The sequence below is a fragment of the Paenibacillus favisporus genome (genome assembly GCF_040545415.1).
GTDB lineage: Bacteria > Bacillota > Bacilli > Paenibacillales > Paenibacillaceae > Paenibacillus_AQ > Paenibacillus_AQ favisporus.
The window spans coordinates 865,072-922,742 of record NZ_JBEPLV010000002.1 but is presented as its reverse complement, the minus strand read 5'-3'; the positions used below and the strand labels follow the sequence as shown (position 1 = coordinate 922,742).

Here is a 57,671-nt window from a genome sequence, read left to right as displayed (position 1 = left end):
CCACCTCAGCCTCGGAAACGTCGGCATATTTGGCGATATTGGTCAGCGCCTCCTGAATGACCCGGTAGATCACGGTTTCCTTCTGGATATCCAGACGCTTCCGCAAATTGCATTCAAACGCAACCTTGATCCCATAATGGGATGCATAGTTTTCGATATAAGTACGGATCGCAGGGACGATGCCGAGGTCATCCAAAACGGACGGCCGCAGTTCCCAGGCGAGCCCCCGGACTTCCTCGATCACCCCCGCGACATGCTCGCGGATCCCGCGAAGGTCTTCTTTCTCAGGCTCAGGGGAGGCAATGGCCCGGTCCAGCTGGATCAGCAGGGAAAACAAGCTCTGCCCGATGCCGTCATGGAGCTCGCGCGAAAATTTGCGCCGCTCTTCTTCCTGAATGGTCATAACCTTGGCAAGCGTCTCCTGCAGCTCTTCCTCCACCTTCTTCAGGCGGGTGACTTCGTTGCGGATGGCCAAATATTGATAAGGCTTCCCGTCCTCGCCTATGAACGGGACGATCGTCGTATTCACCCAATAATAAGTCCCGTCTTTGGCCCGGTTCCGGATATCTCCGGTCCAGACCCGCCCGGAGGAGATGGTGCTCCACAAGTCGCGCATAAACGCTTTGGAATGCGTTCCTGAGTTGATGATCTGGTGGTCTTGGCCCAAGAGCTCCGAGCGGTCGTATTTCGAGATTTCGCAAAATTTATCGTTGACGTATTGGATCTTCCCCCGGCGATCGGTTACCGCCACGATCGACGACTCGTCCAGGGCGAATTTGACATCCGCCAGCTGTTTCAGTGATTCCCGCAAGTCCGTGCGGAACCGGGATTCCGGGAGCTGCTCATCGAGCTGGGACAGAAGCGACTCCACATGCTCGGCGATGATCTTCCTTCCGGGTTCCGGTTGTTTATTCAAATTGCAGCAGCCCCTTCTTCATGGCGTATTTAATCAGCTCCGGCCGGGTTTTCAGCCCCAGCTTTTCCATCAGATTGCTCTTATGCGTCTCGACGGTTTTGACGCTGATCACGAGCTGCTCGGCGATTTCTTTGTTGGCATAGCCCATGGCCGTCAGCGACAAGACCTCCTTCTCGCGTTCCGAGAGGCCGTCGAACAAATCGGTGCTCTCGCCCCTCCGCATCTGCTCCACATACTCGTTCATCAGCCGCTTCGTCGCCGTCGGGTACAAATAAGCGTCGCCCCCGGCGACCGTGCGGATCGCGGTAAGCAGCTCTTCATGGGGCGCGCTCTTGAGCACATAGCCCGCGGCGCCGGCATGAATCGCCCGGAACAAGTATTCGTCATCGTCATGCATGGTCAGAATGAGAACCGCCACGTCCGGCAGCTGCTGCTTGAGCTCGGTCGCCGCCGTTAAACCGTCCTTCCCGTGAGGCATGCTTAAGTCCATCAGGACAACGTTCGGCTGATGCTCAAGGGCCATGCGGATGCCTTCGTCCCCTTCGGATGCTTCAGCCGCCACCTCAATGTCGGGCGCCGCGCTCAGCAGCATGCGAAGCCCGGACCGGACCATGGCATGGTCGTCCACAATGATAATGTTGATCATGGCGTCCTCCTTTTGCTTTTATGATCTAATCATATCATTTCTTGCCGGGTTCACAGGTGCTTCTTCCGGATAACGCGGACTTGATCCACGCCGTCTCCGTCTTGGCATATGCCCTGCCATCCCGTCTCCCTAGCAATAGAATACCGCTGCTGGCAGTGGAATGGCCAGTGGTTACCGGAAATGCCATACCGGATAGCAGCTTTTCGGCGAGCATGACCGGACATTCTTCACGCATGAACGGGTTCTCCCCTTCGTGAGCCGTATATACCGTGCCATGGCGCATCACCATGCCGCCCAAACCAACGCCGGGCTTGATCGTCATCTGCCGCACCCGGACATTGCTGCCGCCCAGGATGCGGTCCCATCCCATCCTGCGGGAGCTGCCGGCCGGCTGCGCATAAGCGATGAAATCGCTTCCGCTTTTCAAGCGAATCCATTCCAGCCGGCGGTCAAATTCGTCGTCTGTCCCTGCCCTTTCCATGCATATCCCCCTCTATCGAGTCGTGCGCTTCATGAACATCGTTATTCCTATTTTCCCAATAGTTCTATTGTAAAAAGAAACGTCTATCGACGTACATTCTATGAAGCCAGACTGCGTTTAGTTGATGTTCTTTTTGCGAGATCAGGATGTTAACCTCGGAAGTTTATACTTTCTGATCTCTAAAAAAAAGCCCGCCTGTTTGTATGTAAGGGGATCCCCCGATTCCCCGCTCAGGGAGCTGCCACCTATATATGCAAAACGGCCAGCTTGGTTTGTAATTGGGGCTCACTCCTTACGGAATGCCTGCTGCGCAGCAAAAGGAAGACCAGGCAGCAGCTGCCCGGTCTTCCCCACTCCGGTCCGGATTACATACGGCATATTTCTTTCGGACAGTTCTCACACCGGCAAATATCCCGCAGATAGTGAAGATCCTTGATGATGATATGGCCGTCCACCGTTTCGATCACGTCTTCCTTTTTCAGATCGCTCAGCATCCGGTTCACGCTTTCGCGCGTGGCCCCGATCATATCGGCCATTTCGGAATTGTTTATTTTCAAATCGATATAGACGCCTTCTTCCCGCTCCGTTCCATACGAATTCCCAAGGCGAATCAACAGTGAACAGAGCGCTCCCGTCTTGCCGAACATCATGAGATCGCGGAATTTGGTTTGCGTCAAACGATGCATCAGACCCATCCATTTCATGAACTCGACGGCCAGATCGCCGTGCTGCCAGAGCAGAACCTCCAAGTCTTTGCGCTGAATGACCCCGACCTTGGCATCCTCCATGACCTCGGCGCTGAAGCTGTGCACCGAATCCTGAAACGGATCCATCTGTCCGACCAGATCCCCTTCATGATGCAGGTACAATGTCAAAGCCCGCCCGCTGTCCGAGGTCTTCGTCGTTCTGACCCGGCCCTCGATAATGAAATACAGCTTGTCGGCCGGATCGCCTTCCCAGAACAGGCAGCTGCCCTTTTCCGCGCTGCGCTTATACATGATGCTCTCCAGCTTCTCGAAGCTTTCTTGCGACAGCAGCGGCCCCAAGCCCTCCCGGCGATGCTTCGTCTGTGTCCCCGTCACGGTCTGCCCCATCGTTCATTTCCCCTTCCGCACATCTTTGCCTTTATCATAACCCGTCAGGATGGATTAACCTATCGGGGGATGCACTGATTTTTCATAGGGGTGACCCCCTGATCCTATGAGAAAAATCACACCTACCGTGGTAAATCCCTTAGGTCAGTCCCTTAAACGGAACGAAGCAGTGCTCAGGAAATACCCGGATGGATTCGGATGGGACCGAGGGGCAGTGAGGATTCCGGCGAACGATTCGGAAATAGGGCCGGGGCTAAGGGCTGCCGCATCCTGTTCCCGACACGCTTCTCGCTATTATGGCCGGGATGCCGTAACCCTCCGCGCCGCCTCGATCAGCTCTCTTGCGCGCTCCACCTCGCGGTCCGTTGGCGTAGGCACGCCTTCCAGCGCGTACTTGCGGCCTAACTGCTGCCATTTGTATACGCCCATCCGGTGATAGGGTAGCAGCTCGACTTTCTCCACATTGCGCAGGTGTCCGATAAATTCCCCCAGCAGCGTCAGATCTCCTGCCTGATCGGTGATCCCGGGAATCAGCACGTGCCTGATCCATACCGGTTTTCCGATGGCGGACAGCCATGCCGCAAATTTCAGGATCCGGTCATTCGGCTGGGAGGTCAGCCGCTCATGCTTCTCGTTGTTCAGCTGCTTCAGATCGAGCAGGACCAGATCCGTATACTGCATCAGCTCGCCTGCATGAGACGGTTCGCAGAAACCCGAGCTGTCGAGCGCCGTATGCAGGCCGAACCGCTCCTTGCAAGCCTTGAACAGCTGCGCCACAAAAGGCGCCTGAAGCGTCGGTTCGCCCCCCGTCACCGTGATGCCGCCACCCGAGCTTTTATAGTAAGGCACGTAGGGTTCGATTTCCCGGAGAACCTCCTCGACGGTAACTTGGCGTCCTCCCTTCGTATCCCATGTATCGGGGTTATGGCAAAATTGGCACTGCAGCGCGCAGCCCTGCATGAACAGGACGAAGCGGATGCCCGGTCCGTCCACCGTACCGAAGGTGTCCATGGAATGTATTCTGCCTTTCATGCGGGCCACGCTCCTCTCTTGATGACAACTTTTGATTTTCATTGCATTGCGAATCGTAACGGTAACGCTTAGATCTCCCCGTGGAACGTGCGGCTGATGACATCCAGCTGCTGCTCCCGCGTCAGCTTGATGAAGTTGACCGCATACCCGGATACCCGGATGGTCAGCTGCGGATAGTTCTCCGGATGCTCCATTGCATCCAGCAGCTGCTCGCGGTTAAAGACGTTGACGTTCAGATGATGTCCGCCGCTTGCGGTATAGCCGTCCAGCAGCGCCGCCAGATTACTGTGTCTGGCCGCGTCCTCTTTGCCGAGCGCCTTCGGAATGATCGAGAAAGTATTGGAAATGCCGTCCAGGCTGTGCTCGTAAGGGATTTTGGCGACCGAAGCCAGCGAAGCGAGCGCGCCTTTGCGGTCGCGTCCGTGCATCGGGTTCGCGCCCGGTGCAAATGGCTGCCCTGCCTTGCGGCCGTCCGGCGTGCTGCCCGTCTTCTTGCCGTATACGACGTTTGACGTAATCGTCAGAACCGACATGGTCGGAATCGCGCCGCGGTACGTCTTATGCTTGCGCAGCCGGTTCATGAAGCCTTCCGCCAGCTCCACGGCGAGCTGGTCGACCCGGTCGTCGTTGTTGCCGTACTGCGGATACTCGCCTTCGATTTCAAAATCGACCGCGATCCCTTTTTCGTTGCGGACCGGGCGAACCTTCGCGTAACGAATGGCGCTCAGGCTGTCGGCCACGACCGACAGGCCGGCGATGCCGCAGGCCATCGTCCGGACGATATCCCGGTCATGGAGGGCCATTTCGATGCGCTCGTAGCAGTATTTGTCATGCATGTAATGGATCACGTTCAGCGTGTTGATGTACAATTTCGCCAGCCAATCCTGGATGACATCGAACTTCGCTTTCACTTCCTCATAGTCCAGCACCTCGGACGTGATCGGCGCGATGGCCGGTCCGACCTGGGCGCCGCTCTTCTCGTCGACGCCGCCGTTGACGGCGTACAAGAGCGCCTTGGCCAGATTGGCCCGGGCTCCGAAGAACTGCATCTGTTTGCCGATCCGCATCGCGGATACGCAGCAGGCGATGCCGTAATCGTCGCCGAAGTGCGGACGCATTAAGTCGTCGTTCTCGTACTGGATCGAGCTGGTCTCGGCCGACACTTTGGCGCAGAACTTCTTGAAGTTCTCCGGCAGCTGCGTCGACCACAGCACCGTCAGATTCGGCTCGGGCGCAGGTCCCAGGTTGTAGAGGGTATGCAGGAAGCGGAAGGAGTTCCGCGTCACGCGCGTCTTGCCGTCAAGCCCCATGCCGCCGACCGACTCGGTCACCCATGTCGGATCACCGCTGAACAGCTCGTTGTAGTCCGGCGTGCGCAGAAATTTGACGATCCGCAGCTTCATGACAAAATGGTCGACGATCTCCTGCGCCAGGCTCTCCGTCAGCGTGCCTTCCGCGAGGTCGCGCTCGATGTAAATGTCCAGGAAGCTGGATACCCGGCCAAGACTCATCGCCGCTCCGTTCTGCTCCTTAATAGCTGCCAGATAAGCGAAGTAGAGCCACTGCACCGCCTCTTTGGCATTCATCGCGGGTCTCGAGATATCATGTCCGTAAGATGCGGCCATCGCCTTCAGCTCGCCGAGGCTTCGGATCTGTTCGGACAGCTCTTCGCGCAGCCGGATGACGTCTTCGCTCATCGCGTCGACTTCGAGCTGGAGCAGCTCCTCTTTCTTGCCCTGGATAAGGCGGTCGACGCCGTACAGCGCCACGCGGCGGTAGTCGCCGATAATCCGGCCCCGTCCGTAGGCATCCGGAAGGCCCGTGATAATGCCGGCCTTACGGGCTGCGCGCATCTCGGTCGTATAGGCGTCGAACACGCCTTGGTTATGCGTCTTGCGCAGATCGGTAAAAATGCGCTCCAGCTCCGGGTTCAATTGATAGCCATACGCATTACAGGCATCGACGACCATCCGGATGCCGCCGAATGGCTGAACGGCCCGCTTAAGCGGTGCGTCGGTCTGCAATCCGACGATGGTTTCCTTGTCCTGGTCGATGTATCCCGGTGCATGCGAGGTTATGGTGGAGACCGTGTTCACGTCCACGTCGTGAACGCCGCCCCGCTCCCGCTCTTCCTTTAACAGTTGGCTGACCTGCTTCCACAGCTCCAGCGTGTTTTCCGTTGGCGGCGCAAGGAACTGCTCATCGCCCTCATACGGTGTGAGGTTGCGCCCGATAAATGAATTGACGTCAATATTCTTCTGCCAGCTGCCTCCCGCAAAACCGCGCCATGCCTCCTCGAATCCAGCCCGGTTCTTTACTTCGCTTTCTTTCATCGCCATGATCAAGCACCTCCGTTTTCTATGCTTTCATGTTACTTTTTTCACAGGTTAAAGACAGTGATTTTTCTCACTCTTTTCACTTTTCTCACCAACTTCGCTGCCGCATATTTTTATTTGAACGATGTTGATCCTTTCCCTTCGTCAGCCAAAAATTCGGTCAGCGCATCTCCCCAAGCATCTTCGAGTGTGCGAACAAAGCCGCCGTCCATGCCTTGATATCCGAAATCCGTTTCCGCAACCGTCAGATAACGAAGCTGGCGAACCAGACCATCAGCTTCCGTATGGCCGCTCTCCAGAAACTGCCCAAAATACACGGCGCAGGAGCGTTCATAAATACCGTGAAGCGGATGGAGCCTGCCGCCGATCATCGGCAGGACGGCGTCGAGCCCGTCCTCCAGCCTCAGCGCCATCAGCTCAGCGGCGTCGGCCGAGGGATACGGCATGTGGCACCCGATGATCCACACGGCCCGGTGTTTAGACAGGGAGAGGCCCGCGTGCATGCCGCCAAGCATTCCTTTTCCGACATAATAATCCGTGATGATCCGGATATCCCGGTCCACCTGGCGAAGCAGCGGCCGGGGATCGTCCGTCACGATCGTAATCTCGCCGCAGCACTTCCGCATTTCACGGATCTGCCGCTGCAGCAGCGTTTCTCCTTGAATCATCCGGAATAGGGTAGGTGCGCCTTTCGTAGAACCATGATTGCCGCCTGCCAAAATAACGCCGGACAGCATATGAATCACTCCTTTCCACTGCTATCAACGCACATCACAATCCTGAGACAAGAAGGCTGCCGACGAATTCGGTCGGCAGCCGGCTGGGTCATGCGGTGCAGCTCCTAGAATTTGCCGTAGAAGGCGTTCCGGTAAACGTCCGCCAGTTCGCTGACCAGCGGCATCCGCGGGTTGGCCGTCGTGCACTGGTCTTCGAACGCACGGTCGGCCAAATAATCCACTTTGGCCTCGAAATCGGCCGGATCAAAGCCGAGATCCTGGAATTTCTCCGGAATGCCCAGCGACTGGTTCAGCTTACGCACCGCCTCGATCAGGCTGTTGACGCCTTCCTCTGTATTCCGGGACGGCAGGCCGAGCATCCGGGCGATTTCCGCATAGCGCAGGTCGGCCACGAAATGGTTGTATTTTGGGAACGACGCAAACTTCGTCGGTTTCTGCGCATTGTACCGGATGACATGCGGCATTAGGATCGCATTCGTCCGCCCGTGGGCCGTATGGTACTGGCCGCCCCACTTGTGGGCCAGGCTGTGGTTGATGCCGAGGAAGGCGTTGGCAAACGCCATGCCGGCAATCGTCGACGCATTATGCATCTTCTCCCTGGCCAGCGGATCCGCCGTGTGGAAGGACTTTTCCAGATTTTCAAACACCAGCCGGATCGCATGAAGCGCAAGCCCGTCGGTGTAATCGCTCGCCATGACGGAAACGTACGCCTCGATGGCATGCGTGAGGACGTCCATGCCGGTGTCGGCCACCGCCGTTTTTGGCAGGCTGTACACGAATTCCGGGTCGATGATCGCCACGTCCGGCGTCAGCTCGTAATCGGCGAGCGGATACTTCGTATTCCCTTCCTTCTTGTCCGTGATGACCGCAAAAGAGGTTACTTCCGAGCCGGTACCCGAAGTGGTCGGGATCGCGACAAACTGGGCCTTTTCGCCAAGGCGCGGGTATTTATAGACCCGCTTGCGGATATCCATGAACTTCTGCTTCAGCGAATGGAAGCTGGTGTCCGGATATTCGTAGAAGAGCCACATCGCCTTGGCCGCATCCATCGGGGAGCCGCCGCCGAGTGCGATAATGCAGTCGGGCTTAAAGCTCTCCATCAGCCTCGTGCCGCGCTCTACCGTCTCGACGGACGGATCCGGCTCCACGTCGGAAAACACTTCGAACGCTACCGGGTTGACGCGTTTGCGCAGGTAGTACTCCACCTTTTCGACGTATCCCAGCTTGACCATCATCTCGTCGGTGACGACCAGCACACGGGAAATGTTCGGCATTTTCTCAAGGTACTGCGTCGCACCCTTCTCAAAATAGACCTTCGGCGGAACCTTGAACCACTGCATGTTGACCGTCCGGTAAGCCACGCGTTTCACGTTAATCAGGTTCACCGACGTGACGTTGGACGTCGTCGAGTTGTGTCCGTACGAACCGCAGCCGAGCGTCAACGACGGCAGGTTCGTGTTGTAGATGTCGCCGATCGCCCCATGCGTCGAAGGCGAGTTGACGATCACGCGCCCGGTCTGCAGGCGGTTGGCGAACGCCTGGATGACGGCGTCATCGTTCGAATGGATGACAGACGAGTGTCCCATGCCGCCGAATTGGACCACTTCGGCCGCGCGCTCGATGCCCTGCGCCGCCGTCTTGACCTTATAGCAGGCCAGCACCGGGCTCAGCTTCTCAGCGGACAGCGGGTAGGCCGGACCGACGCCCGCCAGCTCGGCCACGAGGATTTTGGTGTCCTGCGGCACCTGAATGCCGGACATTTCGGCGATTTTTACCGCCGGCTGGCCGACGATGACCCCGTTTACCGCGCACTTCTCGCTATTGATGACCAGCTTGGACACGGCCTCGGTTTCGGCCTTGTTCAGGAAGTAGCAGCCGCTGTCCTTCATCAGCTTCCGGACCTGGTCGTACACCGGCTCCTCGATAATGACCGCCTGCTCGGAAGCGCAGATCATGCCGTTGTCGAACGTCTTCGAGAGAATCAAGTCGGTCACGGCCTGCTTCAAATCCGCAGACTGCTCAATGAAGCAGGGAACGTTGCCCGGTCCGACGCCAAGCGCGGGTTTGCCCGTGCTGTAGGCGGATTTCACCATCGCCGAGCCTCCGGTTGCCAGCACGAGCGCCACGTCGGGGTGGTTCATCAGCAGCTGCGTCGCTTCCAGGGACGGCGTTTCAATCCACTGCACGCAGTGCTCCGGCGCACCGGCCGCCATTCCGGCGTCACGCAGCGTGCGGGCTGCTTCTGCGCTGCACTTTTGGGCGGAAGGGTGGAAGGCAAAGATGATCGGATTGCGCGTCTTCGTTGCGATCAACGTCTTGAACATGGTCGTGGACGTCGGGTTCGTCACCGGTGTAACACCGGCGATGATGCCGACCGGCTCGGCGACCTTCTTGTAGCTCTCAAACGCGTTCTCCTCGATAACGCCGACCGTCTTGTCATGCTTGATGCTGTGATAGATGTATTCCGTCGCGAATATATTCTTGGTGATTTTGTCCTCGTAGACGCCCCGGCCGGTCTCCTCGACCGCCATCTTTGCGAGCGGCATGTGCCGGTCCAAACCGGCCAGCGCCATCGCCTGTACGATTTCGTCAATTTCCTCTTGATTCATGTTCAGGTACGCTTCCTGCGCCTTCCTGGCGCGGGCGACCAATCGGTTCACTTCTTCATGGGCGGAGTTCTTTGTTTCCAGCTTGCTTTCTTTAACAGCCATCGTTTTCTCCTCCTTGGAGACCTTTACCGGTCCCTCATCTCCTTGATGAGTTCATCCTACTGGAACCCCAGGGGGGCTAACTATGACATTACTCACATCGATCTAAAAAATTTTAAAGGTCCGAAAAATGCGGTGCCTAGGCGCTTATTGCGAAATTCTATCGTCTAAACAAAAAAAATACCGAATGGAGCTATGGCTCTCCATTCGGCGCAAAGGAATAGCAGTTAGGAGTCATCAAGACTTGAAGACAACAAACCTGGCTTAATCAGCAAAGAGGTGCCCGTAAGTGCCGTCCGCCCTGCGGTAAACGACTTCCTCACGGTTGGTATCCCGGTTCAAGAACAGATGGAAGCTGTGGTCCAGCAAATTCATCTGCAGCACGGCTTCCTGCAGATCCACCGGCTTCATCACGAGCCGCTTTTCTTTTGCAATGACAAAGGCTTCCTCCGGCGCTTCGGGTTCCGGCTGTCCGCCGTCCTGAATGCCGGTGCCGACCGAGCGTCCGTGGCTGCGCAACTTGCGGCGCGCCCGCTCCTTGTACTTGCGGAGCTTGCGGTCCAGCTTATCCGCGGCCTGGTCAATGGCGGCATACATGTCCGCATCCTTCACTTCGACCCGAAAGACCATGCCGTGATAGGGAATGGTAGCCTCAACGACATGCTCCTGTTTCCGGGCCTGCAGCAGCAGGGTGACATGGATGGTCACCGTCTCGTCAAACCAGGATTGGGCCGAACCGATCTTCTGCTCGGCATACGCCTGGAGTGCCGGTGTCACTTCAAAATGTTTGCCATGAATGTGTGTAGCCATGGGATCTGCCTCCTTCAACGGGAAAGGACTCTTGCATGACCTTATTGTAAAACGGCTGGGCACCCTGTGCTGTGAAAAATATCACACCAACTCGGAAACGTCCCGCATCCCTGCGCATGACTGATCCTTAACGCAAGTCGACCATTTACACATGCTTGGTCTGTTTTCGCGGCAGCCGGTGCATATGCTGGATTTTTTGCACTTTCTCCTTCACTTTCAGCAGCGCAAACGAGCCGGCAAACCAGCCTATAAGTCCCAGCATCAAGCTGGGCCACCAGACGCCGGTTATTTTCAGGGCATACCAGACCGTCACGACGCAGACAGCGCAGCCGGTCATCCCGTATACCGAACCTCTGGCAACCGCGGCCGCCTTTTCCGAGCCCTGACTGAGGCCGACCATCAGCACGGCGACGACCATCACGGCGGGAAACGCCGCAAAAATACCGCCAAGCGCCTTCCACGGCAGCAGGACCGACGCCATATAGCTCAATACGACCGCCAGGCCGCCCAACACGAACCGAAGCAGCAGCTCCCGTAATTTCATTTCCTGTTTCCCCCTTTACAAGCTGAACAGCACATAGGATATCGTGAACGAAACGAGCAGCCAGCCGCCTACGGACAAGGTCAGCCCCTTCTTCCATCCTCTGCTGGTGCACAAGTAACCTGCCGCCGCGGCGCACGCTACATTAATCGCCATACCGATCAAAGCGCCTTGGGACAAATCAATCGAATGGGCGACCAGTTCTCGATCCCCGTAATCGAACCTCATCGTCAGCAGAGCCGCCAGAAAAACGGCGGGAAACGCGGCAAAAATGCCACCGACGGCTCCTCCCGCGCGTTTGGCAATAAGCGATGCCGCCACCACGGCTGCGCCTCCCAGAAGGAACCGCAGCAAAATGCCTATCAGCGATAGATGAGCCAGAGCCATGTCAATCTCCCCTGTCCATTTTGTGAAAACAATCACTAACTTAACCGAACCCATCATAGCACAGGGCTGGATCAGCTTCTGTAATCTGCATCACAGCCAATACGGAAAGATCTACAGTCATTTGCCGTTTGATCGCGCTTATTGATTAGACCGCATTTTTAAGTTCTGTTTCCGCTATCCTTTCCGTATATTTACAGGGAATGGCAGGCCGGCCGCCTTCATGATGGCTTACCCAAAAGTTAAAACGCTTTAATTTTTAGTTCCGAAAGGAGAGTTACATGGCTGCAATTTTAGGCAAGACGAAATTTCTCTCATGGATTTGGCCGCTGTTCTTTATCGTGCTGATGTTTCCTTTTTATGGGACGGTCCGGGCAGAGCAACCCGCTCACGACTCCGTCGTTCTGTCGGAATGGATTTTTGATGATTCAGGAGATAGCGGCGTATTTCCGGCTACGGGCGGCCTATTTCAGACCGTTTCCAGCTTCCGGAACGTCGGCGGCTACTTCGAAGATTATGACAGCGGGCAGCATTCCTTGAGCTATCAGGGCTGGGACAGCGGCAGCGAAAAAAAATATTGGCACGCTGTCTTGTCAACGAAAGGATACAAACACATTGCGCTGTCATCGGAGCAGACCTCCACCGGCACGGGACCGCGTGATTTCAAGGTTCAACTCAGCAGCGACAATCAGCACTGGGAGGATGTTCCGGGAGCTGAGCTTAAAATGGCTTTAAACCGTTTCAACTGCCCTGCAGATGCATGCAAACTGACGGATGCTCCCCTTCCCGAGGCAGCGAATGATCAGGATGTCCTGTATATCCGCTGGATCGTCAATTCCAACACAAATACCAAGGGAACTCAAGGAATCGGCAGCACAGGCTCGAGCTTGATCAAGGATATTCGGATCACGGGGTCCCCCATGGACGGCGGCGGCCCGGCCGAAACGCCCACAGAAATGCGGTCCGTTTCCCCTCAGCCGGGTGCCGTCGGGGTGGACCCTTCGGCTTCAATCAGCGTAACGTTCAACAAGCCCGTCTTGATCAACCCGGACCTTTCCGTCATTTTGACGGATCCTCAGGGAACGCTGGTCGGATCCGTCGCGGCGGAAGTCCTAGACCCCGTCACGCTGAGCATTAAGCATCCGGCTTTGTCAGGCGGCAAGACCTATACGGTACGCGTGCCCAAAGAGCTCATAACGGGCAGGGACGATCGGGTCCCGCTGGAACAGGACATCTCCTGGAGCTTTACCGTCCGGAATCCCCAAGACCCCCCTACCGTTCCGAAGCTGATCAATATGACCTTGACGGGCGATACCAAAACTACCCGGTCGTTTGGATGGTATACGGATGCTCCGTCCCCGTCCGTCGTGCAGATTGCTGAAGGCTCCAGAGGATCGGGAGGTCCTTTTCCGGTAAGCGGGACGATGACCTTCCAGGGCACGACGGAAGAAATCCAAACTTATGTCACCAAAGGGGACCGGAAAGCAAACAAGAAAAAGAAATTTTACAGCCATAAAGTGACAGCAACCGGACTGCTTCCGGGAACATCCTATCAATATCGGGTCGGCAGCGGCTCAGCGGACAGCTGGAGTTCTGTTGGAAGTTTCACGACGGATGCAGGGAATCAGCCGTTCCATTTTATCGCCGGATCGGATTCCCAGGCCTCCAGCAAGAGGGATTTTGAACCTTGGGCGGATACTTTCAAAAAAGCTGTTCAGACGATCGGCGATCCGAAGTTTCTGATCAATGCCGGGGATCTTGTGGATAACGGCGACCTCGAAGAGCAGTGGCAATGGATGCTCGGACTTGCGCAGGATCAACTGCTCCATGTTCCGATCGTGCCTGTCGTCGGCGGACATGAGGTTCAGGATTATGATGGCGACGAGACGACGCCGAACTCCAACTTCTATTATCATTTCCATCTGCCGAAACAGGTGGTCGCCAATACGCATGACGGGTCGGTGTACTCTTTTGAGTACGGAAATGCCCTTTTCCTCATCTTCAACTCCCAGTACGCCGGGGAACTCACAAACAGCGGCAGCATTAAGGAGCAGGATCAGCAGTTTGCCGAACAGGTGGAATGGATGAAATACGTTGTGGCCCAAAGCGATGCCAAGTGGAAATTCGTCGCTTTCCATAAAGGCCCCTATTCCGCCGGGGACAATGCGGGGGAATGGGAGGACGACCGGGTCCAATTTTACAAAAAGGTCCTCGTCCCCGCCTTCGATCAAATGGGAATCGACATGGTTTTCGAAGCGCATGACCACATGTACATGAGGTCCTACCAAATGCTGAACGACAAAGTCGTCCCAGCAAGCCAGATCACCTATGATGAGCAAGGGAACGCGGTCAATCCCAAAGGAACGGTCTACCTGATGTCCAACGCTTTCGGGGATAAGTTCTATACGAAATATCCGGGGTACAACGACTATTTTGCGGCAAAAAATACCCAGCCGAACAAAAAAATGTTTACCGATGTGTCGGTCTCGTCCGATGTTCTTCACATCAAGGCTTATACCGCCGCCAAAAAAGACGAAGCCTCCGGGAGCAGCGGCGTCAAGCTCTACGACCAATACAGCATCAAGCGCACGGACACCAAGCCTTTGAGGGTCGAAGACGCGAGCGTTCAGGCCAGCGGCGGCAAAGCGGTTATCCGCTGGAACATGCCGGCTGCAAGCGGCGAGGCCGTCAAAGGTTTTTGGATCTATGAGAAGAACGGCAAAATCAAGCCATACTGGAACGCTTATGTAACCGCCCAGCCCGGTAAGACAGAGTACAGCCTGACAGTCAGCAATATCAAGGCATCCGGCAATTACGAATTTGTCATCCGTTCCGCCGGCAATCGCATGAATGCGGATCCGGTAGAAGTCAGCTTCCCGTAAAATGCAAGAGCCCGGGGAATTGGAGTTTCCCCGGGCTTTTCGACAGAGTTGTCATTTTTAGATCGTATATCATGTATGTCCAAATCACACCCAACCCAGGAACAAAATGCATATCCATGCCAGCAGCTCTTGAATACGGAGGCTGGCGCCGAAATCGCCGATGCTCTGCCGTATCTCTGTTTCGGGCTGCTCGAGGCCGTAGGCCTCCCTTAGCCGCTTCGCTTCCTCATCTGAAAGCTTGGGGGATACAGCCGGGCTTGTGACGATGGATATGGGAGCGTGTTTTGTAAGGATCGGCCCTTCCCATGACGATAACCCCGAAGCTTGAACCGCCTCCAAGTTTGCCGGAAGCCAAAGGGCGCAAATCAGCATCAAGGTAAAGATTTTTTGCATCATGACAACTCTCCATTTACGAAAGGTTAACGTCAGTGACGGCTGCAAGCCGTCATCTTGAAACTATTATAATCGTAGACGAGCTCTGTGGCACACGTATTCTATGAAAAAAATTGATCCTATCAGCTTTGCCCCCGAACGGCCGCCGTATTGTCGGCATAAGCACTAAAAAGATCCTTGGCATGATCGCCAGGATCTTTTTATCCACTGCTCCCTCAGGGTTTCACAGGTTCATCAGATTTTTGCTTGTTAAAGGCTTATCGAACTAGAGACAATTCTAGTTTAATTGTGGTAACATTTAACAAAAATAGAATCGGAGGAACTCACTAATCTATGCTAAAGTACATCGCTTTACCTATCATCTTTGCCGTTTGTTTTGTTCTTATCCAAACCGGCATTCAGACAGGCCTCGGCATGTATATGACCCAAAAACATACGGCGAACATGATGGCCGCCTATGATCCAAACGGTGCGGAACCCCTGCCGTCCACGGTTGAATTCGGGTCCGACCGGCCGCGGATTACACCGCAAAAAATAACGGTATGGTTGATCTCTCTCGTGATTTCGGCCGCCGCTGCGTTCCTGTTTCACCGGCTTGTGTTCAAAACCTGATGGCGGCCGCGGCTGCGCTGACGATCAGGATCGCGCAATAGAATCGGCAAGCCGATCCTTCATCAAACGCAGCTCTTCATCGTCCGGATCCATTGCTAACGCCAGATTAACGATGGCCGCGGCTCCGTCCGGTTCCCCGCCTCGAAGCAGTCTGCCGGCAATGCCCTGAAAGCCGAAGTCGAACTCGTACGGTACATAACCGAGCTTGGAGCGCTGCTCGCTGCCCGCCTTGTATACACTCAGGGCCGAGTCTATTCCTTCCGTGGCCAATATGCCGGCTGCATGCATCGTCAGCGAACGCGGAATCACTTCGACCTGCTCCCCAAGCAGCACATCCAAGATGGCGTTGTTGACCTGATGGAGTCCAAGGTAATCGGTATTGAACATGAGAGTTACCGCGATACCCGGTTCGGGCAAGACGACCAGATTGGAACGAAATCCCGTGTCCGATCCGCCATGCGCTTTCGCTTCCAGCCCCTTATACGGTCCCATGAACCAGCCCAGGCCAATGTTCCGGTAATAACCAAAATCGTCAGCCGGTGCATGGCTTTGCCACAGCTCCTCAATGCTGGACGGCTGCAGAACAGGTGCAGTGCCCCATTTTCCCCCGTTTAAGTAAGCCGCCGCGTAGCTGCACGATTCCGCCGCACTCGTCAGCAAGGTGGAGCTTGGCCCATGCGCCCGGTTATACGGATAGATGCGACTGACCTTCGCTCCAAAGGAAGAGCCCATCCCCATTATGTGCGGGGCGGCAAGCAGGCCCTGATCTGCATCCGGCATCGTATAGGTGCTCGTTTCCATGCCAAGCACATCCAAAATATGCTCATGCATGTACTGTTCAAAGGAAACCCCCGAGACCTTCGCGATGACATCACCGAGAATCTCAAAGGCTATGTTGCTGTAAGCATATGTTCCCTTAACGGGTTCCCATAACAGCTCTCGGTTCGATACGCTGCGAACGTAACGCTCCAGCGCTCCTGCATCCAACTGAGGCCGATCCCATTCATAATCATCCTCATCCGGCATGCCGGAGGTATGGGTGAGCAAGTGCCTGATCGTGATATCCCGATAACGCGTGTCCTCCAGCCTGAAGTAAGGCAGGTACGCCGTCACTTTCTCATCCAGCATGATTTGTCCGCGTTCCACGAGCTGCATAACCGCCGTAGCCACATAGGTTTTGGAAATCGAGGCCATGTGAAACAGCGTGCTCTCATCCACCGGGTCTCCGGTCTCCTTACTTTTCACACCAAATCCTTTGGCGTAGACAGGCTCGCGATTGTACACGATGCCTACAGCCATGCCCGCCGCCGCGCCATCCTGCGCGATATAATCATTCAGCAGCTGGTCCAGCCGCTTCGTTATTTGCTCTATGTTTGGCATCCTAAAGCCTCCATGGATCGAATATTTGTATTCTGTTGTCAGCAACCTCATACTCTTACCAATGGAAGCACCGCCTTCCTGGATTTAACATCTTCAGCGTATCACCTCGGGAAGGGGGCGGCAATGTACAGCATCGCTATAATTAATTTTTATTATCGATGGCCACTAACCGCTTATTGGCCAAATCCAACCGGTATAACACGTCGCGGGTGTCTTCTTCGGGAGTCCCGGCTACGATCGGGGGATGGACCACCAAGCGGTCGTTTTCGATGTGCGGAGAAGGCTCTATTTCCGAATACACGAGTTTGCCGCCAGCATGCCCCTTTTGCATGACTTTTAAAGCTGTGGCCTCGCCGCTGCTGCGGTCGATCGCAAACACGTACGCCTCCATTCCATGACCCGACTTATACTGAGGCGCAAGAAAGTAAACATCCGCGTCTTGGAAACGTACCTTCTCGAAAGGAACCTTCTCGTCATTGGGTCTTACAAATAAAAAGGCAGGCAAGTCCAATAACAGAGTATCTTCCTTCCCGGCTTGCCTGTAAACGATGGAATAGTCAGCCTGAAACGTCAGGTCCCCTTCCCGTCCGTAATTGCTCGGAACCGCTAAATGCCCCCGTTCCTCCCTTCCTTGGGAAATCATGAGAAGAGTCCCTTGCCGGGTCACGATTTCTGCACGAACCACTCGCGTATCCGAAGACGAGTCAAGCACAACCGATCCCGAAATGAACGATTTCGGAAACCGGCTGACCCGTTCAACCGAAGCGCCCGGAGAAGAAGAGGATGGCTGCTGCATACCTTCGCCAGGGTTGTCATCCGTCGATGAAATCTCAGTGGATACAGCGTTATCCGATAGATCGTCGCTCTGATTACAGGCGAGCAGGAAACCGAATAACAACATCGATGCCATCGTTAATGGAACTTTCCTCATGTCGCACTTTCCTGCTGACGCCCGGCCGATTCCGAATCCGCCAATCCGTCATGTTCAACCGTAGATAACAGCTCTTCATTTCGGACCTCTAATAGATACTCCTTATACACGCGGTCCCTTCCGCCATGCTGGTCGTACCAGTTCTGTATCCGCTGTACGTGTTCCTTGTCGCTTCTTATCTTAGCCTCAATCTCCTCGTACTGGCCGCGGCTGTCATATTCCCAAATCGCAAAAATTTCGGTTGTGGATTCATCACGAGGCACCATCCATCTTCCGATCAGGCGGGTGCCGTGCTTCATTTGATTCGGTAAATTGGTTTCATTAAAATGGCGGTTGAAAACGTCCACGAATTCATTTTTCACAATGTAAAATTTTCTGCGGTAAAACATCCGTTCACTTCCTTCCAGATTATTCAACCCATAACGCAGCCCAGATAAACAAGGAATACAGCGTTACCATTACGGAAATGACACTGACCGGAATCACCCAGATCGTGTGCGTTCTAAAAGGCTGCAGCATGTCAAACAGCTTCTCTTTCCTTGATAACAGCTTGTACTGTACTTCGTTTAAAAGGTCCTCTACTTTTCGATCCTCCATATGCTGAAATTCGATCCAAAGTCGATCGTACTGCTCTTTTAGCTCTTCTCGCTGCGAACTGTCTCGTAATAAGGCCATTCTCCCGCCTCCTTCGACTCGTCTATTACTATAAACGCCTACCGGAGTCCAAACGTTATGTTTTTATTGCTGGGGCATGCCTTTTATTTATGGTAAAATAAAACATTATCGTTCAAGAAACGGAGGGCCATGACTTATGGAAAAGCGGCTGGATAAGTTATAACGTGCCTCAGGCCGAGAGCGCTGTTTCCTTCGGATTCGCGGACCGCCTTCCTTCAAGGATGACATTGCAGACCTAGAAAATAGGGGAGGTTGAGGGCACAATGCGAAGTGAGCAAGAAATGATGAGGCTGCTTTTGGATTATGCAAAACACGATGAACGGATTCGATTGGTGACCCTGGAAGGATCGCGCACCAACACAAATATCCCTCCGGATGCATTCCAGGATTATGACATTTCTTATTTTGTAACCGAAATGGATTCGTTCAAGGAGCATGACGGGTGGCTAGATTTTTTGGGAAACCGTATCATGATGCAAAAACCTGAGGATATGGAGCTGTTTCCGCCGGAACTGGGCAATTGGTTTTCCTATCTAATTCACCTGGAAGACGGCAATAAAGTCGACTTGACCCTGATTCCATTCAATGAGGTGGAGAACTATTTCTCCCAAAGCGACGGTTTGGTCGAGGTGTTGCTGGATAAGGATGCTCTCATTATAAATGAGGTGATCGCGGATGACCGCCAGTATTGGATTAAGAAACCTACAGCCAGGGAATTCGACGATTGCTGCAATGAGTTCTGGATGGTATCAACTTACGTAGTCAAGGGATTGGCGCGTAAAGAAATTCTGTTTGCCATCGACCACTTGAACGAGATCGCCCGGCCCAATCTGCTAAGGATGATGGCTTGGCAAATTGGCTCTGAGCACGGGTTTACTTTTAGCGTAGGAAAAAATTATAAATTTATCGACCGTTACCTTCCCGTTGAAGATTGGGAGACTCTGCTGTCAACCTACGCGGAGAATGGATACGAGCACATGTGGAAGTCTTTATTCACTTGTTACGAGCTGTTCAGAAAATACTCCAAAGCGGTGTCTAGCCGTCTCGGATATCCGTATCCCGATTACGACGAAGCCATTTCAAAGTATACGGAAAATGTTTATTCTACAATAAAGTAAACGTACCGTCACTAATTCATTACACCCCGAAATTTAATGTTGGACCCCCTTAGGATTGACTGTCTGATCCTAGGGGGTGTTTTTTATGTTTGGCGGGCAAATGACATGCACACCGTGACAAAAGCGTAAGGTTAGCCATGCGCTTTGTAACCCGCGATTCATGTTCGGTTTTGTAGAATGGAATAGGCAAGACTTATTCCATAAGTGGAGGTTCTATACGTATGCTTATCAAAAGCAAAACCCGAAGAGACTGCCCGGCGCAAAGAGGGAGGCTTGTCCGGCGCCTCACCCTAGGTATCCTCCTGGCTGGTGGATTGACGTCCTTGATCCCAACATCGTATGCCGAATCGGCGGTTCCCGCTTCCTCCCCGCCTCAAACAGCCCGGATCGTATTCAGCTTACCGGAACCGACCGGAGCATATTCGGTGGGCACCACGGAGATGCATCTGATCGACAGGGGCAGACCCGATCCTTGGGTGACCGGAAAAACGCGGGAACTTATGATCAGCATCTGGTATCCAGCCCGGCAAAAGTCCGCCAGTCCCGCTCTCGCTCCTTATATGCAGCCCGGGGCGGCCGCCCATTACGAAAAATCCACCCTGATCCCTGCCGGTGTAAGTCCTGGAGCCATCCGGTGGGAACAAGTCAGGACCCATGGTATGCTCGCTGCCCCGGTGGCAAATGCCCATGGCCAATACCCCGTTGTGTTATACTCCCCGGGAAGCGGCGTCCCCCGGACAGCCGGCACGATCGGAGCCGAGGAGCTCGCCAGTCAAGGGTACGTCGTCGTCACGATCGACCACACGTACGACGCATCCGAGGTGGAATTTCCAGGCGGGAGGGTGGAAGTGCAGGCATTGCCGAAGCTAAGCGAAGACACCATCATGAAGCTTATGGCCGTACGGGAACTGGACATCCGGTTTGTCCTTGATCAGCTGGCGGTCCTTCGGACAGGCGGGAATCCCGACGCAGCACAGCGCCCGCTCCCTAACGGGCTAGGTAAGGCAATGGATCTGTCGCATATCGGCATTTTCGGCCATTCCGCCGGAGGAGCCGCCGCCTTGCAGACGATGTATGATGACCGTCGCATCGACGCAGGCATCCTGATGGACGGAGCGCTCGGCTACTTGCCGGATGCCCTGCTCCCTGTCGCGGAGGAAGGCCTGGATCGCCCATTGATGCTGATGGGGGCCGGTTATTATCAAGAACAAGGGCCCGATTCGCATGTAACCAGACCGGATTGGAAGTCGTTGTGGACGCATTCAACCGGCTGGAAGCTGGACGTCAGCGCCCCGAAAGGCATGCATTTTACATTCACGGATTACCCGGCGATACTGCCTCAGCTCCAAGAGAAACTAGGCTTGCCAAGCGCAGTTGTGCAGGAGGCCATCGGCACGATGGAGCCGGCGCAGGCTGTATCAGCCCAACGAGCGTACGTTACGGCTTTCTTCAACCTGCATTTGCGGCATATGTCATCCGAGCTGCTTGAAAACTCCTTATCGAAGTATCCGGATATACACATAATTCAAGATTAAATTTAGAAAAAGACCAAGAGTCCGCAAAAACTGCGGACTCTTGGTCTTCAAGTGCCTTACATTTCAATGGAAAATGATCTGTTGTCAAAGTAAAACGATCACTTCAGAAAAGTCACTTTCTTCTTATTATATATATCGAAGGCTACGGCCGCCAAAAGGACAAGACCCTTAATCCCCTGCTGCCAGTCGACCCCAAGACCGATGAGCGACATCCCGTTGTTGAGCACGCCCATGACGAGGCCGCCGATAATGGCGCCGAAGACCGTTCCGATACCGCCCGTCGCCGATGCCCCGCCGATGAAGCTTGCGGCGATCGCGTCCAGCTCAAAGTTGGTGCCGGCTCTAGGCGTGGCCGCGTTCAGACGAGCCGCAAAGATGAGGCCCGAGATGGCGGCAAGCACGCCCATGTTGACGAAGACCCAGAACGTCACCTTTTTCGTCTTCACGCCGGACAGGTCCGCCGCTTTTTCGTTGCCGCCGAGAGCGTAAATATGGCGTCCCATCACGGTTTTGTTCATGACGAACGAGTAGATGATAATGAGCACCAGCAGCAGAATCAGAATGTTCGGCAGCCCGGCGTAGATCGCAAGCATAAAGGTAAATGCGTTGATGATGGCCGCAATAACGACAAGCTTCAGGATGAACAGTCCGCCCGAAACCACTTCAAAGTTATATTTCTTTTGTGCTCTGCGGTCACGAAGCTCATTGACGATATAGATGACGGTGAAAAGAATTCCCGCTAGCACCGCCACGATGTTCGTTCCGGCACTGCCGAAATCCGGAATGAAGCCGGAGCTGATCTTCTGAAATCCGTTCGGAAACGGCGCGATGGACTGCCCTTTCAGCACGATCATCGTCAGACCGCGGAACAGCAGCATGCCGGCCAGCGTGACGATAAACGCCGGGATTTTTACATAAGCGACCCAAAAACCCTGCCATGCGCCGATCAGCGCACCGACAACCAGGGAGGCGATCACGGCGACAACCGGATGCCAGTGCAGGTCAACCATCATAATGGCGGCCACCGCACCGACGAACGCGGCGATCGAGCCGACCGACAGGTCGATATGCCCGGTAATAATGACCAGCACCATCCCGATCGCCAGGACGAGAATGTAGCTGTTTTGCAAAATCAGATTGGTAATGTTAATCGGCTTGAGCAGCAGGCCGCCCGTTATAATTTCAAACAAAATCATGATGACGACAAGGGCGATGATCATCCCGTACTGCCGGATATTATTTTTAAACAGTTTAACCAACGTTTCCATGCTTGGCCCCTCCAGTCTTGGTCATATATCTCATCAGCGTCTCCTGCGAAGCTTCTTCACAGCTCACTTCGCCCGTGATCCGGCCAGCGTTCATCACATAAATGCGGTCGCAGATCCCTAGAATTTCCGGGAGCTCGGAAGAAATAACGAGGACGCCTTTGCCCTCATCGGCCAGCTGATTGATAATCGTATAAATTTCGTATTTGGCTCCCACATCGATTCCGCGTGTCGGTTCGTCGAGAATGAGGATATCCGGCTCGGAAAAAATCCATTTGCTCAGCACGACCTTCTGCTGATTGCCTCCGCTGAGATTCCCCGTTTTCTGCAAAATGTTCGGCGTCTTGATCTTCAGCTTCTTCCGCATTTCCTCCGCCACCAGAACCTCCTGCTTATCGTCGATCACCGTGCCCTTGGCCAGCTTGGGCAGCCCCGTCAGCGAAATGTTGCGCTTGATATCGTCGATCAGGATCAGGCCGTAATGCTTGCGGTCCTCTGTCACGTACGCAAAGCCATTGTCGATCGCCTGTGTGATCGTGTTGTTCTGGATCGGCTTTCCGTCCTTGATCAGCGTACCGGAAATGTTGCGCCCATAAGCTTTGCCGAATATGCTCATCGCCAGCTCCGTCCGCCCGGCCCCCATCAGCCCGGCAATGCCGACGATCTCCCCGCGCCGGATATGAAGATTGACCTGGTCCAGCATTTTGCGGTCGCTCCGCTGTTCGTCGTACACGGTCCAGTCCTTGACCTCCAGAATCGTATCGCCGATCTTCGGCGTGCGCTCCGGATACCGGTTCGTCAGGTCCCGTCCGACCATGCCGCGGATAATCCGGTCCTCGTTCACGTCCCCGCCCTTCATGTCAAGCGTCTCGATCGTTTGGCCGTCGCGCAAAATCGTGATCGAGTCGGATACTTTCGACACCTCGTTCAGCTTGTGGGAAATGAGAATACAGGAGATGCCCTGCCGTTTGAATTCCAGCATCAGCTGGAGCAGGTTTTCGCTGTCGTCCTCGTTCAGGGCCGCGGTCGGCTCATCCAGGATCAGCAGCTTCACCTTTTTGGAGAGCGCTTTCGCAATTTCGACCAGCTGCTGCTTGCCGACCCCGATATTGCCCACGGGCGTGTTCGGGTTTTCCTTCAGTCCGACTTTGTCCAGCAGCTCTTTCGCTCCCGTGATCGTTTCATTCCAGTTCATGATGCCGCGGCTCGACCGTTCATTGCCGAGGAATATATTTTCTGCAATCGACAGATACGGGATCAGTGCGAGCTCCTGGTGGATAATAACGATGCCGAGCTCCTCGCTGTGCTTGATATTTTTAAATTCGCAGGTTTTCCCTTTGAATAAAATCTCTCCGTCATAGGTACCGTGCGGATAGACCCCGCTCAGCACCTTCATCAGCGTCGATTTGCCCGCCCCGTTCTCCCCGCACAGGGAATGAATTTCGCCTTCCCGGATTTTAAGGTTCACGTTGCTCAGCGCCTTGACGCCGGGAAACTCCTTCGTAATGTTCCGCATTTCCAAAATGTATTCCGACATGTGAGCTTCACCTTCCCCTCGCTTCGCTTATGTTGATTCCGAACTTCGGACTACTTCAGGCCGATTTCCGCCTTAGTGTAATAACCGGATTCCACCATCTCTTTCTCGACGTTCGTCGCATCGACCGATACCGGCGGCAGCAGATAAGCCGGCACGACCTTGATGCCGTTATCGTAAGACTTCGTATCGTTGACTTCCGCCTCCTGGCCCTTCAGGATGCTCTCAGCCATCTTAACCGCCTGCTCCGCCAGCTTGCGGGTGTCTTTGAACACCGTCTGCGTCTGCTCCCCGGCGACGATGGACTTGATGGAAGCAAGCTCCCCGTCCTGGCCGGTGATGATCGGCATCGGCTTTTTGGCCGTGCCGTAGCCGACGCCCTTCAGCGAAGAAATGATCCCAATGCTGATGCCGTCGTACGGCGACAGCACCGCGTCCAGGTTCGCGTTCGAGTAGTTCGCACTGAGCAGGTTATCCATCCGGGATTGCGCCAAGGCGCCGTCCCAGCGGAGGGTGGCGATCTGCGCCATCGTCGTCTGCTTGCTGCGGACGACCAGCTTGCCGGAGTCGATATACGGCTTCAAAATGGACATCGCGCCGTCGTAGAAGAAATAGGAGTTGTTGTCGTCCGGCGATCCGCCGAACAGCTCAATATTGAAGGGACCTTTGCCTTCCTTAAGACCTAGCTTCTGCTCAATATAGGAAGCCTGCAGCACGCCGACTTTGAAATTGTCGAACGTCGCGTAGTAGGACAAATACGGCGTGTTCCGGATCAGCCGGTCATAGGAGATGACTTTAATCCCCTGATCATGCGCCTTCTTGATGACGTCGGTCAGCGTGTTTCCGTCAATCGAGGCGACGACAATGACGTCAACCCCCTTGGTAATCATGTTCTCGATTTGCGAAATCTGGTTCTCGACCACATCCTCCGCAAACTGCAAATCGGTCTTGTAGCCTTTTTCCTGGAACAGCCGCTCCATGTTTTTGCCGTCGTTCACCCAGCGCTCGGACGATTTGGTCGGCATCGCCAGCCCGACATAGCCCTTGCTTTTATCACCGGCTCCGCTCTCGGCCAGATTGCAGGCCGTCAGGGCCATCAGCATCGCGACCATCAGGAGCGCTAACATTGCTTTCTTCATCGGTACGTTCTCCTTTCCGGTATGCCCAAGGTCGAGAGCGCTTACATCCAATGGATCGTAAAGCCTCTCTGTACTTCAAAGGATACATGCTGACCCGCGCCGGGGTCTTTCCACGGATCGAACCTTTTTTATAAATTTCAAACCTTTGTTGGGATCGTTGCCGGAGGGTCATGCCAGGGCAAGACGTGGGGGATGGCTATAAGGGCAAATAAAAAACGACCGAAAAATTTCGGTCGTCGGTCGTTAGGTTTATAATGATGCTACCTGCTCCTCCCGGGCCCTACACTTCCTGATACGCGTCGCCGCGCCGGTACCGGTTGGGAGAGACGCCCATTACCTTCTTGAACGCTGTGCTGAAGTAATGCTGGCTGTCGTAGCCGACCTGCTCGGCAATTTCGTAGATGGTCAGGTTCGTCGCGTTCAGCAGCTGGATCGCTTTGCGGATCCTCGTCTGTGTCAGGAAGCCGACGAAGGAAGTCCCCAGCTCCTTTTTCAGCATCCGGCTCAAATAAACCGGCGATACCTGCAGGCTCTCCGCAAACGACTCCAGCGTAAGTTCGGGCCGGTCGTAATTGTCGTGGATGAGCTGCCGGGCCCGCCGCACCAGCGGGGACAGCTGCGCGTCCCGGAACACCGCCTCCCGGCAGGCATCGTACGCAGCCGCCATAGCACCCGGGCCTTCCGGCACCGCCCCGATCTGGCAGTGGACGGTGATTTTCAAATATTGCTGCACCGCCGATTCAATATTCGCGGCCATTTCCAGCGGCGCGTTATTCCACAAGCAGATGCCGATCAATTCCGTATGCTCCCGGAATACCTGATGGGGCGTATGCTGCAGCAGCTCCGAGACGATGTTCTCGATCGCGAACAAATACAGCTGTCTCTCGCTCTCTTTCATCAGCGTCTGGTTTGAGGCTGTCTCCGGCCATCTGACGATCCCCAGCTCTACCGGGAAACCGGAAGGCAGGCCGAGAAATTCCAGCTGCTCAAGCGCATTACCGTCATCCACCAGACCTTGAATCCACTCCTGGCAGAAGCGCTGCCGCAGGAGCGGGATGTTCCGCTCAATCTGCTCCGAGGCCTGCTTCAAATAGTGGCTCTGCACCTGCTGCTCATCGAGCTCCTGCTTGACGCTCTGCAGCACCTCTTGCAAATGGCCGCTGTTGACCGGCTTCAAAATATAATCCTTGACGCCGAGGCGGATCGCTTCCTGCGCGTAGGCAAATTCGTCATGCCCGGTAATGATGACAAACCGGCACGCCGGGCGTTCAGCCTTCAGCCGCTTCATCAGGGTCAAGCCGTCCATGATCGGCATGTTCATGTCGACCAGAACGATGTCGACCGCTTCGCGCAGGGCGAACTCAAGCGCTTCCTCCCCGTCCTCCGCTTCGCCGGCGACCTCCATGCCAAGCGCCTCCCAATCCACCGAATCCATGATGCCTTCCCGGATAATCGGTTCATCGTCCGCAATCAGTACCTGATATCGCTTCTTCATTAACGATCTCTCCCATCTTGTACACGTTGCGCCGGGACCGTATGCAGCAGCGGATGCTCGATCATCACGCTCGTGCCCGTGCCTTCCGTACTCTCGATGCTAATTCCGTATTTTTCCCCAAAAGTCAGCGCAAGCCGCGCCTGGACGTTCAGCATGCCGTAGCTGCGGCTGGCCGGTCCGCCTTCTTCCGGTGGATGATCCATGGCCGCCAAAGGATCTTGAAGCTGGCGGCGGAGCGCATCTAGCCGCTCCTGGGACATCCCCGCCCCGTTGTCCTTAACAATGAGTCGCAGGACGCCGCCCTCCACCACAGCGGATACCCGTATGATGCCCGGGCCTCGGCGTGCCTTAATGCCGTGATAGATGGCGTTTTCAACGATTGGCTGAAGTACAAGCTTTAGAACGTACAGCCCTTCCGCTTCTTTGGGCAGATCCAGCTCATAGGTGAGCCGGTCCCGGTAGCGCGTCTTCTGAATCTGCAAATAGCTGGAGATATGCGTCCATTCGTCGGTCATCGGAATGATGTCATCCCCTTTGCTGAGCCCGATCCGGAACAGCCTGGACAGCGACTCTACCATATCGGACACATCGTCGGCCCCTTTTTTCTTAGCCATCCAATGAATCGTATCCAGGGTATTGTATAAAAAATGCGGCTTGATATGCGCCTGCAGGCTGCGCAGCTCGGCTTCGCGCTTCTGCCGTTCCCGAAGCTCGCTCAGCTTCAGCAGCTTGCGGATTTCGGCAAGCATCCGGTTAAAGCTGCGTCCCAGCATACCAACCTCGTCCTGCCTTCCGCCCCAATACCGGATCGTCAAATCCCCGGATTCGGCCTTCTGCATAAAGGCCATCAGCTGGCGGATCGGCCGGGACACGGACTGCGACAGCGTATACGAGGCCGTCAGGCCGAACATGCAGACGACAAACAGGAAGCAGATCACGTAGAAGCGGATCTCCCGCACTTCGCGGACCGCTTCGCCGCTGTCGAATACGCCGATGGTCCGCCAGCCTGTAAAAGACGAGGTGCCGTAAATAAACTGCAGCCACCTGCCATTGACCTCATGCCTGAACATGCCGCTGTCTTCCCGGGGAATCCAGGATGAAGGAATGTCCCGAACCAACGGTTCATCCGGGGTGTAAATGGCCGAGCCGCCGGCATCGGTTACCATCAAATACCCGTTTTTACCGAGGGTGACGTTCCGGACTGTGCTGGCCACCGCCCGCAGCTTCAAGTCGATCAGCACGGCTCCGGTGACTTTACGCGTATCCGGATCGACAAAGGACCGCACGACCGAGATCAGCTCATCGTTGGCATAATGCACATGCGTTGTGACGTTTCGCTCAGAAGGATGCCCCAGCACTGTAAAAATCCCTTCGTGTCCCGCAGCCTCCTCATACCACGAATCCCGGGTCAGATTGGCCGGCGTCCGGGCATACATTTCGTTGCTGATGTAATCGCCGTTGTGGTTCACGACCAGGATGGCAGCAATTTCCGGATACAGCGTCGTGAAGCCCTGCAGATACTTCTTCAAGGCGTACACTTCCCCGTTTTTGTCATTAATCTGCGGGCGCTGCGCTTGTCCGGCAACTCCTCCGGCGACACTCGACCCTTCAGCGGCGATCTGCCCATTCAGGAACCGGTTGATGGCCGGGTCAAAGCCGATCAAATACGTAATGTTCTGCAAGTTTTCGATATCGTTATCAAGCGTCTGATTGACTTTGCCGATGAGCTGCACCGTGTTCGCCGTGACCTGCCCGTCGACGATTCGGTTGACCGTCCAGTTGACCAATGCGCCGAGCGCAATCGACGGAAGGATGCCTACCATCAGAAAAAGGATAATCAGCTTGTACCGCAGAGGCAGATCGCCGAACCGGGTCCACTGCAGCAGACGCTGCCGCCAATTGTTACGCAGTTTATTTCGCATAATAATCCTTCACATTCTCGCGGGTAACGATCGTAATGCCGGTATCCACCCGCGGCGGCAGCGGGGATACGTCGTTGCCCAGCGTCGGTGCGGGAACGGTCAGCCCGTGATGAAGATGGAATAAATACTGCAGCGACCAGTAGCCCATGTTCCACGTCCCCTGCGCGATCGTCGCTGAAATCGTGCCGTCGGATATCCGGTCCAGCGTCTCTTTATTGGTATCAAACCCGATGATCTTCACCTTCCCGGTCCGATTCGCAGCGATCACCGCATCCGCAGCTCCTGTGCCGCCGCTGGCTTCCGTCACGAAAATGCCTTTAAGGTCCGGATGCTTGCCCAGCATGTCCGCGGCCGCGGCTTTGGCAATCATAGCGTCGCCTTTTCCTTCCTTCACCTCAACCACCGACATGGCCGGATACCGGCTCGCGATCGTTTCCTTGAACCCTGATGTGCGGTCGCTGTGGTTTTGCTGGCCGGACTGCGTGATGACGCCGACCTTGCCCTGCCGTCCGACGATTTGCGCCATTTTATCGGCGGCCGCCACACCCGCATCGTAGTTATTGGTCGCAAGAAAAGAGTACGCCTTGCTGTCCGGGGCATCCGAGTCGAACAGGACGACAGGAATGCCTGCATCTACCGCCTTGTTGATCGTCGCGGTCAAAGCGTCGGAATCGATGGCCGACAGCGCGATGCCAGCAGGCTTTTTGGCAATGACCTGCTCAAGCACGGTGATCTGCTCCTGCACGTCGTACTGGGTGGCTCCGTGGTATTCGACGGACACGCCGAGGGCGTCGCCTCCATCCTCGAAGCCTTTCACAATATTTTTCCAATATTCCATTCCGGATTGGAAGGTCACCATCACATAGTTCTCCCCGATGCTGCCGTGCAGCCCGCCGTCAGGCCATGCAGAAGAACGCTTGTCATCCATCCGGTACATAAATACATAGACGCCAAACGCAATGATTAGTACCAGGTAAACCATCATCATCTTCTTCATCTGCGTTTCCCCTTGTCACAGTCTGTTGAACTCTATGGAATCGGTTACATTATAGCACAAGGCAAACTTTTGGGAAGCGCAAGAACTTGCCAATATCCGATTCACTCTCCTGCAGCACCACCTTTTACTGTCCATCGGCAAACCCTTGATGCTTCCCTGATTTCACCGGAATGGCCAATAAATATTGGGGGAAGCTCATGAGCTTTCCGTTGTTTTTTATCTCTAAAGTGAAACCGATCCGGGAAGCAACACGTAAAATCTTTAGGTACGGTTATAGAATCTTTAAGGTTTTCCTCAGGTTTGCTGTCTATAATGACTTTAGGCTGAAGATCTCACTTACCCCATACATGTTCACACAAATGACCCGTAACAAAATACATGAAAAGAGGATTTTTAACCATGAACATAAAGCGAGTGATGATTGTCGGAACGATGGTCGTGATCATGTCCTTTGGAAGCACCGCGTTAAGCGCCTCCATCACAAGCGCAAGCCCGGCCGCCAAATGGGCCGCTACCGGCGTAAAGGATAAAGACGAACTGCTGGAAGCTCTCCATCAGGACTCCGACGAGGAACTGTATGAGGCGTTGTATGAGGGCAAGTCCCTGCATGACATCGCCGCTGATCAAGGAGCCGACATCGAGAGAATCATCGACCTGCAAGTATCGCAGCTGACCCGTCAGCTGGATGAGCGCCTGCGCAAAGGGAGCATCAGCGCAGATCAATATGCGGCGCACAAGGCTGAACTAAGGGAAATCGTCGAACAGAGCGTCCATACTTCATTCGGGTAACTGGAAGTACATACGACCGTCCAACGTTTTGATCGGTCATCCAGGCGCTCCGATACGGATCCGGCGTTCGCACATGGAGGATAACATGATTCTCCACGGCCAACGGAAACAGAATGCTCGAACGAAATGGAAACTGATAACGAAATTTGTAAACCAGCCTGGACACGTTGTCCAGGCTGGTTTTTTAATAAGAAAAACGTTAAAGACCCCGCCGGCGCCCGGCAGGGTCTTTCGTCTGTTTCCTCTTCCCTCAATGCATATGGAACCTCGAAAGCAGGGATCCTACTAAAAAATCGCATGCGGGGCGGTGCCCACTCTCCAAAATTGCCCGACTTTCTCAAACTTGACCGTCACGTATGCCGGACCCTGAAGATGCTCCGGGTAAGGAACGCTCAGCTTATACACGCGCTGCGTATCCGTCATGCTGAGCAGTTTGGCCGTCGCCTTGTCGAACTCCAGAATGTTGCCGCCGTCGGCGTTCAGCTGGGCCAAACGACCATCATGAGAAATGAAATATTTGTCCACAAAATAGGCAGCTGCCTTTTCCGTATATACGGAATTCAAATAGTTCATCAGCTTCTCCCGGGTTCCGATATCATCGGATAAGTACCGGTACTGCCGGCCACCGACCTCGAATGTGTCCCCTAATCCCTTGCCGCCGCCCAGGGCATAAAAATACCGTTTTTCGGCTTCTATGATTAATGGCGTCACGCTGGTATGGTTCAGCTTGCTGATCTTGGTCGCGTCGGTCACGACAACCTTCTCTACCGTTTGTGCCGGCACCTGCGCCGGAGCAGTCACGCTCCCCGCCGGAGCCGCTCCGGCCGCAGCGGCCAGCAGGCTTGCTCCCATCAAACCGGTTGCTAATGTAAATCCAATTTTTCGATTAAGTTTCATCTTGTATTATCGCCTCCACCCTGTTAAACGAAATTAGGATGGAAAAAGTTTCATCCAGGAAACGATAAGCTATGATCTGAAATGTTTAAACTGCGGCAAATATTCGCGATTGGCTTCAAACATCTCATCAACCATCGATTTGATCTCAGCCAGGCTGAGGACCGCGGAAGTCAGCGGATCGAAGCATACCGCATGGAATACTTTCCGCGGATCGCCCGTAAGCGCGCCTTCCACAGCCATCTCTTCGCAGCGGGCGCTTATATTGGTCAGGGCCGCCAGCTGATCCGGCAGGGCTCCCACATGAATCGGCTCCAGCCCTTTTTTCGAAGCCAATACCGGGACCTCAACGCAGCAGCCGTCCGGCAAATTATCGATCAGGCCATGATTACGGACGTTGCCGTTAAATTTAAACAGGGTACCGTCCCCGATCGTAGCGTTAAAGATATACGCGGCGTACTCTTCGCCCCGGATTAAATCGACAGGCTCTTCCATCCAGCGCCGCATCTGTTCCTTCCAGCTGCCCTGCCTCTGTTCGTAGCCTTTGATAATATACGCGTATTCACCGGGATTCCAGCCCGTGCCGTTCGTGCAGTACTTTTCAATCAAATCCGGCCGCTTTCGGAACCAGGCATTGTATTCAGAGTTATGGCCGCTGGATTCCGTGACGTAATAATCCAGATGAAGGAACATTTCATTTCGGACCTGCTCCTCGTTGTAAATATCCGGATGATTCATCGCCTCCCGGATGAGCGGATACGCGTCTTGGCCGTTCCAGCGAAAATCCAGGTAGAACGCCTGATGATTGATGCCTGCGCAGAGATACGTGATCTCCTCATTAGGCGCCCCGATCCACCTGGCCAGCATCGATGCCGTTCCCTGCACGCTGTGGCACAGACCTGTCACGGTCACGTTTGTTTCGCTCTGCATCGCCCTGCACAGCATCGCCATCGGGTTCGTATAATTCAGAAATACCGCCTGCGGACAGTACCGCTCGATATCGCGGCATATGTCCAGCATCACCGGAATCGTGCGGAGCGCCCTGAATATGCCGGATGGCCCGCGCGTATCTCCGACATTAATATCTACGCCGTATTGTTTCGGAATCTCGATGTCTTTCCGCCATACGTCCAGGCTTCCAGCCAAGATCGTGCAGACGACCCCGTCCGCCCCGTCGAGCGCTCTGATCCTGTCGGTATGCGCCTGGACTTTCGCCGGATAGCCTCCGGCCGAAATGATTTTCTCCACCGTCTTCTTCGCAAATCCGAGGCGCTCCTCGTCAATGTCAACCAAAGCGATGATGCTGTCAGCGAGTGCAGGGAATGTAAGCAGGTCGCGAACGAGGTTTTTCGTGAACACGAGACTGCCTGCCCCGATAAATACGATCTTCTTCACTGCCGAATTCCTCCCTTTGATCAAGCTGCGTGCGGCCAGAACCCCGGCCAGTCAGCTGTCAGCCTTTGATGCCTGTCGTCGAAATCCCCTGAATAAAGGTCTTTTGGGCAAAAAAGAACAAAATGATTATAGGCAGCGTCGCAACGGTGGAAGCCGCCATCAGCATCCCCCAGCGCGTCCCGTACTGACCGATAAACTGCTGCAACCCAAGCGATACGGTGTACATTTTCTCGTCGCTCAAATAAATTAACGGTCCCATGAAGTCATTCCAGTTGTTCATGAACGTAAATAACGCCACCGTGGCGAATGCCGGACGGGCGAGCGGGAGGATGATCTGCCAGAAGGTCCGGAATTCCGAACAGCCGTCGATCTTGGCCGCCTCGGATAATTCCTGCGGAATCGTCAGAAAAAACTGCCTCAGCAGAAAAATAAAAAACGCACCGCCTAAAAATGCCGGGATAATGAGCGGTTTGTAGCTTCCCACCCAGCCGATCTTTTTGAAAATGACGAAAATCGGAATCATCGTGACCTGGGAAGGCAGCATCATTGTGCTGAGCATAATCATGAACAGTACGTTCCGTCCCGGCCATTGAATTTTGGCAAACCCGTAAGCCACGAGGGCGGAGGAAACGCAGGTGCCGACCATTGCCCAGATGCAAATCGTTAACGTATTGAGGACGTAAGTACCGAACGGGACAAACGTCAGCGCCTCCGGAAAGTTCGACCATAGGAACTGATCCGGAATCCACTCCGGCGGCCATTTGAAAATTTGCGCCTCCGGTTTGAGCGCGGTGGACAGCATCCAGACAAAAGGAAAAAGAAAGGTGATGCCCAGCAAGATCAAGCAAACATGGGCGATCAGCTGTTGAAACACGTCTTTCTTTGTTCTGCTTAATTTCGTCGTAGACTGAGTCTTGATTTCAAGCATCTTGGGCCTCTCCTTTCACGGTTATGAAGGCAGGAGGAAGGGGTAACCGATTTGGATTCCTTTCCTCCCTGCCCTTATCCGTTATTTGCCTCCGGCTTTGGCGATCTCTTCTTCGACTTCTTTCTGCAAGTTTTCTAAGGCCTGCTTCGGATCCTTGTTTCCCGTCATGACGGACTCTTCGGCTTTTGCCGCCCGGTCCCAATAATACTGCTGCACCGGAATGACAGGTGTGATCTTCGCATTGGGGCTGCCGAGCAGATCGACGAACGTTTTTCTGGCCGGAATTTCATTCATGAAGTCCTGGTAAGCCTGCTTCTCTGTAATCTTTGGCGATGGCGGGATCCATCCGCCCTTGGTCAGCATTTGCGCCGCCCAATCTTCGTTATGGTAGCCGGTCAGCCACAGGATGAATTCCCACGCCTCTTTCGGATGCTTGGCTTTTTCCGGAATGATGTTAAAGTTTCCATTGACCCAGGTCGCGTCCGGTTTTCCGGTTCCTTTCGGGTAGGGCAGCGTCATGACGCCGTACTGAAGGTCCGGTGCATAATTTTTCAGGTCCTCCAGCCTCCACATGCCGTCCATCGCGAACACCTGCTTGCCGCTGAGGAAAGACCACGCCGAGTTCACGTTGGATGACATGCTTTTGTTAAAAGCGGCGACTTTGGTCGGATCGTATTTTTTCGCGTAAGACTGAAACCATTCCAATGTGGCCAGGTTGTTCGGATCGGTTGCCGTCGGCTTGCCGTCCTCATCCGCCCATTTTCCGCCGAAAGCGGTGCTCCACTGGGTAAGCCCGCTCGGCATATAGCCGACCCGCTGGATGAATCCGCGTTTATCCAGTTTCCACAATTTGTCCTGCATTGCATCCAGCTCCTGGATCGTGGTGGGCGGTTTTTCCGGATCGAACCCTTCCTCTTTCAAAATATCCTTGTTGTAATACATCGCCAGCGTATTCATCGAAAATGGGATCGCATACATTTTTCCCTTGTAAGTTCCGATTTCCTTTACCGTAGGGTACATCCACTCGCCCAAATCCGGCGCGTCGGCCTGGATGTACGGGTCCAGTGAAGCGATGGCTCCCTTTTCCGCCCACGAGGGAATGATCTGGTTCCATTGCGTCATGACATCGGGCGGATCCCCGCCGGCCTGTGCCGTCAAAAATTTGGCGTTGGCATCGCCGGTAATGGAGAGCGCGGTCACGTGAATGCCGGGATGCGTCTGATTGAACTCATCGACCAGGCTGTCGATCAGCTTCTTCCAGTCACTCGTCCACATATGCCAATATGTAACTTCTACGGCTTTTCCGTCGCCTTTCTTCCCGGAATCGGAAGACGGGGCGGACGTATCTTCCTTCTTGCCATCCTGCCCGGCCGCCGGAGTACCCGGTGAGGAACATGCTATTAGGCCGGCAAGCATCAGCATGATCAGCACCATCGATAAGAACGGTTTGAGCGTTGACTTCATTCCATGCACCTCCGATATCGTTTTACCTTTCCCCGCCGTAGAAAACCCAGCGTGCCGAGCTCTTAAATACCAGCAGCGTGACGGCCATAATCAGCAGGAACAAAATCCATGCCATAGCCGAGGCATACCCCATATGGAAGTAAGAAAAGGCGTTCTTGTACAGATACAGCGAATAGAACAGCGTAGAATCGTTGGGTCCGCCGGACGTAATAATGTAGGCCTGCGTAAAATACTGAAAGGAACCGATCAGGCCCATAATTAAATTGAAGAAAATGACCGGACTCAGCATCGGCAGTGTAATATAGACGATTTTTTGCCACCATACCGCCCCGTCGATCTGCGCCGACTCGTACATTTCCTGCGGAATATCCTGCAGCCCTGCGAGATAGATGATCATCGCGCCGCCGACGCCCCACAGCCCCATCACGATCAGGGCAGGTTTCGACCATGCCGGGTCGACCAGCCACCCGGGACCTGCGATGCCGATGGCATCCAGCAGACCGTTGATCAGTCCGAACTGCGGGTCGAAAAGCCAAAGCCACAGTACGGAAGACGCCACAACCGGAACGATGCTGGGCAGGTAAAAAATCGTCCGGTACAAAGCCATTCCCTTAACCTTCATGTTCAGCAGCAGCGCCAGAGCCACGCCGAAGACGATGCCGAGCGGAACCGAAAATAACGTATAGTACATCGTGTTGGTAATCGATTTCCAGAATAACGGGTCTTTGAATAACTGCACAAAATTATCCAACCCTACCCATACGGGCGAACTGACCACATCGTAGGTCGTAAAGCTGTAGTACAGGGATAGCAGGAACGGCAGCAGCGAAAAGGCGGCAAACCCTGCCAGCCAGGGTGAAACGAACAGCAGACCGTTCCGAAGATTCACTTTTGCGATTTTGCTCATGGTTCCCTTGGACGAACGGACCTGAACAGACGGCCGAACCTCTGCACTTGAACGGGACAAGCAGACACCTCCTAGCCGATTTTTGCGGATTTAGCAGATTCCCCCTCCTTTGACAGCGTTTTCTTAAACGTGCAAGCCTATTTTATAAAGGGACGCCTTCGCTGTATTTATAAAAAACATCACAAGTTTTACGATTATCGCTGAACATTTTCCGAAGACAGCCTTCGACTTCTCACCCGCCCCTTCTTCGCTGCTCTTTCCTCCAGGCGGTGGGAGACATCCCCGTCTGTTTTTGAAACCAGGCGGAGAAGGCATGAATATTGGGGAATCCGACCCCGCTCGCGATTTGCTGAACCGTCTTGTCGGAGAAGGTAAGCAGCATTTTGGCCTCGGACATCCGGTACTGCTGCAGATATTGCTTGGGTGAGAGACCGTAAGTCTTTTTAAAACAGGAGCGCAGCCCGCTCTCCGACATGCGGATCATCCGCGCCAGATCGGTCACCCTCATTTCTTTGTCCAGATTGGTGCGGATATACTCGGCAATGGCGTCCAAGGTAATTCTGGAATCCTGTTGTTCGATGCGGTCCAATAAAAACAGCATAAATAACTCGACCCATGTTTTTAACAACCGGTTAAACAGCTGATTCGGGCGGACGGAGGTCATGTGGAGCCACACGCTGAACAACTTCTCAAAGCGCTCCAATGCATAATGGGCCAGGGGAAACAGGTGCAGCGATTCTTCATTCGTCATTTGAAAAAATAACCGTTCGAGCTCATGCGACAAATGGTCAACCTGCAGGACGGCGAAGCGGATCGGTGTAACGGAGCTGTAGTCGTGGGGTACGCCGGGGGTGATCAGGATGACGTCCCCCTCCTGAATCGAAAAGACCTGGTCTTCAGCATAGAACACACCTCGTCCGAAAGTGACCACGCAGATTTCGAAATGGGGATGCACATGCGTGCCCATTTTCCATCCGGAAGGGTACGTTACGAGATCGGTGTACAGTGAAGATCTATCCAATACGAATATCCCACCTTCCATAATTTGAAATTGTTGGTTCGAAGTTCATTAACATTATACTGAGGCGGGAATGTCGGATAACCGCAAAAAAACTCCCCGATGGACAGACCCTATACGGGCCCGCCTCAGCGAGGAGTTTAATAAGTGTGCATAGTATACGATTGAAAAGAAGCTATAATTGTTCCGCTCTATGGCTGCAGATAGATCCGAATGGAGGAAATCTGCGGACACCACCGGGACTCCTGGATTTGTAGCCGGATATAACGGCTCTTGACGGCGGGAAAACGGCAGATCCGCTTGTGGCCGATCACCGTACCCGTGTAAGCTGTTTTCCACGTGTCCCCATCCAGATATTCGACCTCAAAGCGCTCGACCCGCTGGCTGTACCGGTATTCTTGCAGCACGACGTGGTCAAAGGCGGTCTCCCTCTGCAGATCCAGCGTGAGTGAAGCCTGCTCCGTGCCTTCGGGCGGCGCCCAGTATGTGTCCGGTTGTCCGTCTAGGACTTGGTTCGCCTGATGGCCTTCTGCCTGGACGGATGCCTCCACCGCGGCACCTTCAGCCAAGTCGGTACCAAACGTGCTGCGGATCCGGTCCCCCAGCTCCTGCAGGCGCTGGACGTCCCGCTCATGAATGAGGCCGCGCCGGTCCGGCGGAAGGTTAAGAAGGAACGTCGCGTTGCCGCCGACCGATCCATAATATACGTTCATCAGCTCATCCAGCGATTTGACCTTGTCATCTTCGGAGGCGTGGTAGAACCAGCCCGGACGGATCGACGTGTTGACCTCCGCCGGGTACCAGACCAAATCCTGCTCGTGCTCGATGACCGCCCGGCTGCCCAGGTCCTCGTCCTCCGACCGGTAGCTCCGGGCAAACGCCGGATCGTCCTCCTGCTGCGATTTCGCCTGGATCTTCTCGTTATCCCGCAGCGACGCAGGCACGACGCTCCACTCCGATTCCCGGCAGTGGCCGGCTTCGTTGCCGCACCAGCGGATATCCGGACCGCAGACCGAAATCGCCGCCTCCGGCTGCAGCTCGCGAATCAGCGCGTAGTAAGCGTCCCAGTCGTACACCTGGCGCTTGCCGTTCGGCCCTTCGCCGCAGGCGCCGTCGAACCAGACGCAAAACACGTCGCCGTAATTGGTCAGCAGCTCTCTCAGCTGATTGGTAAAATATTCGTTATACGCCGGCGAATCGCCGTATGTAGGCTCATGCCGGTCCCAGGGGGACAGGTAAATGCCGAAGCGGATCCCTTCCCTCCGGCACGCCTCCGACACTTCCCGGACCACATCGCCCTGCCCGTCCTTCCACGGGCTGTTCTTGACCGAGTGCTCCGTATACCGGCTCGGCCAGAGGCAGAAACCATCGTGGTGCTTGCAGGTCAGAATCAGCCCTTTCATCCCGGCTGACTTGATTGCCGCCACCCATTGGCCGGCATCCAGCTCCGCCGGATTAAAGATAGCCGGATCCTCCTTCCCGTCCCCCCACTCCCGGTCCGTAAACGTATTGACCGTAAAATGAATGAACGCGTAGAACTCCATCTCCTGCACGGCCAGCTGCCGTTCGGTGGGCTGAACCTGTGCGGCGTAGCGGATCCTTTCGGTCGTTACCATCATGAAATGCCCTCCATCCTGGTTTTGATTACAGGTATGCCTACCTTGTTCTCCTTGTAAAAGCCGGATACCTGCTTTACACCTCAGATATCCGGCTGCCGTCCTTTATTTCTTTAACGCTTTTTGGTAGATTGCCAAGTATTGATCCAGCTGCAATCCTTTGAAGCCGGCGATGTAGCTGTCCCAGTCCTTGTCGATGTCTTTGTTGCCCGTCACGAACTGCGCCAGGCTCGACTTCACATAATCGGTCAGCGACTTCTGCATTTGCGCAACCGTCATGGCGTCCGCCGGGTCAATGAATGTATCCGCAGGATAGACGACTTCCGGCTTGGCGAAAGGCTCGTATTTTTTGGCGGCCAGCCATAAGCGGTATTCATAGGCACCGTTGCCCAGCGGATCGCTTGGAGCGGCAAAGGATTCGCGGATGGAGTTGAGCATCTGCATCGTGCCAAGCTGCCACCAGAAATTGTCCAGCGTCGTTTCCCCGTTCGCGGACGGAGCCTTCGGAACCACATCATACTTCGCCGGTTTGCCGTTGTAATCCAGCTTGCCGCTGTCGGCTTTTTTCCAGCCTTCCCCTTCAAAGCCCCAGGAGGTCATGACCGTTCCTTCTTCGGACCAGAGGTAGTCCGCCAGTTTGATGGCAGCGACCTGCTCCTCTTTCGTCGCCTTGTTCGTGATCACAAACGATCCGTCGCCCGCGCCAATGCTGTAGCCTGTCAGCTGGACTCCGTTTGGTCCTTTCAGCGGCGGAACGACGTCGTAATCTTTATGTCTCGGGTTCGAGTCGTCCACGCTGAAGGCACTGCTAAGCAGCGCGTAACCTACAGTGCCCACGGCGGCGTCCGGCTTGTTGGCCAGCTGCTTCACCGCATCATTGTTCTGCGTAAAAACGGCTTTATCCATCAAGCCTTCGGCAAACAGCTTCCTCAAATACTTCAGGCCTTCCTTCCATTCGGGCTGCGCCGGTGAATAGATGACCTGGCCGTCTTTGATGCTTAAGTAATCCGAGGTGTTGTCATAGATAAAAGCGTTCATCAGGAACGAATCCACACCGCCTCCCCATACGCCGTCGGACGAGGTCGTGAACGGAATTTCGTCGGCTTTGCCGTTGCCGTTTGGGTCTTTCTCCTTAAAGGCTTTCAGCACGTTGTAAAACTCATCGGTCGTCGTCGGCATCGACAGGCCCAGCTTCTCCAGCCAGGAAGTATTGATCCACATCCGCTGCCCATAGGTACAGTGCAGACATTCGTTCAGCTTCGGCAGCGCGTAAATTTTGCCGTCCGGGGCGACCATGCCCTGCTTCAGGTAAGACACGTCCTCCATCGCCTTTTTAATGTTGGGGGCGTACTGGTCGATCAGATCGTTCAGCGGGATGAAGGCTCCCTGCTGGCCGTATTTGATTTGGTCCGCTTTGGATATGCCCGCGTTCATAATGACAGCCGGGTAGTCGCCGCTCGCCAGAAGCAGCAGCTTTTTGTCGCTGAAGCCGGCGTCCGGCACCGTGCTCCAATTAAACTTGATGCCGAGCTTGTCCTCGATGTACTTGGAGAACTTGTTAACGTCCATGTTTTCGATCCCCGCCTGCTGCGGCGCGAATACCGACAGCTCCACCGGTTTACTGGGATCCGAGGCGGCAGCCCCTGCGTCATTCTGCTCCTGCTTGGAGCCTCCGCATGCCGACAGCAGAAGGGATAATACCAACAATACGCTTAAGCCGATAAATGCCCGTTTTTTCAAAGAAATTCCTCCTTTGCTTGAATGGCTCATATCCATGCCCCCTTACAAATGACCACTTCAAAACATCCTGCAGCGTTAACCCGGTCACACCCCCCTTGCGTAATTCCGTCCACCGCCATCATCCCTTCAGCGATCCGATCATGACTCCTTTAACAAAATGCTTCTGGACAAACGGATAAATGATCAGCACCGGCGCGCTGGAGACGACGATGAGCGAATATTTCAGCAAATCCTTCAGCCCCTGCTGCACGAGCAGGCTGTTCACATTGGTCATCATGTCGGAATTTTCCGAGTTCAGGATGAGAATGTTCCGCAGGAAGATTTGCAGAGGGAACATGCTGTTGTCTTTCAGGTAAATGAGTGCATTAAAGTAAGCGTTCCAATGCCCGATGGCATACATCAGGAACAATACCGCAAGGATGGGCTTGGATAACGGCAGTACGACCTGCAGAAAAAATCTCATGTCACTGCACCCGTCCATTTCAGCGGCCTCGGCCAGCTCGTCGGGAAGCGACTGGAAGAACGTCCTGGCGATAATGACCTGAAATACGGCCAGCGCGCCGGGGATGATCATAGCCCATCTCGTATTGACCATACCCAGGGATTTGACGAGCAGATAGTTCGGAATCAGCCCGCCGTCGAAAAACATCGTAAACACGATCACCACCATAATCAGCCCGCGGCCGTAAAACGTTTTGCGTGCCAGCGGATAGGCCAGCATCACCGTGAACGAAACGTTAATGAGCGTACCCACGACCGAATAAAAAAGCGAATTGCCGAATCCGATCAAAATATCGGAATTTTGGAACACCGCCTTGTAGCCGACCAGGCTGAAATTCACGGGCCAGAGCCACACCTTCCCGGACGTCACCGCCGCCGGCGAGCTGAAAGATGCGCTCAGCACATGCAGCAATGGAAATAAAATGACGATCAGCACCAGCGATAAAAACAGATAGACGAGGCCCAGAAACAGCCGGTCCGCTACCGCTTCGCGTATTTTCGTTGATTGCACGCTTTTCGCACCTCCTACCATAAACTGTTGGACGAGATCTTTTTGGCGATGAAATTGACAAGGATCAGCAGCACAAAGTTAATGACCGAGTTGAACAGCCCGATCGCGGCCGAGAAGCTGAAATTGGCGCCCAGCAGGCCGATCTTGTAGACGTAAGTCGAAATGACCTCCGACGTGTTCAGGTTCAGCGGATTTTGCATTAAGTAGATCTTCTCGAAGCCCAGTCCCATGATCTGTCCCAGGTTCAGAATGAGCATAATGACGATGACCGGAACGAGGCTGGGAAGGTCGATATGGACAATTTTCTGAAACCGGGAAGCTCCGTCCACCTTGGCAGCCTCGTATAAATCGGGATTGACCCCGGACAGCGCCGCGATATAAATGATGGCCCCGTAGCCGGTGAACTGCCACACATCCGAGAGGACGTAAATCGTTTTGAAGTACCCCGCCTTGCCCATAAAATCGATCGGCTCCATCCCGAGCGACCTGAAGATGTTGCTGAGGAGCCCGACGTTTGGCGACAAGTTGACGATCAGAATCGAGACGATCACGACCGTTGATATGAAGTAAGGGGCATAGGTAATCATTTGGACCGATTTCTTGAACAGGCCGTTGCGAATTTCGTTCAGCGCCAGCGCCAGAATGATCGGCGCCGGAAATCCGATCGCCATGCCGTACAGCGAAATTTCGAGCGTGTTCTTAAAGTACTGCCAGAAGAACGGGGTATCGAACAGCTGCTTGAAGTACTTCAGCCCGGCCCACGGGCTGCCGAGAATGCCCTGTACGACGTTGTACTCTTTAAATGCGATGATGACGCCGAACATCGGCACGTACTTGAAAATGACGATATAAAGCAGAGGGAGAAAGACGAGCAAATAAAACTGCCAGTGCTTCCTGATTTTCCGGCCGGCCTGTGACCCCGCCCTCTTTCGGCGGGCGGCCAATCCGGGGGGATGCGGCGAAGCCGCCTTGCTGCTAGTTGCTTCCATACCTGCCGACTCTCCTTTGCGCTTGGGTTGCCTTCATGTTATCGGCACGGCACGGATGCGTTCAATATACAACTTTCGCCCGGTCAACTTATTTCCGCAATGCTAATGAATCGGTGTTCCCATAGGAAAAATCTGAAGGGCTAAACCTTTTTCTCCGTGCAACTTTTTTCTTTCCGGCCTGGTCCATACCCACAAAAAATCCCGCAGGGATCTGTCCCGGCGGGATACGGCACCTTGAGGAACCGGCGCAAACGGCCTGTCAGAGAGCGGCTGAATCCCGCTCTGTCCGGGTGATGTGTTCACGGTATTCCCCCGGGGACAGGCCCACGATTTTTTTAAACATCCGACCAAACGAAATGACGTTCACATACCCGACCTCTTCGGCGATTTCCTGGACGGCATGGTCCGTATTCTCCAGCAGCGTCCGCGCGCGGCCGACCCGAAGCTCGATCAGATAGTCCACGAACTTCTGCCCGGTTTCCTCCTTGAACAATTTGCTGAGCGTTTTGGAGGGAAGATCGAACCGTTCACTGAGAAAATCAAGCGACAAATCCGGATTGGCGAATTCCCGCTCCATCGTTTCGCGGACCTTGCGGATCGTATCCGAATGATTCCGGGTGACCTGAATTTGCAGCAGCTGTTCATAACACCGTTCCAGCGTCTTCATGAAGCTCTCTTCCACCTGCTCGAAGGTATCGGACGCGTGCAGCGCCTGCTGCAGGGGGCGGTGCCCGGTCTCCTCCCACAGCTCCTGGTATTCCTTCGTCATTTTGCCCATTTCCCGCCCAATGGAATAGATCAAATAATCCGCCAGGCTGACGATATGGTCGCGGCTCAGCAGATGCTGCCCGATACCTTGAATCAATTGGCCATACTTGTCCTTCCAGTCCGGCTTGCCGAGCCGGAACGATTGGGCGATCGAGTGGACCAGCTGAAAATAGTCGAACATGGCTCCCTGATCCTCTTTGGCCAGCGAATCGTAGAAAATGATCCGGTTGCTGCCGAGAACCATTTTATATTTCAGAGCCTGCTGGGCTTGGGCGTAAGATTCCGGAATTTCCGCCGGGCACCGGGCTGCCGCCCCCGCACCGACCGTAACGGTAAGCTTCAAATGCTCCTGCACCCATCTCCTTGCATGGTCCAGCATATCCGTGACCCGGCCGCGGGGATCGTCCGTCTCCTCGATCTGCACCAGCACTCCGAGCCCGTCGCCGGAAATCCATTCCGTCCACACGATTCCCCCGTGCTCCTGGGCGGTTTCCTGGATGACGCTCTTCAGGGCGAACTTCATCAAGTACTGGTCCTCCTGGGTGAACTGGCTGCAGAACGAAGCAAACTTGTCGATTTCCACGACGCACACGACCTGCGGCATGTCGAGGTCGTTGAGCTGCATCGTGTCCCGCAGGGCTTCCCATTCTTCGGATTTCGGAAGATGCTGCCCTTCGACCAGCTGCTGGAACAAATACGCCTTCTTGACGTGCAGATCCTCGCGGAACTGGCGCTGATAGGTGTTGGACTGCTCCAGCATCTGGTTAATGGCGGACTGCAAAAAGGTAAACTCGTCCTGGCCGCTGCCCTGCATCAGAGCCGCCGCCTTCGTCTGGGATAATTTCTGAACCTGGGTGACGATCCTTTCGATCGGCTTGTAATTTTTCCGTGCGGCATAGACGATCCATAAGCTGCCTGCGGCGATCATAACGATACCAAGGATGAACCAGACGTTATAGAGCTGGCTGGCCACGTCCACCCATTTTCCGTTAATCAGTCCGCTTTGGTAATCCCAGCCGGTCACGGGCGAAATCGCGCTCGACACGATGCTGCGCTCCTGCTCCGATTTACCGTTCGGAAGCACGTCTGCCCCCGATTTGTCGATGATATGGATGTAGCTGACATCCCGGCTGTACATACTTTCGATCAACTGGCTCAGCCCATCCGCCGTTACGTTCACGACCAGGAATCCCTGCCCGGTCTTCAGGAAAGGCGCCTTGAGCGCAAGGCTCACGACCCGCTTCGGCCCTTTGATGCTGAACTCCTCGAAAGGGCGGACACCACTCCAGCCCTCATCCTTCTTCACCTGCTCGATATACGGCTTGATAAAAGGCGCATCCGGATAGTCTTCCAGGCTGGAGCTTGTCGCATTGCTCAGGACAAATCCGTCGCTGGACCGGACGAGATAAATGGAATCCACCAAGGGATAGGCATTTCTGAAGTTATTCATAAACTTGACGATGCGGATGTTCAGGTAATAGTCGTTTTCGGTTCCGCTCTTGTAAAAAGTCGACAAATCCGGATTATTCAGCAGTTCCGTCATCAGCATCTGCTCGATCGTTTTCAGGGAAGAGTCAATGGAGCTCATCGCCTGCAGCATCAGCGTCTCATTGGCTTTTACGGCTTCCTTGCGGCTCTGATCCCCCAGCATTTGAAAGAAAACGAAAAAAATAAACGAAATGACGATTAAAAAAGCCGGCATATATGAAAAAAGCTGGCGGTAAAACCAATTCCGTTTCCCCATCCGTTCTTGCACTCCTTATGTAAGGCTCCTAAAGCTCCTGTCTCCTACTCTAGTAAAACGCTTTCAATTTTGTTCAATTATAGCATCCCGCGGCCCCGAATTCATTAGTTCCAAATGCATAACGTGTAAAAAAACGACCCCACACTATCATTTTAATCCCGCCGATTTTCCAAAATTTCGCTTAGAGCCGCAAGGTTTTACCACATATTTTCCAGTTTATGGCTTTGCCTTGTCCGTCCTCCTCCCGTTATAATGCCTCGTGAAGGAGATGATTTCGATGACAACCAAAAAATGGGCAGTTACCTCGATCCTCGTCGTCCTCTTAGTCATTCAAAGCTTCGCGTGGAAGACTGATCATGCCGAAGCGGCTCCCGTCCTTAAATTAGGGAGCGAGGATCCCAAAGTTTCTGATTTACAGTACCGGCTGCAGGTGCTCGGTCTCTATGACGGTGCGCTTGACGGAAAATACGGCCCCGGCACGGAAGCCAGCGTCAAGGAATTCCAGAGGGAGTACGGCGCCGCTGCGGATGGCACGGTCGGTCCAGCTACATGGAGACAGCTCCGGAAGTACACCTTAAGCAAAAACGATATGGAGATTATGGCGAAAATCATTTACGCTGAAGCCCGCGGCGAGTCCTATAAAGGACAGGTAGCCGTCGGTGCCGTCATCATGAACCGGATTCAGTCGGACGAGTTCCCGGACACGATTCAAGGCGTCGTTTTTCAGAAGAACGCATTCACCGCCGTCAGCGACGGCCAGTACGGCATGAAGCCGAACCGGACCGCCTACCGTGCCGCCATCGACGCCGTGCGCGGATGGGACCCGACCCATAACTCGCTCTACTACTATAACCCGAAAACGGCAACGAACAAGTGGATTTGGACGCGAGCCCGTACCGTAAATATCGGACGTCATGTATTTGCCATTTGATTTCAACGTACATAGGCCCAAGGGATCATGCCCCTGGGCCTTTTTTATTACGGCAGTAACATCGGGAATGCCACCTGCCTTGAATGTCACATCCCGCTCCCCTTAAGCTGCGCTTAACCCGCGGTGCCGGTCTTCATTTCCTCCAGCAGTTGGCCGAACCGGTCGAAATTTTCCTCATTGCCGTTGATGCACATTTGTTTGATCTGCTCAAACTGCTTTTCCTTTTTGAACGTCTGGCGAAAAACAACTTTAGTCCGACCCTTTTCTTCTTCAAACGTCGCGGTAACGCGGAACTGGGGCTCGGAGAGATGTTCCAGAACGACCCGCTCCATAGGGACAATTTCTACAAAAACGCTCTCGTTTGGATAATCCCGGCCATCCGGTCCGTGCATGGTGAATTTCCAGGCTCCGCCCGGCGTGATGTCGATTTCATGGAACGTATTCGTGAACCCGTGAGGCCCCCACCAGCGGGCCAATAAATCCGGGGTCGTCCAGGCCTGATACACAAGGTGCTGCGGTGCGTCGAACGCCCGTGTGGAAATAATTTCGTTCTTACCGATCGTCATGCCGATGTCCTCCTACAGGCTCAATTTTTTAGGCGCCTATTTTTTACCGGTAGGCCCATTATAAAAGGTGACGCCGCGTAAGGTGCAAGCCACTTTTTTAAGCAAACAAAAAACCCGCTCTTGGAGCGGGCTTGAACGAAATACCGAACTAAAATGCTTCGACTTCCTTCATCACCTGTTTTAACACGTCCATCGACGCAAAAAGATCGGTTTCGTATTCCAGGCCGTGATTCACGCCGGGGATCAAGCGCAGCAGCAGATTCGGATTTGCCCGAAGCTGCTGAAATCTCTCCTCGATATAGCAGCTGTCGTTGTCGCCGATGAAGCATAGGCTTCTCTGCTTACTGTGCATCATCGCGTTCCAGACAAAATCTCTGCCCAGCAGGGGAGTAAACCAGATGACCTTGGCCTTTCGGAACAGATCACGCTGCACCTCAAACCCAAGCGCAATCGTTCCAATGGACTTGCCGATCAGAATGTAGTCGTCGTAGGATGCGTTCTGCAGTGCATGGTCGATTACGGCGCCGACATCGGTGCGGATCGCTTCGGCCATCTCATCAAAGCCGAACTCCCGGTAGAACGGATCATTATACTGATAGTTCACCTGCAGCACGTCGTAGTTTTGGTTCAGATAAATCCCCATGGAGTAGTACAAAAGAGGTGCCTGTGCGGTGTACCCCTGTCCCGGAAAAATGATCGCCAAGCCGCTGGAGTTGGATTCTGCTTTAGACAATAAGGTATAAGATATTTTCCTGTCTTTATAGCCCTGCACGCAGTCTGCCATGATCTTCATCCAAAAAACCTCCCTTTTCAGACATATCTAATGAGAGTTCCCTTTTTTCCTGGATCAGCGATTTTCCTTAGATGCAGGTTCGCCTGCCAACCGTCCGACTGCCCTCATGATCGCTTCCCGCAGCTCATCGGTTTTGCCGCTACTAGCCGGATCGATCGATGGACCAAACGGGTTGGTCGGCATCCAGGCCGTGGCAAGAACCATGATGCTGGTCAGAAGAAACGCCGGGGAAAAATCCGTTCCGATGTGCCCGGCCTCCTGTGCTTTCGCCAGCTCCGCAATCTTGCGGTTATGGGCTTCCTTCCTCTGATCCAGCTGCTCCGTCTTCTGCTCCAGCGTAAACCATGTCATCAGCCGCATCAGGTCGGGATTGGCCATCATAAAATCAAAAACCCGCGCGGCATACCCGGGAAGATCTTCCGGTGTAAAGGCAAACTCCTCGTACACTCTCGTCAAATGCATTTCCAGCACGGTCGAGAAGAGCTGCTCTTTATTTTCAAAATAAATATAGATCATGTTCTTGTTGCACTTCGCCATCTTGGCGATCCGGTCCACCCGGGCGCCGGCAATTCCGTAGGCGGAGAACTCGGCCATGGCCGCCTCCAGTATTTTCTCTTTCGTAGCTTCGGCGTTACGCATAGTGGTTCCTCCCGTGTTTTTGCATAGGATTTACTATATCACGATTTTCAAGCCATTGACAAACCGGTTAGTTAGTTATATATTATGAACTAACCAGTTAGTTAGTAAACCTGATCACTGGAAAAATCAATGGAAAGAAGGTCCTTTGAATGACTGTACAAATCTCTGATCGAAAAATCGCACTCGTGACCGGCGGAAGCCGCGGTCTGGGCCGCAATACGATTCTTCAGCTTGCCAAGCGCGGCGTTGATTCGATCTTTACCTATCACACCAATGAAGCCGAAGCGCAGCAAGTCGTCCAGTCCGTCCGGAATCTGGGGCGGGAAGCTGTCGCCCTGCAGCTGAACACGGCAGACACCTCTTCCTTTGACGGTTTCGTCCAGAACGTCCGGCAAGTTTTAGCAGAGCTTGGGGCGAAGCGGTTCGATTACCTGGTTAACAATGCCGGAACCTCGCATCACAACTCCATCGAGCAGACAACCGAAGAAGAACTGGACCAGCTGTACAACGTCCACTTTAAGGGCGTCTTTTTCCTGACGCAAAAGCTGCTTCCCCTCATCAATGATGGCGGGCGCATCGTCAACATCTCCTCGGGGCTGACACGCATGACCATCCCGGGAAGCGCCGCTTATGCCTCGATGAAGGGCGCGGTTGAGGTGCTTACCCGGTACCTGGCCAAGGAGCTGGGCGAACGCCGTATCGCCGTCAATACGGTCGCACCCGGAGCGATCGCGACCGACTTCAGCGGCGGCATGGTGCGTGACAACGCCGAGCTGAATCAGCAGATCGCCGGCATGACGGCGCTTGGACGCGCCGGACTTCCGGATGACATCGGGCCGATGATTGCTTCCCTCCTCTCCGAAGACAACCGCTGGGTGAACGCGCAGCGGATCGAGGTTTCCGGAGGCATGTTAATCTGACGTCCCTGCCCGAAACGAAGAACTGCCTGTCCACATCACGGGGAACAGGCAGTTCTCTTCATATATATAGATGATTACAATGCGACCGCATTGCCGGTTTCCGACGATTTGTAGATGGCCTCGAGAATCTGCGTCACCACAAGCGCCTGCTCCGGCTTAACCAGCGGCTCCCGATCCTCCAGAATGGCATCGATCCACTGCTTCGCCTCCAGTTCGCCGGCGTTCAGCGATTCTCCTTCATAAAAGGCGATGCCGCCCCCTACAGAAGTGCTCGTTTCGACCAGCTGCCCATACCGGGTATGGTTAAACGTCACCGTGCCCTTGTTATCCCAGGCGTCGCCGAACATTTCGGCCCCTCCCTCGGTACCGCACAGGGTGACCTGCGCTTCTTTCGCGTTGATCATGTTCAGCGCCCACGAAGCTTCCAGCGTAATCGTCGCTCCATTTTCCATCTTAATGAAGCCAAAGGCCGAATCCTCCACCTTGAACTCCTCCGGATTCCACGGACCGAACATGTTGCCGTCCATCTTATCCTTCAGCTTATGGAACGCGGACCCGACGACGAGCTTCGGCTTATAATTGTCCATGGTCCACAGGGCCAGATCCAAGGCATGCGTGCCGATGTCGATCAACGGGCCGCCGCCCTGCTTTTCGATATCCATAAACACGCCCCATGTCGGAACGCCGCGTCTGCGGATGGCATGCGCCTTCGCAAAATAAACCTCGCCAAGATCCCCTTGTTCACATGCCGCATACAGCGCACTCGAATCCGAACGGAACCGGTTCTGGTAGCCGATCGTCAGTTTTTTGCCCGTGCGTTTTGCCGCATCCAGCATTTGCTGCGCCTCGGCGGTATTCATCGCCATCGGTTTTTCGCACATGACATGCTTGCCGGCTTCCAGCGCGGCGACTGTAATGACGGCATGCGTGCTGTTCGGGGTAAGCACATGCACCACGTCGATCGACGGGTCCTTGAGCAGCTCCTTGTAATCCGTATATACCTTGGCTTCTTCCGTTCCATACTCCTTGGCCGCAAGCTCCGCGCGATCCAGCTCGATGTCGCAAAATGCCGTCATTTCCGCCTTGTGCCGCTGCTTGGCCAGCGCGGGCAAATGCTTGCCCTTGGCGATCCCGCCGCATCCGATAATGCCGATTTTCAAAGTAGTCATCTGGTTCCCTCCCGGTTGGTTGTCTATCCGAAGTTCTGCCTTACTGTGCCAGCAGCCGCTGGATGTTGTCGAAGCTTTCCTTAACGCTGGCCAGCTCGCCTTTTACGGTCTGATCCTGCTCCACGATAATGTATTGAACCGTTCCGAGCTCTTCCGCTTTTTTCAGAATTGACGGAATGTCCATGACGCCTGCGCCGATCTCGGTGAAATCCTCCTGGTTCGCGGCTGTGAACACCACTTCATCCGTTAAATGCCCAGAAACCTTCTCCAGCAGATTCACCGGATTGGCCGACGGGGCAAGGTCCTTCTGGTGAAGAAGCCCGATCCGGCTGCCGTACTTGTCCATAAAAGCGATCGGATCCACGCCGCCGCGCAGCGCCCAGAACGTGTCGAATTCAATCTGAACCAGCTCCGGATCGGTATGCTCCAGCAGAATGTCCATAATGGTCCGGCCGTCAAACTGCTGGAACTCATGAAAATGGTTATGGAAGTAGAACTGGATACCTGCTTCTTTGGACTTGCGTCCGGACGCATTGAGCCATTTGGCCAATTCCACCGCATCCTCCCGGTCACGGAAAAAGGCGCATGGCATAACGATGCCCTTGCTTCCGATCTCCGCGTTATAGCGGATGACCGCATCCAGATCCAGATTCGGATGATAGGCCACGTGGCTCGTGACCACCTGCAGGCCCAGCTTGTCCATCATGGCCTTCAGCTCCGCCGCCGTGTAGTCGACCTCGAATGTGCCGTCTTCCCGGATGTTATGAAACGCGAACTCGATGTTTTTGTATCCGATATCCGCTATGCTTTGCAGCGTCCCGGCGAAATCTTTAGCCAGCGCTTCCCGTACCGAAAACAGCTGCAGACCGACTGGAATTTGAATCATGTGAAATCACTCCTCTATAAAATTTAGGCTTTGACCGACGATGTGCGCAGGTCCAAATCTTGAACAATCTGCTTATGCTCCTTGTCCAGCTTATACAGCACCAGACAACCGATTTGCAGAATGGTGAGCAGGATCGGTCCCAGGTAGAACAGGACGCGGATCATATCGGTCGCCTGCGGCGTAACCGCATCGGGATCATATCCGGCGAAACCAAGTGCATAAGCGACAACGGAGCCGCCGACGGCAATGCCGAACTTGGTGGCGAAGCTGTAAGCCGAATACAGCATGCCTTCGGACCGGTGGCCGAACTTCCATTCATGGTAATCCACCGTATCGGCGAGCATGGAGAAGTTGGCCGGACTGTTAATGCCGATGCCTATGTTGGCAATAAAGAAAATGACGAGATACAGAAATGGCGGACTGCTCTCCAGGAAAAACAGCAATCCGTACAGCAGCACGGCGCCGGTCAAGGCCAAGATGCTGCCGTTACGCTTACCAAGCTTTCTGAGTACAAACGGGGCGAGTGCGCCTCCGGCAAAGTTGGCGACATTCGCGAGTGTCAGGTACAGCGGGATCATTTCGGGCTGGCCCAGAACGTACTGAACGAAATACACCAGCACGCCGAACACGACGCCGATCCGCAGAAACATGAAGAGGGAGTTCAGGGCGATCATCACCCAAGGCTGATTGCCAAACATATGCTTGGCCGATGTGAGCGTGTTAAACTCTTTGGTTTTCTCGGCGCTCTCCGAGAACCGTTCTTTACATTTGAGAAACACCACATAAAACATCACGACGGCGACGACTGTGAAAATGCCCATCGTAACCGGGAACCCCAAGCGGTCATTCCCGCCGCCGATCCATTTCACCAGCGGGTTGGTGAGCGCCGATACCGCGATAGCCCCAATGGCCATCCCCATGATCCGGAAGCTGCTGAGCTGGTTTTTCTCCTCCGGATCCTTGGTCATCATCGGCATCAGTGCGCCGTAAGGAAGGTTGACACCGGAATACAGGATCCCAAGAATCAGGTAGGTCAAATAGGCGTAGATCAGCTTCCCGCCTTCCGACCAATCCGGCGTAATGAACGTTAAGACGCTGAAGATCGCGAACGGGATCGTCAAAAAGAGAATGAACGGCCGCGCCTTGCCGAACCGGCTGCTGGTCTTGTCGATCATGACCCCGATCACCGGGTCGATCACCGCGTCAAGAATTCTTGTAATCAGAAACAAGGTGCCGATGGCCGTGGCGGCCAGGCCGTACACATTCGTGTAAAAGTAGAGCAGATAGCTTGTCGTCATCCCCCAGACGAAGTTGGACGCCAAATCTCCAAAGCCGTAACTGATTTTTTCGCTTAAGGACAGCTTTCCCGCCGCTTGAGCCATGTCTCATCACCACTTTTTGTGTTTTACAATGCGGTTTCTCGGTTTCCTATCCTGATGAACATGCTTGCTTTTCTTCCCCCGGGTGAATCCGGAAAGTCACCCTTCCTCCGGCAAAATGTAATGCGTTACATTTTAAGGTATGAAAAAGAGATATTGCCCTTGCTGGTTGGTTTTACTAAACGGTACCTTTGATTCGCGCGAATCCGGATCCAGAAATGTAACGCATTACATTTCAGCGGTTTTAAAAAAACGGCTGCTTGGTAACCGTTTCTTTAAGCGATATTGTAAGCGATTTCTTTGAAGAGCGCAACCCCTATTTTTCACCTGTCAGCGGGATCGCTTTGCCGTCGACTCCCGAATGACGATTTCATGGGGCAGCAGGATCGTCTTGTTCTTGCCCGCTTCTCCGCGCAAGCTTTGCAGGAGCGCCTCCATCGCGGCACGGCCGAGATCATACTTGGGCTGGCGTATCGTCGTGATAGGCGGCCGGCTCATCAGCGATTCCACCGTATCGTCGAATCCGACGACAGCGACGTCATCCGGCACCGATTTGCCCAGCGATATCGCCCCGTTGACGCAGCCGATGGCTGTAGCGTCGCTGGAGCAGAAAATGGCGGTCGGATGCTCCGCAGCTTGAAGCCATTCGACGGCAAGGTCGTACCCGTTCTGGTACTCGTAGTCGCTCTCCCTGATCCACTCCTGGCGCACCTCGATCCCCGCCGATTCCAGCGCTCGCCGGTACCCCTGCTCCCGGGCGGCGGAAGAACTCTTCGCGTTTCCCCCTTTAACCATGGCAATTCGCCGGTGACCCAAAGACAGGAGGTGGGACACCGCATCAAAGGCTGCCTGTTCATTATCGACCGAAACGCTGTAAGCGTGCTGCACCTGCTCATATTCCGAGCACTGCACGATGCTGTAATCTTTCGCCAGCTGATCCAGCTCCTCCGCGCTCAAGGTGGAGGCCACGATGATGACGCCGTCGACGATTTTTTTCTTGAGCATCTGCAGCAGCTCTTCTTCCTTATCATGGTCGTCCTCGGAGGCGCAGACCAGCACCTGATATCCGTTCTTCTGAGCTACATCCTGTATGCCCTTATACACGTCCGCCATAATTGGAAAGACGAGGCTCGGAGTCAGCACCATAATGCGGCGCGTCTCCGCTCTTCTTAATTCCCTGCCGAGGGAATTGGGCTCATACTCCAGCGCTTTGATCGTTTCCATCACTTTCTTGCGCGTCGATTCCTTGACGAGGGGACTGTTGTTCAGTACCCGGGACACGGTCGCAACGGACACGCCGGCCGTCTTGGCCACGAACTGTATGGGTCTCATATAATAGGCCGCTCCTTTACACCGTACAATTGGGTTTATCTTTCATTTTATCATAGATTTCAAGGCCAATTCCAATTACATGGTTGGCTGAAGCTCCATATTTTCATAGAGAACGCTGTCCGCGGTATGCCCTTGATCAGCAGACCTGATGCCGAAATCAAACAGCTCGCCTGTGCCCAACTGGCAGATTCAGCCTTTTTCAATACTGCCATGCCATGTATAATGTATGAATACGAAAACATAAGGACGGACTGCTTATGCTGCAATCACTGAATGCCCGACTCAACCGAATCATGCCTTTGATTACGCCGGCCAGCATCGTCATCGGCGTCTTATGCGGAGGTTTGCTGTCTTCGTATACGTTCATGTCTCCCTGGCTGTTTGCTTTTATGACATTTGCCGGAAGCATCAGCTTAAGCTTCAAGGATTTTCTCAGTGTCATGAAAAGGCCGCTTCCGCTCTTTGCCTGCCTGCTGGTTTTGCATGTGATCATGCCGCTGATCGCCCTCGGCACGGGCAAGGTTCTATTCCCGCTCGACGCTTATACGATCACCGGGCTTGTGCTTGCCGCCGTCATCCCAACGGGGGTCAGCAGCTTCGTATGGGTAAGCCTGTACAAGGGCCATATCGCGCTGACATTGTCCATCATCCTGGTCGACACGCTGATCGCGCCTTTCGCCGTTCCCGGCATCCTGTCGCTGCTGATTGGAACGAGCGTTCATATGGACATCCTGCCGATGATCAGCAGCCTGTTCGGCATGATCGTGGTCCCTTCCCTGCTCGGCATGGCCTTGAACGAATGGAGCAAAGGCGCCATCGTTCCGGTCTGGGGACCGCGCCTCAACCCGTTCTCCAAACTGGCCATGGCGCTGGTCATCATGATCAACGGCTCCGTGGTCGCTCCCTATCTGTCCGACATCAGCCCCCGGCTGGTCGGCATCGCTGCGGTTATCGTCTTTTTGGCCGCTGCCGGGTACCTGCTGAGCTTCGCGATCTCCGCCCTGATGGGCTGGAGTGAGCCGGAGCAGGTCGCCCTCGTCTTCAACGGCGGGATGCGCAACATCAGCGCGGGCGCCGTCCTGGCCGTCGCCTATTTTCCCGCACCGGTCGCCGTTCCCGTCGTTCTGGGCATGGTCTTCCAGCAGATGATGGCGTCTCTGGTCGGACTCCTGCTCGGCCGCCGCACGCAGCTGCGCATCCGGCGGGAAGAATCGGGGAAAACGCAAACTCGCGCACTGTAAGCATCCTGTAGGAGAAGCACAACGATCCTGTGCAGTCATTCGACTGTACGGGATTTTTTTCGTTTTGGCAGCGTTACCGCAACTCGGGACAACGAGCGGTATTTCGAACGATTTGCTAAAAGACGCCCACTTCATCCAAGTGAGCGTCCCGCTGTCCTATATCTACATTGGCTAGTCACCAAGTGATATTCCTAGGAACATCTTCTTCTTTCACCTTCGTATAACTCTCTGTGTAAGCGCCTTTGGCCGATACCTTTAAATAAGTTCCCTCCGGAAGCTGTGTGCTTGATGTAAAAATAACCTTTTTCTTCTTACCCTCCGAATTGTAGCCGGTGAGCTCGTACTTATATCGGCCATTATCGTTCTCTGCCGGCTTATCGATCCGGACAAAGACGTCTTCCTGAGGGACCAGCGGATTGAACCGGTCCACGACGTCTCTGGCGGACATGACAAGAAACACCGCCAATATGATGATGATCAGCGCAGCTACCGCCCCGCCTTTTTTCATATCGATCGCTCCTTTACGTTGTTGTTGGACCCTATCAAATGGTTTCAATGCATAGCTGACTTGACCAGCTTTCTGTAATAGCCAATCGTCAATGCACCAAAAGAGAAGTAAATCAAGGCGTACGCCCCCATGGCGATAGCCGATGGCAGCGCAATGCTTGAGAGCACCAGGACGGAAGCAGCCTTCACGGCAAAAATGGAATGCATAAGCCCGATGACAAGAGGAATTGCAAAGACGAACAGCTGCTTCCGGGCCACGCCTCTCATGATATCCTTCACATCAAACCCAAGCTGCCTTAGCGTCACGAAGCTTCTCTTCTCTTCTTCCGCTTCCGCGATTTGTTTGAAGTACAGGATGCTGCCGGTGGAGACCAGAAAGACCAGCCCAAGGAAGCCCGAGATGAAAATGTACAATCCGAACGACTGAAGCGCAGCCCGATACTCCGAATAAAAGTCGGGCTTAAAGTCATCCTTCGCCACGTATTTCGCGTACAGTGCCGAAGCTTTGGCCCGCTGGGCATGGTCCGGGAACCTGTACGTATCGAACGTAACCGTCTCGCCCTTGGTTAATGAGCCCTTCTTCTCCTTAAGCGCATTGACGGTCGAGGCCGAAGTAACGATTTGAGCGCCGTAGACGTTGTAATTCATGGCGAACTTGTCCACGCTTTCCGTCAATCGGAAGACTTGGCTCTTTCCATTGGTCTCCAGCACGATTTGCTTTGGTTCGTTCGGGTCGTCTTGGCTTCCGAGCGCGTTCAGCCGGGCCCGTCCGTCGAACAGCCAGGCTTCGCCTGCTTCGGGAACCGCGATATCCGCACCGGCTGCCTTCAGCTGCTCCGCTGGCAGAAAGAGGAGTCCCTGTGCACGGGATTTCGCCGGATGCGCCGGGTCCCGGATTTCGCCGATTACCCGCAAGGCTTCCACCGGCGTACGAACAAAGGAGATTCCAGCTTTCTGCAAATCTCCACGGAACGAAGCCGATGCCTGTTCATCATTTTCAAACACGACATCGTACGGCAGTGAGATCCGCGTATCGCTCCCGGCCGAATAATAAAGCGAGTAGGTCAAGGCGACCATCGTCAGCGTCATGGCGGACAGCACAGTGATCAGGGTCAGCGAATTGGCGTTTCCCTTCATCCGGTGCATCAGCGGCGCCAGCGACAGACTGTTCGTCAGGCCAAGGTGGCCGCTGCGGCCTTTCCGATACCGGTAAAATAACCAGCCGATCGTGATTCTGAACAGCAGATAGGTCCCCACAATCGTAGCCAGCAGCACCAGCAGCATGTTCAAGAACAGCATTTGGTTGACCATGCGTCCTGACAGAACGTAGCCATAAACAATGAGGGCAATCCCTAGCACGGCTAAAAGGCCCGTCCGAAAGCCGCTCGGCTTCCGGGGATGCTCCGCTTGATTCCGGGCGTGAAACAGCTCGAGCAAGGTGCTGCGGTACACGCTGCGCACCATCTGGATCGAGGTGAGCAGCACGAGTGCGGCAAATACGACGATGGTCTGCACGACCGCAGTCATGGAGAACTTCAGTGCAACCATGCCGTCAAACCCCAGAATTTTCAGCAGGATCAGCAGGAAAATCCGGGATAAGGCGGCTCCGCAGAGGATGCCGAGCAGCAGCGCACCGACGCCAAGCAGCACGTTCTCAGTTATGAGGAAGCGCACCACTCCCTTACGGGTTAAACCGATCAATTGGTACAACCCGATCTCTTTACTGCGGCGTTTCAAGAAAATGCTGTTGGCATAGACCGTAAAGACCGCGACGATGGCGAGCAGCAGAATCCCGGCAACCTTGAAGGCCGTGGCAAAATGAACATCCGTTCCCGACATTCCCGCAATGGACGGGTCATGCTGCAGCGTCGCAAACACGAAATACAAGCTTGTGCTGAAAATGAGCGCAAAGAAATACAGATAATCCTGCTTAACATTTTTACGCATGCTGCGAATGACCAGCTCAAACAACGTCAACCGTGTCACCCCCGAGAACCGCCTGCACATCCATGATATCCTTAAAAAAAGCCTGTCTTGATTTATCTCCGCGGTACAGCTCGGAGTAAATCCGGCCGTCCTTGAGGAACACGACGCGGCTGCAATAGCTTGAAGCTACCGGATCGTGGGTAACCATGACGATCGTGACCTGACGGTCCCGGTTGAGATCCGCAATGGTTTCAAGCAGCGCAGAAGCAGACTTCGAGTCGAGCGCTCCGGTCGGTTCATCGGCAAAGACCATCGCAGGGCGGTGGATCAAAGCGCGGGCGGCCGATGTCCGCTGCTTCTGCCCGCCGGAGATCTCATGCGGGTACTTACCGGCCAGGTCCCGGATGCCGAGAATGCCGGCGATGGCCTGATATTCAGCTTCCGCGTCCTTGAACTTCCGTTTGCCGAGGGAAACCGGCAGCAGGATGTTCTCCTTCACGGTCAGCGTATCGAGCAGGTTGTAATCCTGGAAGATGAACCCCAGCTTGTTGCGGC

Annotated in this window: 51 protein-coding genes (2 of these 51 only partly in view); 8 read left to right on the top strand and 43 right to left on the bottom strand. The window is 54.4% G+C overall.

Annotation, left to right across the window (positions count from 1 at the left end; genetic code table 11):
• The 11 genes from ABID47_RS12175 to ABID47_RS12125 all read right to left on the bottom strand — a co-directional run.
• A protein-coding gene (locus ABID47_RS12175) for a sensor histidine kinase (RefSeq protein ID WP_354496983.1) crosses the window boundary here: on the bottom strand, window positions 1-916 show its 5' portion. It extends 206 nt beyond the left edge of the window; 916 of the gene's 1,122 nt are visible here — the first part of the coding sequence; the start codon lies at window positions 914-916; the stop codon falls past the left edge of the window.
• On the bottom strand, window positions 909-1,562 hold the full coding sequence (locus ABID47_RS12170) for a response regulator transcription factor (RefSeq protein ID WP_076168789.1): 654 nt from the start codon (window positions 1,560-1,562) through the stop codon (window positions 909-911). Before ABID47_RS12170 ends, ABID47_RS12175 begins: the two co-directional genes overlap by 8 nt.
• Before the next feature lie 34 nt (window positions 1,563-1,596).
• Window positions 1,597-2,043 (bottom strand): hypothetical protein, encoded by a 447-nt coding sequence (locus tag ABID47_RS12165; RefSeq protein WP_354496980.1) that lies wholly within the window; start codon window positions 2,041-2,043, stop codon window positions 1,597-1,599.
• Between the two features lie 365 nt (window positions 2,044-2,408).
• On the bottom strand, window positions 2,409-3,137 hold the full coding sequence (locus ABID47_RS12160) for a Crp/Fnr family transcriptional regulator (protein ID WP_354496978.1): 729 nt from the start codon (window positions 3,135-3,137) through the stop codon (window positions 2,409-2,411).
• A 294-nt stretch (window positions 3,138-3,431) separates the two neighbouring features.
• Complete coding sequence (pflA, locus tag ABID47_RS12155) at window positions 3,432-4,169, bottom strand: pyruvate formate-lyase-activating protein (RefSeq protein ID WP_354496976.1); 738 nt, start codon at window positions 4,167-4,169, stop codon at window positions 3,432-3,434.
• Window positions 4,170-4,237: 68 nt separating this feature from the next.
• A complete protein-coding gene (gene pflB, locus ABID47_RS12150) occupies window positions 4,238-6,508 on the bottom strand; it encodes a formate C-acetyltransferase (protein WP_354496974.1) in 2,271 nt (756 codons plus the stop codon).
• A gap of 110 nt (window positions 6,509-6,618) precedes the next feature.
• Window positions 6,619-7,242, bottom strand: a complete 624-nt coding sequence (gene mobA / locus ABID47_RS12145) for a molybdenum cofactor guanylyltransferase (RefSeq protein WP_354496972.1) — start codon at window positions 7,240-7,242, stop codon at window positions 6,619-6,621.
• A 104-nt stretch (window positions 7,243-7,346) separates the two neighbouring features.
• Window positions 7,347-9,953, bottom strand: a complete 2,607-nt coding sequence (gene adhE / locus ABID47_RS12140) for a bifunctional acetaldehyde-CoA/alcohol dehydrogenase (protein ID WP_354496970.1) — start codon at window positions 9,951-9,953, stop codon at window positions 7,347-7,349.
• A 261-nt stretch (window positions 9,954-10,214) separates the two neighbouring features.
• Window positions 10,215-10,760 carry a ribosome hibernation-promoting factor, HPF/YfiA family gene (hpf, locus tag ABID47_RS12135; RefSeq protein ID WP_326103407.1) on the bottom strand — a complete coding sequence of 182 codons (546 nt, stop codon included), beginning with the start codon at window positions 10,758-10,760 and terminating at the stop codon, window positions 10,215-10,217.
• A 145-nt stretch (window positions 10,761-10,905) separates the two neighbouring features.
• A complete protein-coding gene (locus ABID47_RS12130) occupies window positions 10,906-11,304 on the bottom strand; it encodes a DUF3147 family protein (RefSeq protein ID WP_354496968.1) in 399 nt (132 codons plus the stop codon).
• 15 nt (window positions 11,305-11,319) lie between these two features.
• The gene (locus ABID47_RS12125; RefSeq protein ID WP_354497309.1) at window positions 11,320-11,682 is read right to left on the bottom strand and encodes a DUF3147 family protein; all 363 of its coding nucleotides are present in this window, start codon (window positions 11,680-11,682) and stop codon (window positions 11,320-11,322) included.
• A gap of 284 nt (window positions 11,683-11,966) precedes the next feature.
• On the opposite strand from ABID47_RS12125, the gene ABID47_RS12120 reads away from it, so the two are divergent.
• The gene (locus ABID47_RS12120) at window positions 11,967-14,567 is read left to right on the top strand and encodes a fibronectin type III domain-containing protein (protein ID WP_354496966.1); all 2,601 of its coding nucleotides are present in this window, start codon (window positions 11,967-11,969) and stop codon (window positions 14,565-14,567) included.
• An 84-nt stretch (window positions 14,568-14,651) separates the two neighbouring features.
• On the opposite strand, the gene ABID47_RS12115 is transcribed toward ABID47_RS12120, so the two are convergent.
• Window positions 14,652-14,963, bottom strand: coding sequence for a hypothetical protein (locus tag ABID47_RS12115; RefSeq protein ID WP_354496964.1), 312 nt, complete (start codon window positions 14,961-14,963; stop codon window positions 14,652-14,654).
• A 330-nt stretch (window positions 14,964-15,293) separates the two neighbouring features.
• On the opposite strand from ABID47_RS12115, the gene ABID47_RS12110 reads away from it, so the two are divergent.
• On the top strand, window positions 15,294-15,572 hold the full coding sequence (locus tag ABID47_RS12110; RefSeq protein ID WP_354496962.1) for a hypothetical protein: 279 nt from the start codon (window positions 15,294-15,296) through the stop codon (window positions 15,570-15,572).
• Window positions 15,573-15,596: 24 nt separating this feature from the next.
• On the opposite strand, the gene ABID47_RS12105 is transcribed toward ABID47_RS12110, so the two are convergent.
• From ABID47_RS12105 to ABID47_RS12090, 4 genes are all read right to left on the bottom strand, one after another.
• Window positions 15,597-16,952 carry a serine hydrolase domain-containing protein gene (locus ABID47_RS12105; RefSeq protein ID WP_354496960.1) on the bottom strand — a complete coding sequence of 452 codons (1,356 nt, stop codon included), beginning with the start codon at window positions 16,950-16,952 and terminating at the stop codon, window positions 15,597-15,599.
• A gap of 142 nt (window positions 16,953-17,094) precedes the next feature.
• Window positions 17,095-17,883 carry a hypothetical protein gene (locus ABID47_RS12100; protein ID WP_354496958.1) on the bottom strand — a complete coding sequence of 263 codons (789 nt, stop codon included), beginning with the start codon at window positions 17,881-17,883 and terminating at the stop codon, window positions 17,095-17,097.
• Entirely contained in the window at window positions 17,880-18,272 is a 393-nt protein-coding gene (locus ABID47_RS12095; protein ID WP_354496956.1) for an NIPSNAP family protein, read from the bottom strand. The genes ABID47_RS12100 and ABID47_RS12095 overlap by 4 nt, the downstream gene beginning before the upstream one ends.
• Window positions 18,273-18,291: 19 nt before the next feature.
• Window positions 18,292-18,558, bottom strand: coding sequence for a hypothetical protein (locus ABID47_RS12090; RefSeq protein ID WP_354496954.1), 267 nt, complete (start codon window positions 18,556-18,558; stop codon window positions 18,292-18,294).
• 263 nt (window positions 18,559-18,821) lie between these two features.
• Here ABID47_RS12090 and ant(6) point away from each other — a divergent pair, with 263 nt between their 5' ends.
• Both ant(6) and ABID47_RS12080 read left to right on the top strand, forming a co-directional pair.
• Complete coding sequence (gene ant(6) / locus ABID47_RS12085) at window positions 18,822-19,676, top strand: aminoglycoside 6-adenylyltransferase (RefSeq protein WP_354496952.1); 855 nt, start codon at window positions 18,822-18,824, stop codon at window positions 19,674-19,676.
• Window positions 19,677-19,897: 221 nt separating this feature from the next.
• Window positions 19,898-21,211: an alpha/beta hydrolase family protein gene (locus ABID47_RS12080; protein WP_354496950.1), complete on the top strand. Its 1,314-nt coding sequence runs from the start codon at window positions 19,898-19,900 to the stop codon at window positions 21,209-21,211.
• A 98-nt stretch (window positions 21,212-21,309) separates the two neighbouring features.
• Here ABID47_RS12080 and mmsB read toward each other — a convergent pair whose 3' ends face one another.
• The 6 genes from mmsB to ABID47_RS12050 form a co-directional block, all read right to left on the bottom strand.
• Window positions 21,310-22,479, bottom strand: a complete 1,170-nt coding sequence (gene mmsB, locus ABID47_RS12075) for a multiple monosaccharide ABC transporter permease (protein WP_089546345.1) — start codon at window positions 22,477-22,479, stop codon at window positions 21,310-21,312.
• Window positions 22,463-24,013 (bottom strand): multiple monosaccharide ABC transporter ATP-binding protein, encoded by a 1,551-nt coding sequence (gene mmsA, locus ABID47_RS12070; protein WP_354496948.1) that lies wholly within the window; start codon window positions 24,011-24,013, stop codon window positions 22,463-22,465. Before mmsA ends, mmsB begins: the two co-directional genes overlap by 17 nt.
• A 50-nt stretch (window positions 24,014-24,063) precedes the next feature.
• Window positions 24,064-25,149: a multiple monosaccharide ABC transporter substrate-binding protein gene (gene chvE / locus ABID47_RS12065; RefSeq protein WP_354496946.1), complete on the bottom strand. Its 1,086-nt coding sequence runs from the start codon at window positions 25,147-25,149 to the stop codon at window positions 24,064-24,066.
• 280 nt (window positions 25,150-25,429) lie between these two features.
• On the bottom strand, window positions 25,430-26,644 hold the full coding sequence (locus tag ABID47_RS12060) for a response regulator (protein WP_354496944.1): 1,215 nt from the start codon (window positions 26,642-26,644) through the stop codon (window positions 25,430-25,432).
• Window positions 26,644-28,566, bottom strand: a complete 1,923-nt coding sequence (locus ABID47_RS12055) for a cache domain-containing sensor histidine kinase (protein WP_354496942.1) — start codon at window positions 28,564-28,566, stop codon at window positions 26,644-26,646. Before ABID47_RS12055 ends, ABID47_RS12060 begins: the two co-directional genes overlap by 1 nt.
• Entirely contained in the window at window positions 28,556-29,563 is a 1,008-nt protein-coding gene (locus ABID47_RS12050) for a substrate-binding domain-containing protein (RefSeq protein WP_354496940.1), read from the bottom strand. The genes ABID47_RS12055 and ABID47_RS12050 overlap by 11 nt, the downstream gene beginning before the upstream one ends.
• A 399-nt stretch (window positions 29,564-29,962) precedes the next feature.
• Here ABID47_RS12050 and ABID47_RS12045 point away from each other — a divergent pair, with 399 nt between their 5' ends.
• Complete coding sequence (locus ABID47_RS12045) at window positions 29,963-30,352, top strand: hypothetical protein (protein WP_354496938.1); 390 nt, start codon at window positions 29,963-29,965, stop codon at window positions 30,350-30,352.
• A gap of 285 nt (window positions 30,353-30,637) precedes the next feature.
• Here the strand turns inward: ABID47_RS12045 and ABID47_RS12040 are convergent, their stop codons facing one another.
• The 11 genes from ABID47_RS12040 to ABID47_RS11990 form a co-directional block, all read right to left on the bottom strand.
• Window positions 30,638-31,249 (bottom strand): DL-endopeptidase inhibitor IseA family protein, encoded by a 612-nt coding sequence (locus ABID47_RS12040; protein WP_354496936.1) that lies wholly within the window; start codon window positions 31,247-31,249, stop codon window positions 30,638-30,640.
• Between the two features lie 69 nt (window positions 31,250-31,318).
• Complete coding sequence (gene melA / locus ABID47_RS12035; RefSeq protein WP_354496934.1) at window positions 31,319-32,641, bottom strand: alpha-galactosidase; 1,323 nt, start codon at window positions 32,639-32,641, stop codon at window positions 31,319-31,321.
• A 58-nt stretch (window positions 32,642-32,699) separates the two neighbouring features.
• Window positions 32,700-33,569: a carbohydrate ABC transporter permease gene (locus ABID47_RS12030; protein ID WP_354496932.1), complete on the bottom strand. Its 870-nt coding sequence runs from the start codon at window positions 33,567-33,569 to the stop codon at window positions 32,700-32,702.
• 81 nt (window positions 33,570-33,650) lie between these two features.
• Entirely contained in the window at window positions 33,651-35,033 is a 1,383-nt protein-coding gene (locus ABID47_RS12025; protein ID WP_354496930.1) for an ABC transporter substrate-binding protein, read from the bottom strand.
• A 22-nt stretch (window positions 35,034-35,055) separates the two neighbouring features.
• A complete protein-coding gene (locus tag ABID47_RS12020; RefSeq protein ID WP_251674181.1) occupies window positions 35,056-36,000 on the bottom strand; it encodes a carbohydrate ABC transporter permease in 945 nt (314 codons plus the stop codon).
• 172 nt (window positions 36,001-36,172) lie between these two features.
• The gene (locus ABID47_RS12015; RefSeq protein WP_076168852.1) at window positions 36,173-36,961 is read right to left on the bottom strand and encodes a helix-turn-helix domain-containing protein; all 789 of its coding nucleotides are present in this window, start codon (window positions 36,959-36,961) and stop codon (window positions 36,173-36,175) included.
• A gap of 188 nt (window positions 36,962-37,149) precedes the next feature.
• Window positions 37,150-38,577 (bottom strand): alpha-L-fucosidase, encoded by a 1,428-nt coding sequence (locus tag ABID47_RS12010; protein WP_354496927.1) that lies wholly within the window; start codon window positions 38,575-38,577, stop codon window positions 37,150-37,152.
• A gap of 102 nt (window positions 38,578-38,679) precedes the next feature.
• Window positions 38,680-40,344: an ABC transporter substrate-binding protein gene (locus tag ABID47_RS12005; protein ID WP_435530610.1), complete on the bottom strand. Its 1,665-nt coding sequence runs from the start codon at window positions 40,342-40,344 to the stop codon at window positions 38,680-38,682.
• 88 nt (window positions 40,345-40,432) lie between these two features.
• Window positions 40,433-41,347, bottom strand: a complete 915-nt coding sequence (locus ABID47_RS12000; protein ID WP_435530609.1) for a carbohydrate ABC transporter permease — start codon at window positions 41,345-41,347, stop codon at window positions 40,433-40,435.
• The gene (locus ABID47_RS11995; RefSeq protein ID WP_084203793.1) at window positions 41,341-42,315 is read right to left on the bottom strand and encodes an ABC transporter permease; all 975 of its coding nucleotides are present in this window, start codon (window positions 42,313-42,315) and stop codon (window positions 41,341-41,343) included. The genes ABID47_RS12000 and ABID47_RS11995 overlap by 7 nt, the downstream gene beginning before the upstream one ends.
• A gap of 259 nt (window positions 42,316-42,574) precedes the next feature.
• Entirely contained in the window at window positions 42,575-44,827 is a 2,253-nt protein-coding gene (locus tag ABID47_RS11990; RefSeq protein WP_354496922.1) for a helix-turn-helix domain-containing protein, read from the bottom strand.
• A gap of 277 nt (window positions 44,828-45,104) precedes the next feature.
• On the opposite strand from ABID47_RS11990, the gene ABID47_RS11985 reads away from it, so the two are divergent.
• Entirely contained in the window at window positions 45,105-45,758 is a 654-nt protein-coding gene (locus tag ABID47_RS11985) for a cell wall hydrolase (RefSeq protein ID WP_435530608.1), read from the top strand.
• A gap of 113 nt (window positions 45,759-45,871) precedes the next feature.
• On the opposite strand, the gene ABID47_RS11980 is transcribed toward ABID47_RS11985, so the two are convergent.
• The 3 genes from ABID47_RS11980 to ABID47_RS11970 form a co-directional block, all read right to left on the bottom strand.
• Complete coding sequence (locus tag ABID47_RS11980) at window positions 45,872-46,324, bottom strand: SRPBCC family protein (RefSeq protein WP_354496918.1); 453 nt, start codon at window positions 46,322-46,324, stop codon at window positions 45,872-45,874.
• Between the two features lie 148 nt (window positions 46,325-46,472).
• Window positions 46,473-47,117, bottom strand: a complete 645-nt coding sequence (locus ABID47_RS11975) for an alpha/beta fold hydrolase (RefSeq protein WP_354496916.1) — start codon at window positions 47,115-47,117, stop codon at window positions 46,473-46,475.
• 54 nt (window positions 47,118-47,171) lie between these two features.
• On the bottom strand, window positions 47,172-47,756 hold the full coding sequence (locus ABID47_RS11970; RefSeq protein ID WP_076168866.1) for a TetR family transcriptional regulator: 585 nt from the start codon (window positions 47,754-47,756) through the stop codon (window positions 47,172-47,174).
• A gap of 149 nt (window positions 47,757-47,905) precedes the next feature.
• On the opposite strand from ABID47_RS11970, the gene ABID47_RS11965 reads away from it, so the two are divergent.
• Complete coding sequence (locus ABID47_RS11965; protein WP_354496914.1) at window positions 47,906-48,676, top strand: SDR family NAD(P)-dependent oxidoreductase; 771 nt, start codon at window positions 47,906-47,908, stop codon at window positions 48,674-48,676.
• Window positions 48,677-48,750: 74 nt separating this feature from the next.
• On the opposite strand, the gene ABID47_RS11960 is transcribed toward ABID47_RS11965, so the two are convergent.
• The 4 genes from ABID47_RS11960 to ABID47_RS11945 form a co-directional block, all read right to left on the bottom strand.
• A complete protein-coding gene (locus ABID47_RS11960; RefSeq protein WP_354496912.1) occupies window positions 48,751-49,845 on the bottom strand; it encodes a Gfo/Idh/MocA family protein in 1,095 nt (364 codons plus the stop codon).
• Window positions 49,846-49,885: 40 nt separating this feature from the next.
• Window positions 49,886-50,731 carry a sugar phosphate isomerase/epimerase family protein gene (locus ABID47_RS11955; protein ID WP_354496910.1) on the bottom strand — a complete coding sequence of 282 codons (846 nt, stop codon included), beginning with the start codon at window positions 50,729-50,731 and terminating at the stop codon, window positions 49,886-49,888.
• 23 nt (window positions 50,732-50,754) lie between these two features.
• Window positions 50,755-52,113, bottom strand: a complete 1,359-nt coding sequence (locus ABID47_RS11950) for an MFS transporter (RefSeq protein ID WP_354496908.1) — start codon at window positions 52,111-52,113, stop codon at window positions 50,755-50,757.
• 327 nt (window positions 52,114-52,440) lie between these two features.
• Window positions 52,441-53,442: a LacI family DNA-binding transcriptional regulator gene (locus tag ABID47_RS11945; RefSeq protein WP_354496906.1), complete on the bottom strand. Its 1,002-nt coding sequence runs from the start codon at window positions 53,440-53,442 to the stop codon at window positions 52,441-52,443.
• A 257-nt stretch (window positions 53,443-53,699) separates the two neighbouring features.
• Between ABID47_RS11945 and ABID47_RS11940 the strand changes: the two genes are divergently transcribed.
• Window positions 53,700-54,683 (top strand): bile acid:sodium symporter family protein, encoded by a 984-nt coding sequence (locus ABID47_RS11940; protein WP_354496904.1) that lies wholly within the window; start codon window positions 53,700-53,702, stop codon window positions 54,681-54,683.
• A 175-nt stretch (window positions 54,684-54,858) separates the two neighbouring features.
• On the opposite strand, the gene ABID47_RS11935 is transcribed toward ABID47_RS11940, so the two are convergent.
• The 3 genes in view from ABID47_RS11935 to ABID47_RS11925 are tightly spaced (at most 44 nt apart) and all read right to left on the bottom strand, a layout consistent with a single transcriptional unit that may run on beyond the window.
• Window positions 54,859-55,191, bottom strand: a complete 333-nt coding sequence (locus ABID47_RS11935; RefSeq protein ID WP_116231475.1) for a YxeA family protein — start codon at window positions 55,189-55,191, stop codon at window positions 54,859-54,861.
• Between the two features lie 44 nt (window positions 55,192-55,235).
• Window positions 55,236-57,176: an ABC transporter permease gene (locus tag ABID47_RS11930; protein ID WP_354496902.1), complete on the bottom strand. Its 1,941-nt coding sequence runs from the start codon at window positions 57,174-57,176 to the stop codon at window positions 55,236-55,238.
• Window positions 57,154-57,671, bottom strand: partial view of an ABC transporter ATP-binding protein gene (locus ABID47_RS11925; protein WP_251674152.1) — the 3' portion only. It continues 268 nt past the right edge of the window; 518 of the gene's 786 nt are visible here — the last part of the coding sequence; its start codon lies off the right edge, out of view; its stop codon occupies window positions 57,154-57,156. The genes ABID47_RS11930 and ABID47_RS11925 overlap by 23 nt, the downstream gene beginning before the upstream one ends.

What these genes read in the sequence shown, in the direction of transcription:
- ABID47_RS11995 (WP_084203793.1), bottom strand. Translation starts at nt 42,315, where the DNA reads ATGGAAGCAACTAGCAGCAAGGCGGCTTCGCCGCATCCCCCCGGATTG.
- ABID47_RS12120 (WP_354496966.1), top strand. Translation starts at nt 11,967, where the DNA reads ATGGCTGCAATTTTAGGCAAGACGAAATTTCTCTCATGGATTTGGCCG.
- ABID47_RS12110 (WP_354496962.1), top strand. Translation starts at nt 15,294, where the DNA reads ATGCTAAAGTACATCGCTTTACCTATCATCTTTGCCGTTTGTTTTGTT.
- ABID47_RS11980 (WP_354496918.1), bottom strand. Translation starts at nt 46,324, where the DNA reads ATGACGATCGGTAAGAACGAAATTATTTCCACACGGGCGTTCGACGCA.
- ABID47_RS11950 (WP_354496908.1), bottom strand. Translation starts at nt 52,113, where the DNA reads ATGGCTCAAGCGGCGGGAAAGCTGTCCTTAAGCGAAAAAATCAGTTAC.
- chvE (WP_354496946.1), bottom strand. Translation starts at nt 25,149, where the DNA reads ATGAAGAAAGCAATGTTAGCGCTCCTGATGGTCGCGATGCTGATGGCC.
- ABID47_RS12055 (WP_354496942.1), bottom strand. Translation starts at nt 28,566, where the DNA reads ATGCGAAATAAACTGCGTAACAATTGGCGGCAGCGTCTGCTGCAGTGG.
- ABID47_RS11935 (WP_116231475.1), bottom strand. Translation starts at nt 55,191, where the DNA reads ATGAAAAAAGGCGGGGCGGTAGCTGCGCTGATCATCATCATATTGGCG.
- mmsA (WP_354496948.1), bottom strand. Translation starts at nt 24,013, where the DNA reads ATGTCGGAATACATTTTGGAAATGCGGAACATTACGAAGGAGTTTCCC.
- ABID47_RS12040 (WP_354496936.1), bottom strand. Translation starts at nt 31,249, where the DNA reads ATGAAACTTAATCGAAAAATTGGATTTACATTAGCAACCGGTTTGATG.
- ABID47_RS11990 (WP_354496922.1), bottom strand. Translation starts at nt 44,827, where the DNA reads ATGGGGAAACGGAATTGGTTTTACCGCCAGCTTTTTTCATATATGCCG.
- ABID47_RS11955 (WP_354496910.1), bottom strand. Translation starts at nt 50,731, where the DNA reads ATGATTCAAATTCCAGTCGGTCTGCAGCTGTTTTCGGTACGGGAAGCG.
- pflA (WP_354496976.1), bottom strand. Translation starts at nt 4,169, where the DNA reads ATGAAAGGCAGAATACATTCCATGGACACCTTCGGTACGGTGGACGGA.
- ABID47_RS12060 (WP_354496944.1), bottom strand. Translation starts at nt 26,644, where the DNA reads ATGAAGAAGCGATATCAGGTACTGATTGCGGACGATGAACCGATTATC.
- ABID47_RS12105 (WP_354496960.1), bottom strand. Translation starts at nt 16,952, where the DNA reads ATGCCAAACATAGAGCAAATAACGAAGCGGCTGGACCAGCTGCTGAAT.
- ABID47_RS12025 (WP_354496930.1), bottom strand. Translation starts at nt 35,033, where the DNA reads ATGAAGTCAACGCTCAAACCGTTCTTATCGATGGTGCTGATCATGCTG.
- hpf (WP_326103407.1), bottom strand. Translation starts at nt 10,760, where the DNA reads ATGGCTACACACATTCATGGCAAACATTTTGAAGTGACACCGGCACTC.
- adhE (WP_354496970.1), bottom strand. Translation starts at nt 9,953, where the DNA reads ATGGCTGTTAAAGAAAGCAAGCTGGAAACAAAGAACTCCGCCCATGAA.
- ABID47_RS12095 (WP_354496956.1), bottom strand. Translation starts at nt 18,272, where the DNA reads ATGTTTTACCGCAGAAAATTTTACATTGTGAAAAATGAATTCGTGGAC.
- ABID47_RS12100 (WP_354496958.1), bottom strand. Translation starts at nt 17,883, where the DNA reads ATGAGGAAAGTTCCATTAACGATGGCATCGATGTTGTTATTCGGTTTC.
- ABID47_RS12080 (WP_354496950.1), top strand. Translation starts at nt 19,898, where the DNA reads ATGCTTATCAAAAGCAAAACCCGAAGAGACTGCCCGGCGCAAAGAGGG.
- ABID47_RS12115 (WP_354496964.1), bottom strand. Translation starts at nt 14,963, where the DNA reads ATGATGCAAAAAATCTTTACCTTGATGCTGATTTGCGCCCTTTGGCTT.
- ABID47_RS11975 (WP_354496916.1), bottom strand. Translation starts at nt 47,117, where the DNA reads ATGAAGATCATGGCAGACTGCGTGCAGGGCTATAAAGACAGGAAAATA.
- ABID47_RS12165 (WP_354496980.1), bottom strand. Translation starts at nt 2,043, where the DNA reads ATGGAAAGGGCAGGGACAGACGACGAATTTGACCGCCGGCTGGAATGG.
- ABID47_RS12130 (WP_354496968.1), bottom strand. Translation starts at nt 11,304, where the DNA reads ATGAAATTACGGGAGCTGCTGCTTCGGTTCGTGTTGGGCGGCCTGGCG.
- mobA (WP_354496972.1), bottom strand. Translation starts at nt 7,242, where the DNA reads ATGCTGTCCGGCGTTATTTTGGCAGGCGGCAATCATGGTTCTACGAAA.
- pflB (WP_354496974.1), bottom strand. Translation starts at nt 6,508, where the DNA reads ATGGCGATGAAAGAAAGCGAAGTAAAGAACCGGGCTGGATTCGAGGAG.
- ABID47_RS12005 (WP_435530610.1), bottom strand. Translation starts at nt 40,344, where the DNA reads ATGAGCCATTCAAGCAAAGGAGGAATTTCTTTGAAAAAACGGGCATTT.
- ABID47_RS12000 (WP_435530609.1), bottom strand. Translation starts at nt 41,347, where the DNA reads ATGGTAGGAGGTGCGAAAAGCGTGCAATCAACGAAAATACGCGAAGCG.
- ABID47_RS11965 (WP_354496914.1), top strand. Translation starts at nt 47,906, where the DNA reads ATGACTGTACAAATCTCTGATCGAAAAATCGCACTCGTGACCGGCGGA.
- mmsB (WP_089546345.1), bottom strand. Translation starts at nt 22,479, where the DNA reads ATGGAAACGTTGGTTAAACTGTTTAAAAATAATATCCGGCAGTACGGG.
- ABID47_RS11940 (WP_354496904.1), top strand. Translation starts at nt 53,700, where the DNA reads ATGCTGCAATCACTGAATGCCCGACTCAACCGAATCATGCCTTTGATT.
- ABID47_RS12045 (WP_354496938.1), top strand. Translation starts at nt 29,963, where the DNA reads ATGAACATAAAGCGAGTGATGATTGTCGGAACGATGGTCGTGATCATG.
- ABID47_RS11985 (WP_435530608.1), top strand. Translation starts at nt 45,105, where the DNA reads ATGACAACCAAAAAATGGGCAGTTACCTCGATCCTCGTCGTCCTCTTA.
- ABID47_RS12010 (WP_354496927.1), bottom strand. Translation starts at nt 38,577, where the DNA reads ATGATGGTAACGACCGAAAGGATCCGCTACGCCGCACAGGTTCAGCCC.
- ABID47_RS12160 (WP_354496978.1), bottom strand. Translation starts at nt 3,137, where the DNA reads ATGGGGCAGACCGTGACGGGGACACAGACGAAGCATCGCCGGGAGGGC.
- ABID47_RS12030 (WP_354496932.1), bottom strand. Translation starts at nt 33,569, where the DNA reads ATGCTTGAAATCAAGACTCAGTCTACGACGAAATTAAGCAGAACAAAG.
- ABID47_RS12170 (WP_076168789.1), bottom strand. Translation starts at nt 1,562, where the DNA reads ATGATCAACATTATCATTGTGGACGACCATGCCATGGTCCGGTCCGGG.
- ABID47_RS11945 (WP_354496906.1), bottom strand. Translation starts at nt 53,442, where the DNA reads ATGAGACCCATACAGTTCGTGGCCAAGACGGCCGGCGTGTCCGTTGCG.
- ABID47_RS12050 (WP_354496940.1), bottom strand. Translation starts at nt 29,563, where the DNA reads ATGAAGAAGATGATGATGGTTTACCTGGTACTAATCATTGCGTTTGGC.
- ABID47_RS11960 (WP_354496912.1), bottom strand. Translation starts at nt 49,845, where the DNA reads ATGACTACTTTGAAAATCGGCATTATCGGATGCGGCGGGATCGCCAAG.
- ABID47_RS12090 (WP_354496954.1), bottom strand. Translation starts at nt 18,558, where the DNA reads ATGGCCTTATTACGAGACAGTTCGCAGCGAGAAGAGCTAAAAGAGCAG.
- ABID47_RS11970 (WP_076168866.1), bottom strand. Translation starts at nt 47,756, where the DNA reads ATGCGTAACGCCGAAGCTACGAAAGAGAAAATACTGGAGGCGGCCATG.